General features: G+C 40.3%; 41 protein-coding genes (1 of these 41 running past the window's edge). 18 read left to right on the top strand and 23 right to left on the bottom strand.

Features of this window, described 5'->3' with window-relative positions:
* Both MMU05_RS02585 and MMU05_RS02580 read right to left on the bottom strand, forming a co-directional pair.
* A protein-coding gene (locus MMU05_RS02585) for a type IX secretion system plug protein (RefSeq protein WP_241140105.1) crosses the window boundary here: on the bottom strand, positions 1-1097 show its 5' portion. 172 nt of this gene lie to the left of the window's left edge; only the first 1097 of its 1269 coding nucleotides appear in the window; the start codon lies at positions 1095-1097; its stop codon lies beyond the left edge, outside the window.
* Positions 1098-1128: 31 nt separating this feature from the next.
* Entirely contained in the window at positions 1129-3060 is a 1932-nt protein-coding gene (locus MMU05_RS02580) for an ABC-F family ATP-binding cassette domain-containing protein (RefSeq protein WP_241140104.1), read from the bottom strand.
* 290 nt (positions 3061-3350) lie between these two features.
* Between MMU05_RS02580 and MMU05_RS02575 the strand changes: the two genes are divergently transcribed.
* A complete protein-coding gene (locus MMU05_RS02575) occupies positions 3351-4481 on the top strand; it encodes a PQQ-dependent sugar dehydrogenase (protein WP_241140103.1) in 1131 nt (376 codons plus the stop codon).
* A 353-nt stretch (positions 4482-4834) separates the two neighbouring features.
* On the opposite strand, the gene MMU05_RS02570 is transcribed toward MMU05_RS02575, so the two are convergent.
* The 4 genes from MMU05_RS02570 to MMU05_RS02560 form a co-directional block, all read right to left on the bottom strand.
* Positions 4835-5257 carry a DoxX family protein gene (locus MMU05_RS02570; RefSeq protein WP_241140102.1) on the bottom strand — a complete coding sequence of 141 codons (423 nt, stop codon included), beginning with the start codon at positions 5255-5257 and terminating at the stop codon, positions 4835-4837.
* Positions 5176-5523, bottom strand: coding sequence for a DoxX family protein (locus MMU05_RS23140; protein ID WP_418884459.1), 348 nt, complete (start codon positions 5521-5523; stop codon positions 5176-5178). The genes MMU05_RS02570 and MMU05_RS23140 overlap by 82 nt, the downstream gene beginning before the upstream one ends.
* 173 nt (positions 5524-5696) lie before the next feature.
* Positions 5697-7016 (bottom strand): ABC1 kinase family protein, encoded by a 1320-nt coding sequence (locus tag MMU05_RS02565; RefSeq protein ID WP_241140101.1) that lies wholly within the window; start codon positions 7014-7016, stop codon positions 5697-5699.
* Positions 7017-7027: 11 nt separating this feature from the next.
* Entirely contained in the window at positions 7028-7693 is a 666-nt protein-coding gene (locus tag MMU05_RS02560) for a TetR/AcrR family transcriptional regulator (RefSeq protein ID WP_241140100.1), read from the bottom strand.
* 133 nt (positions 7694-7826) lie between these two features.
* Here MMU05_RS02560 and MMU05_RS02555 point away from each other — a divergent pair, with 133 nt between their 5' ends.
* From MMU05_RS02555 to MMU05_RS02545, 3 genes are all read left to right on the top strand, one after another.
* Positions 7827-8408, top strand: a complete 582-nt coding sequence (locus MMU05_RS02555; RefSeq protein WP_241140099.1) for a hypothetical protein — start codon at positions 7827-7829, stop codon at positions 8406-8408.
* A gap of 312 nt (positions 8409-8720) precedes the next feature.
* On the top strand, positions 8721-9053 hold the full coding sequence (locus MMU05_RS02550; protein ID WP_241140098.1) for a type II toxin-antitoxin system RelE/ParE family toxin: 333 nt from the start codon (positions 8721-8723) through the stop codon (positions 9051-9053).
* 13 nt (positions 9054-9066) lie between these two features.
* On the top strand, positions 9067-9393 hold the full coding sequence (locus MMU05_RS02545) for a helix-turn-helix domain-containing protein (RefSeq protein ID WP_241125723.1): 327 nt from the start codon (positions 9067-9069) through the stop codon (positions 9391-9393).
* A 242-nt stretch (positions 9394-9635) separates the two neighbouring features.
* On the opposite strand, the gene hslV is transcribed toward MMU05_RS02545, so the two are convergent.
* Complete coding sequence (gene hslV / locus MMU05_RS02540) at positions 9636-10178, bottom strand: ATP-dependent protease subunit HslV (protein ID WP_241140097.1); 543 nt, start codon at positions 10176-10178, stop codon at positions 9636-9638.
* 500 nt (positions 10179-10678) lie between these two features.
* Complete coding sequence (locus MMU05_RS02535; RefSeq protein ID WP_241140096.1) at positions 10679-12382, bottom strand: pyruvate dehydrogenase complex dihydrolipoamide acetyltransferase; 1704 nt, start codon at positions 12380-12382, stop codon at positions 10679-10681.
* 123 nt (positions 12383-12505) lie between these two features.
* Between MMU05_RS02535 and MMU05_RS02530 the strand changes: the two genes are divergently transcribed.
* From MMU05_RS02530 to MMU05_RS02480, 11 genes are all read left to right on the top strand, one after another.
* Complete coding sequence (locus tag MMU05_RS02530; RefSeq protein WP_241140095.1) at positions 12506-13465, top strand: YheT family hydrolase; 960 nt, start codon at positions 12506-12508, stop codon at positions 13463-13465.
* 20 nt (positions 13466-13485) lie between these two features.
* Complete coding sequence (locus tag MMU05_RS02525; RefSeq protein WP_241140094.1) at positions 13486-14184, top strand: SOS response-associated peptidase; 699 nt, start codon at positions 13486-13488, stop codon at positions 14182-14184.
* Positions 14181-15086: an MBL fold metallo-hydrolase gene (locus MMU05_RS02520; RefSeq protein WP_336246828.1), complete on the top strand. Its 906-nt coding sequence runs from the start codon at positions 14181-14183 to the stop codon at positions 15084-15086. Before MMU05_RS02525 ends, MMU05_RS02520 begins: the two co-directional genes overlap by 4 nt.
* Positions 15087-15228: 142 nt before the next feature.
* Positions 15229-16227 carry a 3-oxoacyl-ACP synthase III family protein gene (locus MMU05_RS02515; RefSeq protein ID WP_241140093.1) on the top strand — a complete coding sequence of 333 codons (999 nt, stop codon included), beginning with the start codon at positions 15229-15231 and terminating at the stop codon, positions 16225-16227.
* Positions 16228-16291: 64 nt separating this feature from the next.
* A complete protein-coding gene (locus tag MMU05_RS02510) occupies positions 16292-16777 on the top strand; it encodes a hypothetical protein (RefSeq protein WP_241140092.1) in 486 nt (161 codons plus the stop codon).
* A gap of 85 nt (positions 16778-16862) precedes the next feature.
* Positions 16863-18443, top strand: a complete 1581-nt coding sequence (locus tag MMU05_RS02505) for a toxin-antitoxin system YwqK family antitoxin (RefSeq protein ID WP_241140091.1) — start codon at positions 16863-16865, stop codon at positions 18441-18443.
* 47 nt (positions 18444-18490) lie between these two features.
* Positions 18491-18664: a Lacal_2735 family protein gene (locus MMU05_RS02500; protein WP_241140090.1), complete on the top strand. Its 174-nt coding sequence runs from the start codon at positions 18491-18493 to the stop codon at positions 18662-18664.
* A gap of 209 nt (positions 18665-18873) precedes the next feature.
* The gene (locus tag MMU05_RS02495) at positions 18874-20223 is read left to right on the top strand and encodes a DUF6600 domain-containing protein (protein WP_241140089.1); all 1350 of its coding nucleotides are present in this window, start codon (positions 18874-18876) and stop codon (positions 20221-20223) included.
* 301 nt (positions 20224-20524) lie between these two features.
* Complete coding sequence (locus tag MMU05_RS02490; protein WP_241140088.1) at positions 20525-21763, top strand: ROK family protein; 1239 nt, start codon at positions 20525-20527, stop codon at positions 21761-21763.
* Positions 21764-21826: 63 nt separating this feature from the next.
* Positions 21827-25135: a VCBS repeat-containing protein gene (locus MMU05_RS02485; RefSeq protein WP_241140087.1), complete on the top strand. Its 3309-nt coding sequence runs from the start codon at positions 21827-21829 to the stop codon at positions 25133-25135.
* A gap of 1 nt (position 25136) precedes the next feature.
* Positions 25137-26498, top strand: coding sequence for a vanadium-dependent haloperoxidase (locus MMU05_RS02480; protein WP_241140086.1), 1362 nt, complete (start codon positions 25137-25139; stop codon positions 26496-26498).
* An 11-nt stretch (positions 26499-26509) separates the two neighbouring features.
* On the opposite strand, the gene MMU05_RS02475 is transcribed toward MMU05_RS02480, so the two are convergent.
* The 7 genes from MMU05_RS02475 to MMU05_RS02445 all read right to left on the bottom strand — a co-directional run bounded on the left by MMU05_RS02475 (position 26510) and on the right by MMU05_RS02445 (position 39208).
* Positions 26510-28372 (bottom strand): FAD-dependent oxidoreductase, encoded by a 1863-nt coding sequence (locus MMU05_RS02475; RefSeq protein WP_241140085.1) that lies wholly within the window; start codon positions 28370-28372, stop codon positions 26510-26512.
* Between the two features lie 40 nt (positions 28373-28412).
* Complete coding sequence (locus MMU05_RS02470) at positions 28413-29297, bottom strand: ROK family protein (protein WP_241140084.1); 885 nt, start codon at positions 29295-29297, stop codon at positions 28413-28415.
* A 139-nt stretch (positions 29298-29436) separates the two neighbouring features.
* Positions 29437-30465, bottom strand: coding sequence for a LacI family DNA-binding transcriptional regulator (locus MMU05_RS02465; RefSeq protein WP_241140083.1), 1029 nt, complete (start codon positions 30463-30465; stop codon positions 29437-29439).
* Positions 30466-30546: 81 nt separating this feature from the next.
* Positions 30547-31680 (bottom strand): glycoside hydrolase family 18 protein, encoded by a 1134-nt coding sequence (locus MMU05_RS02460; RefSeq protein ID WP_241140082.1) that lies wholly within the window; start codon positions 31678-31680, stop codon positions 30547-30549.
* Positions 31681-31754: 74 nt separating this feature from the next.
* Positions 31755-33335, bottom strand: coding sequence for a SusD/RagB family nutrient-binding outer membrane lipoprotein (locus MMU05_RS02455; RefSeq protein WP_241140081.1), 1581 nt, complete (start codon positions 33333-33335; stop codon positions 31755-31757).
* Positions 33336-33367: 32 nt separating this feature from the next.
* On the bottom strand, positions 33368-36493 hold the full coding sequence (locus tag MMU05_RS02450; RefSeq protein ID WP_241140080.1) for a SusC/RagA family TonB-linked outer membrane protein: 3126 nt from the start codon (positions 36491-36493) through the stop codon (positions 33368-33370).
* A gap of 552 nt (positions 36494-37045) precedes the next feature.
* Positions 37046-39208, bottom strand: a complete 2163-nt coding sequence (locus tag MMU05_RS02445; protein ID WP_241140079.1) for a glutamine synthetase III family protein — start codon at positions 39206-39208, stop codon at positions 37046-37048.
* 233 nt (positions 39209-39441) lie between these two features.
* Here MMU05_RS02445 and mtaB point away from each other — a divergent pair, with 233 nt between their 5' ends.
* Positions 39442-40761 carry a tRNA (N(6)-L-threonylcarbamoyladenosine(37)-C(2))-methylthiotransferase MtaB gene (mtaB, locus tag MMU05_RS02440; RefSeq protein ID WP_241140078.1) on the top strand — a complete coding sequence of 440 codons (1320 nt, stop codon included), beginning with the start codon at positions 39442-39444 and terminating at the stop codon, positions 40759-40761.
* Positions 40762-40852: 91 nt separating this feature from the next.
* On the opposite strand, the gene MMU05_RS23085 is transcribed toward mtaB, so the two are convergent.
* The 8 genes from MMU05_RS23085 to lpxK all read right to left on the bottom strand — a co-directional run bounded on the left by MMU05_RS23085 (position 40853) and on the right by lpxK (position 55644).
* On the bottom strand, positions 40853-42436 hold the full coding sequence (locus MMU05_RS23085; protein WP_241140077.1) for a rhomboid family intramembrane serine protease: 1584 nt from the start codon (positions 42434-42436) through the stop codon (positions 40853-40855).
* A 46-nt stretch (positions 42437-42482) separates the two neighbouring features.
* Positions 42483-44414, bottom strand: coding sequence for a DUF3857 domain-containing transglutaminase family protein (locus tag MMU05_RS02430; protein ID WP_241140076.1), 1932 nt, complete (start codon positions 44412-44414; stop codon positions 42483-42485).
* 3 nt (positions 44415-44417) lie between these two features.
* Positions 44418-46451, bottom strand: coding sequence for a DUF3857 domain-containing protein (locus MMU05_RS02425; protein WP_241140075.1), 2034 nt, complete (start codon positions 46449-46451; stop codon positions 44418-44420).
* A gap of 2497 nt (positions 46452-48948) precedes the next feature.
* Positions 48949-50634: a GMC oxidoreductase gene (locus tag MMU05_RS02420; RefSeq protein WP_241140074.1), complete on the bottom strand. Its 1686-nt coding sequence runs from the start codon at positions 50632-50634 to the stop codon at positions 48949-48951.
* Positions 50635-50647: 13 nt separating this feature from the next.
* Complete coding sequence (locus tag MMU05_RS02415) at positions 50648-51892, bottom strand: ABC transporter permease (RefSeq protein ID WP_241140073.1); 1245 nt, start codon at positions 51890-51892, stop codon at positions 50648-50650.
* 134 nt (positions 51893-52026) lie between these two features.
* Positions 52027-52638 carry a MiaE family protein gene (locus MMU05_RS02410; RefSeq protein ID WP_241140072.1) on the bottom strand — a complete coding sequence of 204 codons (612 nt, stop codon included), beginning with the start codon at positions 52636-52638 and terminating at the stop codon, positions 52027-52029.
* Positions 52639-52640: 2 nt separating this feature from the next.
* Complete coding sequence (locus tag MMU05_RS02405) at positions 52641-54599, bottom strand: putative porin (RefSeq protein ID WP_241140071.1); 1959 nt, start codon at positions 54597-54599, stop codon at positions 52641-52643.
* Entirely contained in the window at positions 54589-55644 is a 1056-nt protein-coding gene (gene lpxK, locus MMU05_RS02400) for a tetraacyldisaccharide 4'-kinase (RefSeq protein WP_241140070.1), read from the bottom strand. Before lpxK ends, MMU05_RS02405 begins: the two co-directional genes overlap by 11 nt.
* Before the next feature lie 42 nt (positions 55645-55686).
* Here lpxK and MMU05_RS02395 point away from each other — a divergent pair, with 42 nt between their 5' ends.
* Both MMU05_RS02395 and MMU05_RS02390 read left to right on the top strand, forming a co-directional pair.
* A complete protein-coding gene (locus MMU05_RS02395) occupies positions 55687-56787 on the top strand; it encodes a Nif3-like dinuclear metal center hexameric protein (RefSeq protein ID WP_241140069.1) in 1101 nt (366 codons plus the stop codon).
* 3 nt (positions 56788-56790) lie between these two features.
* On the top strand, positions 56791-57555 hold the full coding sequence (locus tag MMU05_RS02390; protein ID WP_241140068.1) for a zinc ribbon domain-containing protein: 765 nt from the start codon (positions 56791-56793) through the stop codon (positions 57553-57555).
* Positions 57556-57671 lie beyond the last annotated feature (116 nt).

The raw sequence follows: 57671 nt of genomic DNA, 5'->3' as shown, positions 1-57671 counted from the left end.
TCGTACCAACCTTGCTTTAGCAGTAAAGTGGATTGAAAAATTTTGGTGGCTTTATTATAAACCATTTTGGAAGTTGGGTCATTTCCCCATTTTGTCATGGCGCCTATGACATAGGGAACCTCATTCCCTGGTTCCGCCTCCAGATTAAAAGTCACGAGCATATACTCGCTTTCCAGTTCGTAATTCCTACGCTCAAGATTCATAATGCCATATTGCCCATTTAAGTCAAGGTATTCAGAATAGACGCCCTGTGGTCTTGGTTTATCGATCCCGGCCTCAGCATAGACCACATCTTCCTCCATCTTGATGGCTTTGACACCCAATCCTCTAGACCTGACAAACCTCAAGTCGATAAACCTGAATTCATTTCCTGCCCAGAAAGTATTGCTCCCATCAAAAAGCTGGTATTCGATCAGCTTGATGTCTTCGCGGATCATTGTCGGGGTTTTCAATAACTTGGTATTGTCCCAACGCTGATTTTGCCGGATCATGACTTTCAGGTTGTTTTTGGGATCAAACAATTCCCGCGTCTTGTAATTGATATTGACATTGATTTGCTGGACAGCGCGTCTGTTTTCTGTTTGACTTGGTGGCACAACCTTGGCAGCTACGGTTAGGATTCTTTGGAAAACCATAAACCTTTTGGTCAACACTACCTGCTTTTGATCCCTTCCTCGGTACACCATGATGGCATAATTACCGGATTTGGTGACGCGGGGCAAAATAAAATTGTATTGGAGGTAGGGAATCCGGGTGTCAATGGAATAGCTGAAATCCAAGATGTTGAATTCATTGAAATCGACAAGGTATTCGGGTTCCTTGAGGTCAGAGGGTGTCCAATCAAAATTACAGTGGATGATCTTGGCCGAATACATATCCGGATCATAGGCCAAATCATCAAATACAAGCTTCATTGGAATGCCGCCATTCAACTCGATCACCGGAGAACTCATCTGCGCTTCGTATTCAACGGAGGCAGGAAATATCCTTACGGATTGGATATTCTCTTCAAATACCCTGTCTTCAAAAACCTTTTGAGCAAAAAGGGAGGAAGAAAAAGTGAAAAGAAGAATCAGAACGGCGATCGAACTACGCATGGGCTTTGGTTTTCAGTAACAATATAAAAAATTATGCCAAAGAAGCGGTATCCTGCAAAGAACCAATCTCCTCTACCAAAGTCTCCCAATTTTGATTGAGTTCGGCTTCCTGGTTTTTCAGTTTTTGATATGCCTGATTGGTTTCCTCCATTTTTTTATTGTCTGAAAAAACGACCGGATCGGCCATTTTCTTTTCCAATTCTGCTTTTTTGGATTCAATCTGAAGGATTTTTTCCTCAATCAAAGCAAGTTCCTGTTCTTTCTTCTTTAGGTTTTTCTTTGCTTCGTTCACTTCCGTGATACTCAATTCCTTTTTTCGGGTATCCTGTTTTGGTTTGGAATCCTGTTTGGTGTCAGCAGGTAATGCGGCTTGTTGGGATTTCCAATATACAAACTCGTCATAGGTTCCCGGATATTCTTTGATCTTGTTTTCTTCGATGTACCAGATTTTGTTGGCCACACCACGGATAAAATGCCTGTCGTGGGAAACAGTGATGAAAGTTCCTTCATATTGCTCCATCGCCTGGATCAGGATATTGACAGACTGGATGTCAAGGTGGTTGGTTGGTTCATCCAAAAGCAGGAAGTTGGCCTCTGAGATCATGGTTTTGGCCAAAGCAACCCTGGATTTTTCACCTCCGGAAAGGACTTTGATTTTTTTGAAAACATCTTCATTGGTAAACAAAAAGCAACCCAACACATTTCTGAGTTCGGTTTCGGTTTTTTTGGAACCTGCCTGCACCATTTCCTGAAGGATTTCATTGTCGACATTCAAAGCCTCCAACTGGTGCTGCGCATAAAAAGACTTGATGACATTGTGTCCCTGTTCGCGCTTTCCTTTGATCGGTTCGGTACCATCGACAATCCTTAAAAGCGTGGATTTACCTTTTCCGTTGGCTCCGATCAGAGCGATCTTATCCCCTCTTTCGATCCTTGCGGTGGTGTCTTTCAAGATCACCAAATCCCCATATGCTTTGGATACGTGGTCCAAAACAACCACATCCCTTCCTGACTTCTGCGAAAATTTGAATTTGAAATTTACAGAGATATTGTCATCCACCACTTCATTGACCCGGTCAAGTCTGTCCAAGGCTTTGATCCTGGATTGCACCTGATTGGATTTGGTGGCTTTGGCACGGAATCGCTCGATAAACTTTTCCGTCTGCTTGATCATCTGCTGTTGGTTTTCGTAAGCATTTTGCTGGATTTCCATCCTTTCCTTCTTTTCCTCTTGGTAGAAAGAATAATTACCGGAGTAGGAAGTCAGCGACCCATGTGACACCTCGACCGTGATATCTACACAATTGTCCAAAAAGTCCTGATCGTGGGAAACCACCACAACAGCACCTTCATAATTTTTGAGGTAATTTTCCACCCATTGGATGGAAGGCAAATCCAAGTGGTTGGTAGGTTCATCAAGCATCAGCAAAGAAGGCTTTTCCAAAAGCAACTTGGCAAGCATCACCCTCATTCTCCATCCTCCGGAAAAAGTCTTCAGCGGTCTGCCAAGGTCTTTTGTATTGAATCCGATTCCTTCCAAAACCTCTTCCGCTTTGGCCTTGATGGTATAGCCTTCATTGGCTTCGAACTGGTCCTGCAGCCTCGCCAACTTGTTGATAATCTCATCAGAATGGTCTGTTTCCATCTGATGAAGCACATTTTCTATTTCTTGTTCGAGTTGGAGCGTCTCTTTGAATGCCTCCAAGGCCACATCCAAAATACTGTCTTCTGATTGGTAAGAAAGCAAATCCTGGTTCAAAAAACCGATGGTACAATCCTTCGCTTTTTGGACTTCCCCTGAACTCGGTTGGATATCGCCGTTGATGATTTTGAGCAAAGTCGACTTGCCAGTTCCGTTCAGACCGACCAATCCGATTTTGTCTTTAGGTTTGATATGGAGAGCGGCATTTTCGTAAAGCGCCCGGCCTCCGATAAAGTAAGAAAGATTATTAATTGATAACATGCTGCAAAAATAACCAAACTCCCGTTTATAAATGATTTCATTCCAAATATTACTTGGAAAGTGTCTGGACTTTTAATTTTCGATAACTTGTAGCTTGTAATCCAAAACCAGCCAAAGGTTTTTAACCTTTGTCAGTTTTCTTAAAATAAACTAATCAATATAACCACTAGCGGTAAAAAAAATTAAAGATACTCTAAAAGGTTAGCCTTAGGATTAATATCTATTAATATCCAATATCAATGAATATCTATCATAAATTGAATATCTATTCCGATAAAACCAAAACCAACATGCGCAAAATAATCCTTCTGCTTTGCCTCTCAGTCATCAACCTGTCCTGCAATGCCCAAAGCAACAAAAAAAGTGATATCCAACTGGAAAAAATCAAGCTTCCGGCAGGATTTGAGATCAGTGTTTGGGCTGAAGATGTCCCTGACGCGCGCTCACTCGCTATGAATGGGGACGGCAGCATCATTTTCGTCGGCACCCGACAGGGCAAAAATGTCTATGCCTTGGTCGATACCAATAAGGACGGAAAGGCTGATAAAAAATATACCCTTGCCGAAGGATTGCGGATGCCAAATGGTGTTGCTTTCAAAGATGGCGACCTTTATGTGGCGGAAGTCAGTAGAATCTTAAGATTCAGGAATATTGAAAAAACGCTGGATAAACCTGTTTTTGAAGTGGTCTATGACAAGTTTCCCGACAAAGCGCATCATGGATGGAAATTCATCTCTTTTGGTCCGGATGGCTTGCTTTATGTGCCCATCGGTGCTCCCTGCAACATCTGCGAACCCGAAGAAATCTTCGCCTCGATCACGCGCATCGATGTCAAATCAACCAATATCCAACCTGAGATTTTTGCCAAAGGCATCAGAAATACCGTTGGTTTCGCTTGGCATCCTACATCCAAGGAAATCTGGTTTACAGACAATGGCCGAGACATGATGGGTGACGATGTGCCGGATTGCGAACTTAACCACGCCCCCCAAAAAGGCATGCACTTCGGATATCCCTATTGGCATGCAGGTGATGTCAAAGACCCTGAGTTTGGAAGTAAAGGAAAAGAAAAATCTGCCTATACAGCTCCCAAAGCGAAATTAGGAGCGCACACTGCACCTTTGGGAATGAGGTTCTATACAGGAAATCAGTTTCCTGAAGCCTACAAAAACAACATCATCCTTGCCAAACACGGATCTTGGAACAGAAGCAAAAAGTCAGGATATAACCTGACCCGGGTAATCCTGGATGCAAACCAAAACGTGGTAAAGCAGGAAGTTTTTGCTGAAGGATGGCTCGATGATGCATCGCAGGATGTCTGGGGTAGACCTGTGGATGTCCTTCAGATGCCTGATGGCAGCATGTTGGTATCAGATGATATGGCAAATTGTATTTATAAGATCACTTATTCAGGGAAATAAAATCATTCAAACTGAAATCAAAAACACCTCCGCGGTCAGTAGAGGTGTTTTTTTTATGATGTGAGTATTTTAATCTTTTAGAAGCTTTTCCAAAGTTATGAACTTTGGAAAAGCTTACCGTATCTTAACAAATTTTGACCCCTTTTTCTTCTTCGTATTTCTCTATTACCAAAGATAAAACTTCCATATAATCTTCATATTCATCCGAGATTAATAGATCAAATTTTGATAGTTTTCAAAGCCGCTTGGTATTCCTTGTCGCTTTCTATGGTTTTAAGTTTGGTCTTTTTTGAATATCCATTGTATCTGGAATTTAATTATTACCTCCATCAATTTTGTCGTATTCCATTTCCTTACATTTTCACCGATTCAAAAAATATAAATGAATTGAGTGCTAAAAAAAATAATGCCGGCAAAATATCATAAAACCTATCCTTAACCCTCAGTCTGGCGATTACTCCAAAGAACATCAACAAAGCGAGACCTCCTGAGGATAACCACAAAAAAGGAAGAAACATCAATCCTACAAATAAGCCCAGACCTCCTAAAATCTCTAAAATTGCCGTAAGTGTTCCGAATTTCTCCAAGCCAAAGCGAACAAATTCGCTTTTCATTATTGGAGAAGAAAAATAAGAAACACCGTAAATTAAAAAAGAGATACTCGAGAAAACCACTAAACCATTTAATATACTCATCAAACAAATAAATTGAGGGAAACTGCCGCTATGAAAAGACACAGAAGCAAAAGGAACAATGAAGGCATGCGTTTTTGCCAAGGGTTATTCACTTTGAGGTGAAAATACTGTGCACTTACCATCAGAAAAGCCATCATTAGCGCAGGGATAAGAACCAAAGATGGGTACCAAATACCTGCTACTAGTAAGGTTGCCAACGCTATTTTGGCAGAACCCACCGCCGACCGTATCAAAGAATTTAACCCATATTCCTTAAATTCCTTTTCGATATTGTCGAAACGGAATACCCAAACAATTACAATTGAAATTGAAACTATAAGTTGCGCTGCTATTGATAAATTTGTCATCATCCTATTTTTATTTTCTTTGGTTAATTCAATCCCTGTTTTGAGCTGCTTCTCTGAAAGATACCCTTTTTACCCATTTAAATTCAGGTATGAATTTTCATTCGTTTGAGATTTTCACCCAAACAGCGGCATTAAGAAAATAAGAGGGGGACAAATTCCTACCTACTTTCAGGCTACTTTAACCATTCAGGTTTTGTTGTATTCACTTCCGCCCTTAGCTGATTAAGTAGGTTGTACAGACCAAAGTAGGTTCTATTGATATAAAGTCCGTGACGGGAACCTCGGGCTTGTCTGGATTTTCGGAACATCTTGTCATTGGAAATTCTTTCTCCCAGTAGGAAGATTTCATTGAAGAAATCATCGTCCGCGAAGTCAAACTTTTCTACGTGGAACGGTTTCCCCAAAAGTGAAATCATTTCCGTGAATATTCCTTTGAAGAAGGACTTTTCAGTTTCTGTGTCTTTATCCGAAATGAATTCTAAATCATAGAAGATCTGGTCCAAATCCTTCTGATTGATCAACAGTTCTTTTTTGATCAGGGCGAAATAACCTTGGTAAAAATCTTCGGGGATCACCTTCACACAGCCAAAATCAATGATGCCGAGTTGGTCACCTTCTTGGATGATAAAATTTCCCGGATGTGGATCCGCGTGTACTTGCTTCAGGTTATGGACTTGGTGGTGATAGAAATCCCATAACGCCTGACCAATTTGATTTTTGGATTCTTGGGAAGGGTTGGTGTCCATCCATTCTTTTATATGTTTTCCCGAGATCCAATCCATGGTGATGATCCGCTCTGCACTCAGGTCATCGTAATAAATCGGGAACTTGAGATTTGGAATGTGTCCACATGCCTCGGATATTTCTCTGGACCGCTTAACTTCCAATAAATAGTCCGTCTCTTCAATCAAACGCTCCTCAACCTCACCCATATAGTGATCAAGCTCTATTTCATTCATATTGAGCAGGCGCAAGGCAAAAGGCCTGACGAGTCTCAGGTCTGAAGTTACGGAATCAGCCACTCCCGGATATTGGATTTTGATGGCTAATTTTTTACCATTTTTGGTGGCCTGATGAACTTGGCCTATGGATGCGGCATTTACAGCAGATCTGGTAAAAGTATCGAACATTTGATCCGGCGATTTTCCAAAACTCTTCTGAAATGTTTTCACCACCAATGGATAAGAAAGTGGCGGTGCAGAATATTGTGCCATGGTAAATTTGTCCTGATAAGCCCTTGGGAGAAGGTTTTTATCCATGGACATCATCTGGGCTATTTTCAAGGCAGAGCCTTTCATCTGACTCAGAGAATTATAAATGTCTGTTGCGTTGTCGGTATGAAGTTGTTCATTCGTCATCGAAGGGTTGACGACCTTTTTGGCGTAATGCTTCATGTAATTGCCACCAACTTTGGCACCTGTACTGATAAACTTCGCGGCACGCTGTACTTTGGATGTTGGGATACTCTGTTGCTCCTTCACTTTGCTTTCCATGGTATTTCTGATTACTTATTTTGGTACAAAAACTTGGCAAAATCGATGAAGGAATCAATGGCACTTTTGCCCATGAGGTCAAAAGCAAGGTTGACGGATTTCTCGATGGCCGCGTCTGTTTTTTCGAACGAAGGTGAACTGTCTTTGATCCAAAACTGGAATACAAACCAAACCTGAGGCCAAAGTGCTTCATCATATCTGTCCGAAATGATCGGTCTGCTCGCAATTTCTTCCGTTTCTTTTCCTTCGAGAATGATCTCATTGGCAAAGTCCTTGAACTTATGCCTGAAAGTTTTGACTTCCACAGGAAGGATATTCTTTATGCCTTTGTTCCCTCCGTACAAAGACAGCAGATATGACCTGTTTTTCTTGAGTTCTTCCACCAAAGTGAACAGAAAACCAAGCAGTTTTTCACGGGCGCTGTATTCTTTGAATACTTCCTGAGATTCCAAGTTTCCGATGGTGTCGTCAAAAAGCTTTGCCCAAACGGCCGATTTGATGGATTCGAATGAAGTGAAGTAGGTATAGAATTCCTCTTCTTTCATCTTCAGTTCCTTGGCAAATTTGAATACCGAAGCCGGTTGCTTACCGTGTTCCAATACGTATTCTACGTATCCGGTTATGATTTTTGTCTTTTGATCTACTTTGGCAGTTTTCTTGGCGGGTGCTTTTTCCATGGTTGGTATTGTTTACTGGAGACATAACCCAGAAAAGGGACATGAAGTTTAGAAAAGCAGCACAAATCCAACAGGATTATCAAAAATTATTTTAGTTTTATGGGGTTGGTTCAATTTTGAAAAAAAGATTTCGATGAATAAACTTCTGACAATAAAATTTAAGAATCGCCTTTATCTATTATTTATATTTATTCCTTTCGCATTTACTCTTTTTATTCTAACTGGTATCATCCTTTTTATTGTCTTTAAAATAGAATCCATGGTTTTATTTGCTGTTATTTTTTTAACGGGATTAAATTTTCTAACGAGTCTAATTGCAAGATTTAGATATATACCTGCAGGCATCTTTAATTTCAACCAAGAATACATTGAGTATAATGGGAAAAAAAAGAGTTGGAGGGAAATGAAATCAATAGACATTTATTATCGAGGAGATTCCTTTTGGCACTCTAGGTTTAAAGTTTTTCAAAAATATAAAGCTTATCGCAGGTATAATAATTTAAATTATGTGGGAAAAAATAACTACGATGAAAAAATGTTGGACAAAATAGACTTTGACGGTGATCAGATCTACTTTAAAATACGGAACCAACAGGATAAAGACATTTTCTTTAAGATAAAGGAATTAGCTGAATCATATGACCTAAAGACGACAGTTAAAAATACTGACTTTTCATATAGTCTCTTTGGAAAAACTTATGGAAAACAACTCTAGGCAAAGGTTGATCGGTTAAAAGTTTTGATATAACCATTGGAGTTAAATTACCTAAAAAGGTATAAATGAAAGAATTTCATTGACGCAATGAAATAGGCAGACAATGCTAATTTTGATCCCTTAAAGTATTTGATTAGAAAAGGATTGGTTGCTTTTGTTTAGAAAACATTAATTACCAAAAACCAAAAAAGACCTTCTGAATAATCACATTCAAAAGGTCTTTCGGAAATTAAAAGCAGAGAGAAATAATCTGTATTAAGGTTTCTAGATATGGAAACATTATTTATTTTTGTAATGTTTATCAAGTATTGAATGAGGTATTTCGAGACAAAATTTTTAGAAGAAGCAAACGAGTTCATTTCAGGACTTGACCTTAGGACCATCAAGAAAATCTTCTACAATATTGACCTTGCTGAACAGACCAATGACCCAAATCTTTTAAAGAAACTTCAAAATGACATTTGGGAGTTTCGTACAAAATACGCAGGACTTCAAATTAGGCTTCTTGCCTTTTGGGATAAATCAAATAACAAAAAAACTTTGGTTGTTGCGACCCATGGTTTTATAAAAAAGGTTGACAAAGTGCCAAAAAGCGAAATCGACCGAGCAATTAGATTAAAGGATAATTATTTTCGAAACAAATAGAAAAATTAATCATATGGCAACCAAACAGATCAAGACATACTCGCTTGCCGAAATGAAGGACAAGTATATCGGTAAAGTAGGAACAGTTGACCGTGACGAATACGAATATGAACTTCGTATGGATGTTTTGGGGAAAATGATCAAAGCAGCTAGGCAAGAACGGAATTTGACACAAGAAGAACTTGGGAAGCTTATTGGCGTGCAAAAAGCCCAAATTTCCAAACTTGAAAGCAGTGCCAACAGTGCTACAATTGATACCATTTTGAAAGTGTTTAAAGCTTTGAAAGCAGAGATAAACTTTAACGTAAAACTTGAAGACAACTTTGTTAAACTCGCATGAAAGGATGGTAATCAAATCAATATGCCGGTAGATTTACGACACTTTGTAGATTTTAAACAAAAATTCAAAAAAAACCCCTTCGACTTCACTCAGGGAACGCATTAAATGAAAAAACAGTAGGGGAAGAAGGGAAAGGGCTCCACCCTTTCCCTTCTCCCCCCTCAATAAATCATCATTGGAGCCTGAACGTAGTCGAAGGATAGGTCCCTTAGCGTAGTCGAAGGGCAAAAACCCAAAAGAAATTATTTCACCACTTTTTCCACCACCAGATTATGGTTGGTATAGATACAGACATCGGCAGCTATGCCGAGGCTTTCTCTGACCATCTCTTCTGCAGTAAGTTGGGGTGCGAATTTCTTCAAAGCTCTTGCGGCAGATTGGGCATACATGCTTCCCGAACCGATGGAAGCGATTTCCATATCCGGTTCGATCACATCACCATTACCTGAAATAATAAGAATATCCACAGAATCCGCTACGATCATCATGGCTTCGAGCTTGCTGAGCATGCGGTCTGTCCGCCATTCTTTGGCGAGTTCGACGGCAGCTCTTTTCATGTTGTTGCCATAGGCACCGAGTTTTTCCTCGAATTTCTCCAAAAGTGTAAAAGCATCAGCGGTAGAACCTGCAAATCCGGTGACGATTTTTCCTCCCTGTAATTTTCTGATTTTATTGACAGTGCTTTTTGCAATAGTATTACCCAAGGTAGCCTGACCGTCTGCACCGATGACTACTTCCCCGTTGTGCTTGATGGCGACTACGGTTGTTGATTTTATTTTTTCCATATTTTTATAAGACATGAGATATGAGACGTGAGATGTGAGATTTTTAATTGAAATAAGGTTGATATAAACTGAAATATTTAAAAGAAATACATGGAAATATGGTAGAAATAAAGTTGATATATTGAATTCGTGTAACTAGAAATTAGCTGGAATGAACTGAAAAACCTACGTTACTAGCCTATTTCGCTAAACCTATTTCAATATTATTTCGCGAAGAATATTTCTATTGTATATCGCAAAGCCTATTTCAACCTTATTTCGCGAAGCGTATCTCCATCGTATTTCGCGAAGCGTATTTCAACCTTATTTCACAAAGTTTATTTCGCGAAGCATATTTCTACCTTATATCGCGCAGCTTATTTCAACAATATTTCGGGAAACATATTTCAACTATATATCGCGAAGCTTATTTCACAAAGCTTATTTCATTTCTTCAATAACCATACAAAAGCAAAAAGTCCCGTGAAAACAGGACTTTTTGACAGTATTTATTTTTTCTGTTAGATCAACATCCTGACGGGATCTTCGAGCAATCCTTTCAAGGTAAGCAGGAAAGCAGAACCAACCGCTCCATCCACTACCCTATGGTCACAGGAAAGCGTCACTTTCATGATATTTCCGATCTGCATCTGACCGTTTTTGACAATCACGGTTTCTTTGATCCCACCAACAGCAAGAATACAGGCATCCGGCGGATTGATGATCGCTGTGAACTCATCGATACCAAACATCCCCAAGTTGGAGATGGTAAATGTATTTCCTCCCCAATCCTTAGGTTGCAATTCTTTGTTTTTGGCTTTCCCTCCCAATGCCTTGGCTTCTGTCGAGATTTGCGACAAAGACTTGCTATCCGCAAATCGGATCACAGGAACCAATAATCCTTCCTCCACAGCAACAGCCATACCGATATGGATATGGTCATTGTACCTGATTTTATCCCCCAACCAAGAAGAATTTACTTTTGGATTTTGCTTCAAAGCCATAGCTGAGGCCTTGATCACAAAATCGTTGAAGGAAATTTTCACCGGAGAAATTTCATTCATGCTTTGTCTTGCAGCAATTGCCTTGTCCATGTTGATTTCCATGGTAAGGTAAAAATGCGGTGCACCAAACTTGCTTTCCGCCAATCTCTTAGCGATGACTTTCCTCATTTGTGAAACCTTCTCTTCTCTGAAAGATTCCTGACCCAAGACAGGTCCTGAAACAGGTGTGCTTGATGCTGCTGCAGTGGGCATTGCCGCAGGTTTTACAGATGCAGGATCGAAAGATTCCACATCTCTTTTGATGATTCTTCCACCTTCGCCGCTTCCTTTTACCAAAGCGATGTCAATTCCTTTATCAGATGCCATTTTCTTGGCCAATGGAGAAGCGATAACCCGTCCGTTTTCAGATGATGAAGTTGGAGCAGAAGCTTCAGCAGGCTTGGATTCTGATGGCTTGGTTTCAGGAGCTTTTGCTTCAGTAGCAGCAGGCTTTTCTTCTTTCTTCTCTTCAACAGCGGGGGCTTCCGCACTGCCTGATTTTGATTTGTGTGCTTTGAGCAATGTCTGGTAGTCGGCACCCTTTTCTCCGACGATAGCGATCACACCATCCACTTCCACAGAATTACCGGCTTCCACGCCTATGTAAAGTAAGATGCCATCGTCATAGGATTCGAGTTCCATGGTGGCTTTATCTGTCTCTACTTCGGCGATGATATCACCGGATTTGATGGTATCTCCTACTTTTTTGAGCCAAGAAGCTATCGTTCCCTCGGTCATGGTATCAGACATCTTTGGCATGGTCAATACAGTCGCATTGATCCCGGAGACATCGATAGATTCCTTTGGAGTTTCCGCTTTTTGAGGAGCAGGGGCAGCTTTTTCTTCCTTGGGAGCTTCGGTTTTTTCTTCTTTTTTATCTTCAGCTTTTGCTGCAGGAGCTCCGCCACCGGAGATGTCCTTGAGCAAAGCATCAATGTTTTCACCTTTTTCTCCAATAATGGCAATTACCCCATTGACAGCCACAGCGTTTTTTTCCTCCACACCGATATACAGCAAAACACCCTCTTCATAAGATTCAAGTTCCATGGTTGCCTTATCGGTTTCCACTTCGGCAAGTATATCTCCCGGCTTTACTGCATCTCCTACTTTTTTCAACCACGCTGCGATCACCCCTTCTTCCATGGTATCGCTCATTTTGGGCATTCGTATTATCTCGGCCATAAGTTGATTATATCCTAGTCAAATTTTAAGGAGTCCAAAAATAGTTCTTAAAATGTCTAGATTCAAATATAATAGTAGTATTTTCAGGTTTGATAAGTTCAGAATTGATGATTTTGTTTTAAAATGCCTGTTGTAAAAAAAACAGATTACGAGTATCCAAAATGGCTTTTCAACGGTCATTTGCAGACCATAATCCCAAGCTTATTCAGGGACACGCACTCCTTACCTTTTGAAAGAGAAAGGGTTATTACACCCGATGGGGACTTTTTGGACCTGGATTGGCTGAGGAACGCATCCCAAAAATTAGTCATCATCAGCCATGGATTGGAGGGCAACAGCCAGCGGCCTTACATGACAGGAATGGCAAGACATTTTTTTTCAAACGGATATGATGTGCTGAATTGGAATTTTCGCGGATGCAGCGAGGAACTCAATAACAAACCGATTTTCTACCATTCAGGAGCCACTTATGACTTGGATTTTGTGGTGGACCATGCTTCGCAAAATTATGAATCCGTCTATCTGATCGGATTCAGCTTGGGCGGAAACCTTACTTTGAAATACCTAGGAGAAAAAAGAGACAGAACTCCAAAAATCAAAAAAGCCGTGGCTATTTCTGTTCCGCTCCATCTTGAATCTGCCTGTATCAAAATCTCTACCGGAGAAAATATCATGTACGCCAAGAGATTTTTGAAAACCTTAAAAGAAAAAGTGGTCAGGAAAGCAATGAAATTTCCTGATGAAATTCCAACAGGAATTTTGAGGAAGATCAAAACGCTACAGGATTTTGATAACCATTATACAGGACCTTTACATGGCTTTAAGGATGCCCATGATTATTATGAGCAAAGTTCTTCATTGCAATTCCTGGAATCTATTGAAGTTCCATCCTTGATTCTTAATGCCCAGAATGATCCATTTCTAAGTGACAAGTGTTATCCGATTTCCATCGGGAGAAAATTAGACCATGTTTGGATGGATTTTCCAAAATATGGAGGCCATGTTGGTTTTAGTCCGAGAAAGAAGGCCGATATTTATTGGTCCGAAAAAAGGGCGTTTGAATTTATCACATCAGATCAGTAATTTTCAGAAAAACCATTACCATGTGCGGCAGATATTCCCTTAGCAAAAGTAAAATTGAATTGGAAGAAAGATTTCAGGCAGAGATGTTGGTCGATTTCAAACCGCGGTTTAATATCGCACCGACCCAACTCGTCCCTGTCATCACTTCTGAAAGCCCAAAAGGATTTTCATTTTTTTATTGGGGCATCACACCGGATTTTGCCAAAAACAAACCTGTTTCCCAAAAATTTATCAATGCCAAGGCAGAAACGGTACATGAGAAAATTTCTTTCAAATCTTCTTTTGAAAAAAGAAGATGCCTGGTGCCTGCAGACGGTTTTTATGAATGGAAAAAATTGGGGAAGAAAACCAAAGTCCCTTATCGTTTCACCATGGCCAACAATGAAGCCTTCTCTTTTGCGGGTATTTGGGAAGAATATGAAAACGAGAAAGGGGAAATCAACCATACATTTTTGATATTGACGACCGAGCCAAACAGGCTTGTGGCCGAGGTTCATGACAGGATGCCCGTCATTCTGAAAAAAGAAGATGAGAAAAAGTGGCTTGACAAATACAGTTCTGAATCAAACCTGCTCAAAATGCTGACAACCTACTCGGCCGATGATATGTTGAGCTACACAGTATCCCCTCTTGTAAATCAGGTCACCAACGATAGTCCCGGAATAATCCGCAAAACATCCCCTATGGACCAATTTGGGAATTACACTTTATTCGGATGATGGAAAAAATTAAAATTATTGACCTGCATTTTCAAAAATCAAAAGATGCTATCGCAAGCTTTTTGATAGAAACATCCGATGGACCGATACTTATCGAAACAGGTCCGGCAAGCACTTTTGACCAACTCAGCCGCGGAGTATCAAAATGCGGACATTCTATAGATGAAATCAAACATGTATTGCTGACACACATTCATTTTGACCATGCCGGGGCAGCTTGGAAACTTGCTGAAGCCGGAGCCAAAATTTATGTGCATCCCTTTGGTGTTCCCCATCTGGCTTCTCCTGAAAAACTTTGGAACTCCGCCTCCCAAATTTACGGAGATGACATGGACAGGCTTTGGGGAAAGATGAAACCCATTCCTGCCAACCAATTGGTCAGTGTGGAAGACAAGCAAGAACTCGAATTCGGCAATACAAAAATCAAATCCCTGCATACTCCCGGACATGCTGTCCACCACATCGCATGGAAAATGGGCGATATCATATTTACAGGCGATGCAGCAGGCGTCAAGATTGCCGGAGGCCCGGTGATGCCTCCCTGCCCTCCACCCGATATCAATTTGGAAGAATGGAAAAAGTCCCTTGCCATCATCAAAAGCGAAAAGCCAAAGGAATTATACCTCACCCATTTTGGGATTATTGACGCGGTAGACTATCATTTGGACAGTCTTTCCTACATGCTAGACGATTGGGCAGAATGGATCAAACCCTATTTTGAGAAAAATGTGGACCAATCTGAAGTGGTTCCGCTTTTTATGGAATATTCCAAATCGCAATTTTTGAGAGAAGGATGTTCAAAAGAACAGATCCAAACCTATGAATATGCCAATCCCAGCTGGATGTCAGTAGCGGGCCTTTATCGGTATTGGAAACTCAAAAGTCAGGGAAGGCTGAAATAGTCCCTTATTTTTTCCATTCATGTACGAATAGCGACTTGTAAGGCTGTTTCAATTTTGTTTTTTGGTATTCAAAAAAGGAAATGGGATATTTGCCTCAACCAATTACGCGCAAAACAACCAGACCCAAAATACTTTTACGGCCATGTACAAATCCAAAATCACAGGAGTAGGACATTATGTCCCTGATAGAATCATCACCAATGAATATCTATCCACCATTATGGATACCAATGACGCTTGGATTGTGGAGCGCACCGGCATCCATGAGAGAAGGTGGTTTACTCCGGGCAAGGATACATTGGCCAGCATGTCTGTCAATGCGTCAAAAATTGCCTTAGAAAGAGCGGGATTATCCAATAAAGACATTGACTTCATCATTTTTGCCACAATAACCCCTGATTATTTCCTTCCGGGGGAAGGGGTATTGTTACAGAGAGAACTTGGCATGCAGGGAATCGGAGCATTGGATATCCGGAATGCCTGCTCGGGATTCATATATGCGCTTTCTATTGCAGATCAATTTATCAAAACCGGGATGTACAAAAACATCCTTGTGGTAGGTGGAGAAATCCAGTCTTCGGCTTTGGACAAAAGTGATGAAGGCAGGTCAAGTGCGGTAATTTTTGCCGATGGGGCAGGCGCAGCAGTGGTAAGCAGGTCCAATTCTGAAAAATCAGGAATACTTTCTACGCATCTCCATGCTGACGGTGACCATGCCGAAGAGTTGTATTGCTCCTCACCTAGCAGTTGCCAAGAAGTCAGGATATCCACTGAAATGATAGACAGGGGTGACTTTTTCCTCAAGATGAACGGAAATGCCGTTTTTAAACATGCTGTGGTGAGGTTTGCAGAAGTTATCCAGGAAGCTTTGGATGCCAACGGCAAAACCAAACATGATATTGACCTCCTTGTTCCCCATCAGGCCAACCTAAGAATCAGCAATTATATCCAACAAAAATTGGGCTTGCCAGACGAAAAAGTATTCAATAATATCATGTATTATGGCAATACGACTGCCGGTACGATTCCTATTGCCTTGAGTGAGGCTTTTGAGCAAGGAAGGCTCAAAGAAGGTGATCTGGTTTGTTTGGCAGCTTTCGGAAGTGGTTTTACTTGGGCCTCAGCATTGCTGAATTGGTGAAAAAATGTCCGAATTGAAACTAGATCTGGAATTGCTAAAAAACAAAACCCTGTTCCAAAAAATCATGGAACAGTCAGATTTGGTAGAAGATCTTTTCAGTAGCCTGGCAAATGATTTTCCTCAGAAGGAACTTCGTAAAATTCACCAAAATGCCAAAGGAACAAAAATATCCAAGGGATATAATCTAGAAAATGCCCCTTATCAGGTGTTGGATTTGGTCAGGGATTTTGACGAACAAACAGGATTTAATATCCGGGTTTTGAACTGGTGGGGAAATGGCCTTTTTATTTTTGTTTATTTTGGTGGACTGACCTTAGAAAAACACATTGGATTACTATCAGAATTAACGCCTTCCTACAAGAATTGTGACCATTCTTCCCCTTGGGCTTATGGCCAAATTATTTCCAAAGAAGTGCAGAAAGTTGGTTTAAAACCAAAAAAAGATGGTTTCTCCCAATTTTTTAAACAGATTGATCCAGACCCTGAGTATTCCAAAACATATTCTTTGATAAAAAAAGAAATTAGGTTTGTCTTAGATAATCATTCTTAAAACTTTCCTTATTTCATAATTAGCGCTAATTTAGAACCTCCTTTGTAGGGTTACCGTATTCAACAAAAACAAGAAGCCAACTTATATGAAATATATTTTTGGAGTTTTATTCTTCATTATTTCTCTCAGTTCAATAGCCCAAGACAATCAAAATCTGGTTTCACTTTACAACTCAGACTCTTCGATTATTGGGACTGGTGTTTTGAGAGATGGAAGAATGGAAGGACTTTGGAGATTTCAAAATCCCAAAACAACCGCACTTGTACAGACCATCACTTTTAGCCGGGGATTGAGAGAAGGAGTCACTGTCAGCTATCATCCAAATGCTGCCAAGCACATAGAAGCAGAATACAGGGCAAACAGACTTAATGGTTTTTTCAAAGAATATGACAGGACAGGTTCATTGAAAACAGAAATGGTATTCAATGACAGTGTCAGAGTGGGTCCTTACCGGGAGTTTTATGGCAGAGAAGGCCAACCTGATTTTGTCAATCCAAGACAGGTTAAAGTAGAAGGACAGTTTGTCAATGGAAATAGACATGGAAAATGGGTAACCTTTTACAATTCGGGGGACCTAGCTGTCATTCAGACCTACGTAAACGGAAAAGTTGAGGGTCCTCATATTGAATACGCACCGGAAGGTGATATCATGCTTCAGGTCAATTATAAAAATGACATGCCACATGGGCAATTTACCAGATTTGCATTTGGGGGAGTGGTCGAAGAAACAGGCGAATTTGAAAATGGAAGAAGAATCGGAAAATGGCTTACTTATTTTCCCGGGACCAGAACTATCGAATCTGAAAAGTTCTACGATGCTTTGGGGAATAAAACAGGAGAATGGAAATTTTATTACGAGAATAAAAGAGTAGCCCGAATAGAAAAGTATGAAAATGACATTCCGGTAGGAACCTGGGAGGAATTTTTTCCAAACAGGGCATTATCCAAAAGAAAAACCTACGAATTAGGCTTGCCTACCGGTCCCTACATCGAAAACCACGCCAACGGCAATGTCTCTGTGCAGGGTCAATATGTAAACGGAGGAAAAGACGGACTTTGGAAAAGTTATTTTCCGGAGGGTAAAATATATTCTATCGGTGAGTATAAAAATGATTTGAAAACAGGACTTTGGAAATATTTCAACAAGATCGGAATTCTGATCGCTGAGGGTGAATATACCCTTGGGTCAGAAAACGGACAGTGGTTTTATTATTATGACGGAGGCCAATTGAAATCCGTAGGAAGCTACTTTCTTGGATTTGAAGACGGGACTTGGGGCTTGTTTTATGACAACAAGCAACTTACCCAAGAGGAATTTTGGACCAATGGAAGGCTGATCAATATTGGTGATTATTATTCTTATGACGGTACCAAAACCCTGGATAAGGGATCATTAAAAGATGGCAACGGAATAAGGATTACCTATTACATTGATGGTACCAAAGAATCAGAGGGCAATTATTCAAGTGGCAAACCAGAGGGTTTGTGGATTTATTTCCATGAAACGGGCAAAAAAGCTTCTGAAGGTCAAATGAAAGACGGCAAAAAAGAGGGACCATGGAAGTATTACAATATCAGCGGACGACTAGAACAAATCATCAATTATAAAGAAGATGAGATTGTGGAAGAAAATCAGGAAACTGTTGACTCAAGGTTCAATTTTTAAATTGGATAAACACTTTTGAAGTTCTGGGAGTTCTCAAAATAAAAACCATGTTTGGACTATTCAAGAAAAAAACCGAATTGGAAAAACTCCAGGACAGTTACAAGGAATTGCTAGAGAAAGCCCATAAAATATCCCATAGCAATAGAACACTCGCTGACAAGATGGCGGCAGAAGCGGAAGAAATAGCAAAAAAAATAGACCTCCTCAGAAAAGACGGATAATTCCTCAAGCCCGAAATTGACTTTCGGGCTTATTTATTGGTACCATTTTTAATTTATTTTTCACTTTTTCAGGTAATTTAAAACAGGTAAAAAAAATAATAATTTGCTAAAACGATTTTTCAAAATATATTATTCTATATAAGTCAATATCATAAAACTTAATTCTTTAAACTGCCGTAAAACCCATCAAGAAAATAAACCAAATTATTATGAAAAGGTCAACAATTTATCAGGTAAGTTTCCTGATCCTCTTTGGCTTAGGAATGGTATTCAGTCAAGAATCCAAGGCGAATCCATATCATGGAATTTCCTTTCAGGTGTTTTACAATGAATTGAGTCCTTATGGTGATTGGGTCATGGATCCAACTTATGGCTATGTGTGGATACCTTATGTGGATCAGGGATTTCACCCTTATGGAACAGATGGGTATTGGGAAATGACAAATTTTGGTAACACTTGGGTATCAAATTACCAATGGGGATGGGCGGCTTTCCATTACGGACGCTGGTTTTGGAATGATTACTACGGTTGGGCTTGGGTTCCGGGATATGAATGGGGACCAGCTTGGGTAAATTGGAGAACAGGTGGAGGATATTACGGTTGGGCACCATTAGGTCCTGGACTTCATGTCAGCGTTGGGTTCAATATCCCTTCCAATTATTGGGTTTTCATACCGCAGAGAAGATTTAGGTCAAGGAACTTCTTCAGGTATTGTGCACCTGCTTATCATGTGTCCCATATCTATCAAAGAACAACCGTCATAAATAACACCTATGTCTACAACAACAACACTTACTATTCAGGACCATCTAGAAGAGATATAGAAAGGTCTACAAGAACGGTGGTTCCGGTGTACCAAGTCAGTGATTCTGAAAAACCGGGCAGAACTGTCGTTCAAAAGGATAGGATAAGTGTCTATAGACCTGAGGTAAGGGAGGTAAACGCAAGAAATGAAAACCCAAGACCTTCCAGAGCATTTACAGCTGAAGAGTTCAAAAATAAGTCAATCATGGAAACCCGGTCAAGGCAATCTTCTACAAGAAGCGTCGAAAACCAGCCTTCCCGTGAATCAAATAGACAGACTGTCCCTGACAGAGAAATCAATAGAAACAGCTCTGGAAATACAAATGTTGGATTGAATGAATCTAACACGCCTTCAAGGAATATCCAAAACAGCAATAGAAATGGCTCTTTTGAACAAACCCAACCTAGGAGTCAAGCTAGACCAGAACAGTCCCCAAACCCTGAATCAAGGTCAAGGAACAGTTCTCCTTCCGTCGTAAATGGGAATTCAAGATCCGGTCAAGCTTCACCAGCCCAAAAACCGGATGTATCAAGAACCATTGAAAATTCTAGAAGACAAGCTGAATCTACAAGGGAACAGGTAAACCAGAGAAGTCAGGAGGTAATCAAAAGACAGCCGGCACCAAGTCAACAAAGTTCACCAGCTGTAAATTCCAGACAAGAAGCCAAACCAACTAGAAGCCAGGAAGCAAAGCCAAGTTCGGAAAGCAGGCCTGCTTCATCTTCTCGAGGCGGCGGTAGGGGTGGAAATTAAAATTGAAAAAGAGAGGTCCCAAAAGGGCCTCTTTTTTCTTTTTTAATCCTACCAAGGAATTGCTTCCCCGTTCGAAATAAAAATGCTGAATGGAAAATTCCCACTGATACCATAAAAAGCAATTGGAATTTGGGTAAGTTGAAAATCAGCCAAAAAATGAAAAAATTTCCTAACACCTTAGAGATTTAGGGTAATCTTCGAGGAAAATTGCAACAAATGACCATTGATAATTGATTTTTTTTAGTAAGCCCTTTTGATATGCTTAAAATTATCATTTAATTGGCTTTCTTAAAGCCGCAGAATGAACCTAATAAACCCGAAAAAAAACCTGGAAAAAATTCTGGGTGTGGTAGAAACAAAAAGTTATACCAACAAATTGAAATTGATCAAAAACCTTTATACCAAAGGAAGCAATACTGCTGGAGAAATCTGTATTGAGGTGGGAATTTCCCTGCCGACAGTCAATTCCCTGTTAGGAGACTTGATGGCTTCAGGAGAAGTGATAAAAAACGGAAGGGCAGAATCTCAGGGTGGAAGAAAACCGGACTTGTATCAATTGGCAGGAGATGCCTTCTATGTACTTTCTGTGGACATCAATAAATTCCGTGTCCGAGCTGCCATCTATAACAGTTCAAATGAATCTATCACGGAATCCGAAACCATAAAAATCACTTTGAACAATGAAAAAGATACCTTTGAGCAGATTTGTAATTTTATTTTGAACCATAAGAACAATTCAGGAATACCGGACGAAAAAATCATAGCCATAGGGATTTCCATGCCGGGATTGATTGATTCCATCCATGGCATCAACCATACCTATCTGAAATTCGGAAAGAAAAGTCTTGTGGAAAATTTTGAAGCAAGACTTGAGAGAAGGGTATTTTTGGAAAATGATGCCCGGGCCATGACCTTGGCCGAATTTAAATTTGGTCAAAAAGACAATTACAAAAACGTCCTGGGAATTTTTATAGGTTGGGGAATAGGATTGGGAATAATCATCGACGGGAAAATCTACCAAGGTGCCTCCGGCTTTGCAGGGGAATTTAGCCACTCCCCCATTTTCGAGTCAAGTGACATCACCTGCACCTGCGGGAAAAAGGGATGCTTGGAATCAGTGGCTTCAGGAACGGCAATAGTCAGGATGGCAAGAGAAGCGATTGCTACAGACAGCGATTCCATCTTGTCACGCATGGTAAGGGAAAACAACAATGAAATCGAACCTTTCTTGGTAGTGGATGCGGCATTGGCCGGAGACCAAAGGGCCATCACTATTCTTTCGGAAGTGGGTCTTGATTTGGGAAGAGGCATATCTATCCTTATCCAACTGCTCAATCCTGAAATGATCATTATTGGTGGTTCGGTAGCCGAAGCAAAACAATATTTAATAACCCCGATCCAACAAGCTTTGAACATTTACAGCATGGCTAAGGCCCGGGAGAATACCGAACTGGCATTGTATAAGCTAGGGAAAGAAGTAGGACTATTGGGAGGTGTAGCTGTGGTCAATGAAAAAATCTTTGACGATGTACTGGTTTAATTTTGCGGATATTCAAGGTTCTGTTCGAAGTCAGGTAGAGGTAAAATATTCTTGAAAAGTATTATGAATCAGAAGTTTTCAAAATCCGTATGGCTTTTTTTGGGCGTGATCTCCATAGCAGGGCTTTTTTTCCTTTCAGGTACTGAAAAAAACAAAACCGGAGCATTTGAACTTCTTTCTCCCAAAAGAACTGGTATTAATTTTTCCAATACGCTAAGAGAGGATAAAAAGAACAACATTTTAACCTATGAATATTTTTACAACGGAGGAGGTGTCAGCGTAGGAGACATCAACAATGATGGACTGGAGGATGTTTTTTTTACCGGAAACATGACAGACAATGTCCTGTATCTCAATCAAGGTGATTTCAGATTCAAAGACATTTCAAAAACCGCAGGAGTCAAAGGAAAAAAATCCTGGACAACAGGGGTTACCATGGTCGATATCAATGCCGACGGATGGCTCGATATTTATGTCTGTTATTCGGGAAACGGAGATCTCAACAGCCGCAGAAATGAACTTTATATTAACCAAAAAAATCTGACTTTCAAAGAAGAAGCCGCCTCCTATGGCTTGGATGACCCTTCCAACAGCACCCAAGCATTATTTTTTGACTTTGATAAAGATGGTGATTTGGATATGTTTCTCCTCAATCACCACATCGAAGTCATCAATGAAATTGAGTTTGACCAGGCAAGAGCCATAAGGCATCCTTTTGCAGGAGATAAATTATTTAGAAATGATGAGGGAAAATTTACCGATATCAGCGAGGAAGCAGGGATAAAAGGAACCGCTTTGGGATTTGGGCTTGGAGTAGCAGCTTCAGATATCAATGGAGACGGATGGATTGACCTCTATGTCAGCAACGATTATATCGAGCCGGACTATGTGTATATCAACAATGGAGACGGTACTTTTTCGGACCGGATGACCGATATGATGCAGCATATTTCCCATTTTTCTATGGGTTCGGATATCTCCGATGTCAACAATGACGGATTGATGGACATATTCACTTTGGACATGCTTCCCGAAGACAATAAAAGACAAAAATTGCTGTATGGTCCGGAAAATTATGAACAATATGCTCTGATGGTCAACCGTGGGTTTTACCATCAAAACATGCGGAATATGCTTCATCTTAATCAGGGAAACGGTTTATTCAGCGAAATAGGCCAATTGGCAGGCATATCAAATACTGATTGGAGCTGGTCAGCTTTATTTTTTGATGCCACCAATTCCGGTTTTAAAGACCTTTTTATCAGCAACGGATATTACAGGGATTATACCAACAGGGATTTCCTGAAGTACAAAGGAGATTATTATTTCAAATCCGCCGTAGCAGGAGAAAAAGCCGACACGCTTCATTTGGTCACCAGCATGACCTCCACCCCTGTTTCCAATTACATTTTTGAAAATGGCGGGAATCTGATTTTTAAGGACAGGTCAAAAGATTGGGGAATCTACGCCCCCAACTTCTCAAGCGGCGCAGTCTATGCGGATCTCAACAATGACGGGCAGCTTGACCTCGTGGTAAACAATCAAAACCATCCTGCTTTTATCTACCAAAACAAATACAAAGAATACAGCGGAAATACCCAAAATTGGATCCAGATCCATTTGAAAGGTAACAGTCCCAACACATTTGGTATCGGTGCCAAAGTAGCTCTTTACACCGGAGGCCAAGCCCAATATCTTGAGCAAATGCCAACCCGTGGATTCCAATCCTCAGTTTCAAACAGGCTACATTTTGGATTGGGAGAAAAATCCAACGTAGATTCTGTGGTTGTCATTTGGCCAAAAGGAAATGTGTCCATTTTGAAAACCCCTGAAATCAATAAAATTTCTGAGATTTCAGAAAGTGACTTGGCCAAAAGTGAAATCAAGGGATTTTACCTTACACCTCTTTTCCAACCAACGGAAAACAAAATCCCTTTCATTCACCAGGAATATGGTTTCAATGATTTTAAAAGGCAACCACTTTTACTCGAAATGCCATCTTATGTCGGTCCGATAATGGCAGCTGCAGATATCAATGGCGATGGACAGGAGAAAATTTTTGTGGGAGGAACCAAAGGATCTGCAGGAAAATTATTTGAATTTTCAAAAGGAAAATGGCAGGTCATCAATTCTTTCAAATCCGAAAGTGAATTCACAGATGCAGATGCAGAGTTTTTTGATGCCAATGGAGATGGACACATGGATTTATATATCTGCAGCGGCGGCTATCACGATTACCTTTCCAATGAAGAATCCCTACAAGATAGACTGTACCTCAATGATGGTAACGGAAATTTGAATCTTAGCCCTAACTCCCTACCAAAAATATTGGTCAGTACTTCCTCCGTATCTGTTGCTGATTTCAACAACGACGGCAATCCAGACCTATTTGTAGGAGGCAGAATCATCCCCGGGAAATATCCCCAAACTCCCCAAAGCTATATTTTGATCAATGATGGCAAAGGTAATTTTGCTGATCTTTCAAATCAGTATTTGCCGGCAGGTGGGAAAATCGGAATGGTTACCGATGCTGTGAATTTAGATTTGAATAAAGATGGTTTCCAAGACTTGGTTATCGCAGGAGAATACATGCCCATCACCGTTTTCCTGAATGAAGGGGGAATAAGCTTTAAGGATGTTACCAAAGAATGGGTTGGGGAAGATACAAAAGGTTGGTGGTCGAGTATTGCCATCGGGGATTTTGACAAGGATGGTGACATGGATGTAGTGGCGGGCAACTTCGGACTGAATTCACAATTTAAAACAAATACAGCCGAACCACTGAAACTCTATTTTGGCGATTTTGATGACAATACCTCCACAGACCCGATTCTGGTCAGTTATGTTCAGGGGAAACCCTTTCCATTTCCAAGCAGGGACGAATTGCTGGATCAGGTATATGGTTTCCGGAGTAAATTTACTGATTATGCAAGTTATGCCGAGGCCACAATAGAGCAGATTCTGACCAAAGAGCAATTGAAAAATGCCTCAAAATTGGAGGCCAATGAGTTGCGGAGTATGTATTTCGAAAACAATGCGGGGAAATTCATTCCCCACGTATTGCCGATTGAAGCTCAATTCGCTCCGATTCATGCCATCCATGTTTTCGATTATAACAACGACGGTAATATGGATTTGGTCCTTGCGGGAAATCAAACCTATACGAGGTTAAGGCTTGGAATGATGGATGCCAATCTTGGACAACTTTATCGCGGAGATGGAAAAGGGAATTTCCAATTCATCCCTCAGCGGGAATCAGGATTTTCCATTCTGGGCGATGTGAAGTCGATTCTTCAGCTGCCTTCCCAGCCAAATCTTCTATATTTCGGAATCAATAACAAAGGGCTGATCAACTACCAAAAAAATGATTGACATGAATTGCTTCAATAAACGATGGGGGTTAATTCACTTGGCCTTTCTTGTATTTGTTTGCCTTGGCAATCCGATTACTGCTTTCTCCCAAAAAAATGGAACTCCTCCCACAAAAGTATTCATCGAAAATCTATTTTACATTACAGAAGTGATGGTTACGGATGTGGCCTCCCCACCCGGTGCCGCTAGATTCTATGCTTATTCAACCTTAGCCGCTCATCTTACATGGGACCAAGCTTTGGGATTGAAGGAAAACGAAAATCTGTTGACCAAAACCAATCATGAAAAAATCGGATTCATCGGGGAAACAGAAAAAAACCTCTCACCGGAATTTGTGTCAATTTATGCCATGCTGGATGTGGGAAAGAAAATCATGCCCTCCGGAAAACTACTTGAAGCCAAGCAAAAAGCCCTAATCAACCAATTTTCCAAATCAAAATGGATTTCTAAAAAAGAAGTAGAAGCCAACATTACCTTTGCGGAAAAAGTGTCGGCACAGGTTTTGGAAATAGCCAAAAATGATGGTTACAGGCAACTGAGTGCACTGACAAGATATACTCCCAAGAAAAACGAAGGACATTGGTATCCCACTCCTCCGGCCTATATGGGCGCAGTGGAACCCGAATGGCGTACAATCAAGACATTTTTCTTGCAAGACCTGAAGCCCCATAAGCCTGCCCCACCTGCAAAGTTTGACCTGACCGAAGGAAGTCCATTCAAAAACCAATTGGATGAAGTGGTTCAGGTTACTTCTGCATTATCGGAAGAACAACAATTGATTGCCAATTTTTGGGATTGCAATCCATTCAAAGTGAGTTTTTCCGGACATATGGCCATTGGGTTAAAGAAGATTTCACCCGGAGGTCATTGGATTGGAATCACAGGAATTGCCGCAGAAAAAGCCAAGTTACCTTGGCAGGAGACCATATATATCCACACCTTGGTGGCAATGGGATTGCATGATGCATTTATAAGTTGCTGGGAAGAAAAATACGATTCCGATAGAATCAGACCTGAATCTGCCATCCAAAAATACCTGAATCCTACTTGGAGGCCATTGTTGCAAACTCCCCCATTTCCTGAATATACCAGTGGTCACAGTGTCATTTCTAAAACGAGCGCGGTCATCCTCACCCACTATTTTGGGAATGATTTTGATTTTATCGATACCTCAGAAGTCTATTTTGGATTGCCCGAAAGACCGTTTAAGTCATTTTCGCAGGCGGCAGATGAAGCTGCGATTTCAAGGCTTTATGGTGGAATACATTTCCGCGATGCCATAGAAGAAGGTGTCAAGCAAGGTGATAAAATAGGAAACTACATCCTGCAGAGAGTTGGAGGAAAACAGATTTCCGAACGCTAGGCAACCTTGATTTAAGGCTTGATAATCTTTCCATTCAAATCGACCGGAATTGAAAATGGATCAAGGATATTATCCAACAAGACCGCCACAATCAGCCTATCAAGCTTTGATTCGGAATCAGGTGACCCACTAAGCTCTAAATTTTTCCAAATCATCTTTAGATCGGTTTCATTCAGTTCAGGTCTGACTACTTTCAAAATCTCCAAAAGCTTACCAAAGTTCAAGGGTTCACCGGAAGCATCCCAATATTGGGCATATTGGGGATACAAGGGCCTCAAACCATCGACCAATTCGAATTCAGATATTTCCCTTTCAGGATAAAACCATGTTTGATTTGCCCATTTATAGGGCACACCAAACCCCTTCAAAATCCCTGTCGCTCCAATTTTTTGCACTGCCAAAAAGTGGGGATGACTTATCGGCACATCACGAAATGGCATCAGATAGGCATTTTTTGCCAAGAGATTTTCCTGAACCATCCTCACTTGAACCTCTTGCAGATTTTGTTGGCTCAGGATAGCCGTCCCTGCCAATGCTCCTGCTGCTTGTCCGATCCCCAATACAACCGGCTGAAGTCGGCTTGCACCATTGACGATATTGGAAACGCCTATGCTTTTCTCCGCCACAATTAAATTGGTGGACCCTTTGGGAATCAAACTTCCCAATGGAATATTGTAGGCAGGTACTCTGATTTTAATAAAATCAATTTCGGGTGCATTTAGATTCATCTTATGGTGATGGTCAATGGTATAATCCCCAACCGCGATTCCCGTCCGGTAAAGAGCATTCTCCTGCCCGTACGGATCCAAAACATACTGCAAAGAAAACATGGTTTCTGCGTCAATACGCCTAGACTCTCTATGGTACGGCACAAATGGAAGTTTGTCTTTTGTTGGAAATTCGTCCTCTGCAAGTCCAAGGTTTTTGTAACCAAGTTCGTTTTGGATATAATAGATAAACCTCAAGGAATGCAATTTGGCTTCTTCAAGCGCCTTGTTTCGATCTTCCTTTGACATTTCAATGATGTTCATATACAAGTCATTGCCGCAGTTGGGCCAATTGATCATGTATTTTCCATTGGGAAGTTTTCCATAGTTGAGCATCTTTTGACAATCATTCTGGGGACTGTCAAATGAAATGGGATCTGCATGATTGCAGGCGCATGCAAAAATTGCAGGATCATATCCCTCCGGTTTGGGAATGGTTCTGTCTGAGTTTTTCCCAAAATCTTTCAAAACAACCACATAAGTCAAATCCTGTACAATGTTATTGGCCGACTTGGGTGCGAATGTTTCCCCAAAACGCTCCTGACTATCCATTCCCACATAGTATTTGTAGCCCAGAGAAGCCATCACATCACCAAGCTCAGTGGCATCGATGAGCATTTTTGATTTTATGGTTTTTGCTTTTCCCTTTTCGAGGTACTGTACTGTCCAAAAACCGTCTTCAAAAACAGCCTTTTGCCAGCTGACCTCAAATAGAATACGGAGATTCTGCTCTTCTTTGACCCATTCCTGAAAAATCCTGTTGCCTACCGATGGTTCAAAAAGGGTGTTGCTGACCCAACCCGTACCGACTGCCTCCGGACCACCATAATGTGCATATAGCTTTTCTCTGAATTCTCCCCAAATCCCCGACGGTAAATTGTGGTTACCATCAATGGCAGAGACACCGGCGGCAGTAATCATTCCACCAAGCCAAGGAGTTTCTTCCAAAATGACCGTTTTGACACCCATCCTTGCGGCTTGGATTCCTGCAGATGTGCCACTTGCCCCTCCTCCGATGATGATTAACTGGGGTTCTTCCTGACCAAATCCTGAAAACGAAATGAAAAGAATAGACAGAAAGAGAGTAATCGATGAAAATCGCTTCATTGGTTTCTAATAAATAAAATAAAGGATCAAGTTACGATTCTCAGTCCAAACCTAATAGCACTTTTTGATCAAAAAAATGGGACGCTGCGCCAAAAAGTGCACTCTTATCTCCAAAATCACTGACAAAAATCGGTGTGTTGATTTGCTTTTGATTCAGAATAGAAATTGTTTCTTCCAGAAAAAGCGCGTATGCCTGGGAGATACTTCCCCCCAATACAATGGCATCAACTGGCATTTCTTCAAATCTCATCAGAATAAATTCGGCCATATTTTTTGAAAATGTACTGAATGCCGGCATAGTCAGCCGAAGCCATTCAGGATTATCTATGATCTCCTTTACACCTTTTACTTCCAATGAAAGATTTTCCCTGCACCAACCGATAAACCACCCTGTACCAAGGTAATCCTCTGCAATGCTGTCTTTGAATTTGGAAGACCATAATTCAGCGTCAAAAACCTGATTATGGAATTTTCGGGAGGAGCCTAGGCCCGTTCCCAAAGTCAGTCCCAAAATATTTTCAAAACCGGAAACTTTCCCAAATTTTGATTCTCCCATCAAAAAAGCCTTTGCATCATTGACAAAGTGGATTTGGGTAGTCATGATACCCAACCTTTCGCTCAATTCCTCCTTGATATTAACCCCAAAAAGATGGATGAATTTTCCTTGGTCAATTATCTGACAGATTCCATTGACATAGTCGAAAGGCGCAGGCATGGCAAGAATGACGCAACAATGGCGGAAATCAGAAATCAAATCCTTAAAAACTGAAACCCATTGTTGGAGAATTGAATCCCTGGATTGTTGCGAATCAATATTTTTCTTGGAGATTGAATTCAAGGCAAACCCATCAGGCTTTTCTACAAAAGCAGCCGCTGAAATATGGGAACCACCTATATCGGCAGATAATATCGATCTATTAGACATAGTTTGTTTTTCAAAATTTTTTCAAAGCAGGATCCCAAGAAATCTTTTAAATAATCAGAAAAAGCATCAGGAACTTGCTAAAAGGATTTATCAAAAATAGGAAAACACTTTCATATTTCCATCCATGATAAAAAAAGCCTTATATTTTGTAATCAGAGGATTCTCGAATATGAAGGATATTGGGAAGAGTTACCTTATAATCAGGCTTGCTGCTTTCATCATCCTCAAGCAGCATCAACATCCCCTCCATCAATTTTTCCGCAATAGATTCTATCGGCTGTTCAATAGCAGAAATATTTGGCTGAAAAAGGGTAAAGAAATAATGGTCGTCAAACGAAACCAGCAGCACGTCCTCCGGGATACGTTTCTTCAAGGAATTGAGTGCCTGTAATCCCTCAAAGGCAAGGTAATTGGTTGCGAAAAACAAACCATCAAGATCACTGTTCTTTTGAATGTATTGTTGAATTTTGGAGCTTGCACCAAATTCCGAAAGGTTGTGAAAGGGCAGCATAAACACGTTTTTCTTCAATCCATGGCTCTCCATAGCATGGCCATATCCCTGAAGTCTGTCAATCATCTGGATCTGATCAGATTCTACGGTGATAAATCCAATATTTTTACACCCATTTTGGATCAAATGCGACGTAGCTTCGAAAGCACTTTTTTCATTTTCCACCACAACGTAGCTGCAATCTATAGACGGGATCCATCGGTCAAAGAGCAAAACTGCAAATTCTTCCTCCAACAGTTCTAAAACTGTGCTTTCTAGGGCCGGGGTAGGCGTGATGATAAACCCATCTACACTTCTCACTTTAAAGGTATCGATCAGTGCTTTGGCCTTTTCGGGATCATTATCAGTACTGCAATAAATGATCTTATAGCCGCTTTTATATGCTTTTTCTTCAATCTTCCTCGCTATAGAGGCAAAAAACTGGTTAGAGATATCCTCCACCATAAAGACGATCACTTTAGATTTCCCTAATCGGAGACTCTGTGCCAAATGGCTTGGTTTATATCCAACTTCTTTGATATACTCCTCCACTTTTAAAGTCAATTCTTCGCTGATTCTTTTCTCCTTCGCTTTCCCATTGAGGATGAATGAAACCGTCGTAATTGATATTCCCAAGGACTTAGCAATATCTTTAATGGATGTCTTTTTCTTTGCCATTTCCTTCCTTTCCAAACCTTAGAATAGGACGACAATATGATGAATTTTGTTTATTTATCCATTCTATGGCAAATTTTAAGACTACTTCAAGCTTTCAAACAAGGCATTCAATAAAATATGGTCATCGGTATCCTCGTTGTATTCCCAAAACATGGCTCCTCCCATTTTGTGTTTTTTGATAAATTCGGCTTTCTGAAAAATAGACTCAGGATCTTCAAAAGTCACAAATATTTTTTCCTTTTCATTCCACAAGTAAGAAGCCTTTGAGTTTTCATCCCAGTGACGGACAAAAGAGGAATCTTTCATCATTTCAAAAATGGCACTATAAGGATATCCTTTTGATCCCTTTCCAAATTGGAAAAGACCATTGTTAGCAAGATTGACATCGGACCAGCTTCGCCCATAAAAAGGGATTCCCATCACCAGTTTTTCTATGGGTACACCAGCGGCAACATGGTCGTTGACGGCTTTTTCAACTGACCTTCCGATTGGGTCATTGGTATGCAGATTGGCATGGTGACCTGTGGTATCCCTCCAAGATTGGACGATAAAATCATAGGACATGATATTGATAAAGTCAAGGTATTTTTGCGCTTCACCGAGGTCATTGACATCCAGATATTCCTTAAAACCTGCAGAAGCAATAGTGCTCAAATAATGGGTATTGTCCAAGGTCCCAAGGCTGTCCAAAGCGATCCTAACGGATTTGAGCATCGATATAAAATTCTCTTTGTCTTCTGCACGATAAATATTTTCATCTCCTGGATACGCCGGATATTCCCAATCGAAATCCAATCCATCCAGGTCATGTCGGATCAGATAATCCACTGCAGAAGCGGTGAATTGCTTTCGGGATTCCTCAGTCAATACTGCATCTGAAAATCCTTTGGACCAAGTCCACCCACCGATAGAAATCAAAATTTTCAATTTGGGATTTGACTTTTTGAGAGAATTCAATTTGGCCAGGTTTTCTTTGTCAGCCTGTTCTCTTCCCTCTCCTTCGATGACTTTACCATCAATTACATTTGCAAAGGCGTAATTGATATGGGTGAGTTTCTTAGCATCGATTTTCGTGGTATCCACTCCTTTCCATCCGGCGATATAGCCGATAATTTTATAATCTGTGTTTTCAGAATCATCAGAAGTGGTGGAAGGGTTTTTCGAATCACAGGATAGGAAACCCAAAACAGCAAATGCAAAAATTATTCTTCTCATTTCATATGTCATTTAGATTGAATGAAAAAAGGTGCCCGAAAGCACCTTTTTTTTTACTTATATTTTTATGGAAATCAATTTCCACCATCCCACCACATTTTGGTCATCAGGTTGTCACCACCCATTCTAACACGGGCAGCTTCGTAATTTGCAGGGTTTCCACCGATTTCAGCTTCCCAATAACGTAATCTTCTTGGGATTTCATTTGCTTCAAACCTGTTTGGATCTTGCGTTGGAGCCAATACAGGATAACCTGTTCTTCTCCAGTTGGACCATGATTCGATATCATTTAACCATGTTGCAGCCCAAAATTCTTCTCCAATAAGTCTCAACTTATCAGTATTGGATGCTGCTGCAAAACCTCTACCGTCAATGTAAGCATTGATTTGGGCAGTTGTTCTGGCAAAAGAAGGATCAAAGTCAACCCATGAGGTGATTGCAGCTGAAACGCCGTTTCTGAAGTGTGTATTGGCATCAGAAGTGATCCAACCTTTTACAGCCGCTTCAGCCCTCATCAATTCAGTCTCAGAATAGGTTAACAACAAATACGGGTCTTCCCAATCAAGATACTTCAGGTTAAGCATAGAGAACATTCGGTTGCCTCTTGGCTGTAAAGCCTCAAATTCTGCCAATTCAGACGGGGAAAGGATAGTTCTAAGGGTTTGAGTATTGTACCCGTTTGGCATTCCACGCTGTGCAGCGGGATCAGTATTCCAAGTGCTGGCAGCAGCAGTTGGATCGCCAAGTCCACCAGAAACAATCATCAACCTCGGGTCATTATTGGCTTTCATCCAATCAATGAAAGTCTTGCTGATCTTGCAATCCTGAGAATATTTGTAGGTATTCCAATAGCCATCATTTAAACCGTTTCTGTTGTTACCGGTCGGGCCTGTAGTGTATTTAATGTAGGCATTGTCAGCAATTGAACCAAAAGTTCCACTGTTGCTGGCTTCGATGAATACCTCACGGGCTTTGGCTGCATCCTTGTTGGACATTCTCATAGCAATTCTCATCAAAAGAGCGTTTGTAAATTTCTTCCATTTATCAAGATTTCCGGCATAGATGAAATCTTGGACTCCTAACCCTTTCGCATTTGGAGAGAATTTATCTCTGGCAATTTTAAGTTGATCCACCATGTCGAAATAAATGTCTCTTTGGTTATCATAAGTAGGAAACCAGTTTTCTTCACCTTCCAAACCTCTTCCTGCCTGGAAATATGGAATATCTCCATAAAGATCAGTCATTCTATGTAGATCATAAATCCTGAGAACAGTAGCAGCCGCGTTTAAATTGGCATCTGCAGGACTGTCTTTGGTCTTATCGATAACGTGGGAATAAAGCCTGATCACATCAGTGTAATGTCTTTCCATATAAGCACCACTGTATTGTGCATTATAGAAATACTTGTCTCCGCTAAAGTATCCTGCCAGCGAAGATGAATGTTGGATCATAGTGGCGGAATACAGCATGTTAGCTCTTGTATTTTCATACTCTCCACCTATCCTTAAAGTGGCAAGAGAGAATAAGAATGACATATCCAAATCTGTAACCGCATTCGGATCCGTATTCAGGTCCAACAAAGCCTGCTCATCACAAGAACTAAATGTCAAGGTGAAAGCAAGGAGAAGTCCAGTTATTTTATATATACTTTTCATTTTTCCGTGAATTAGTTTGTTAAACATCCCTATTAGAAGTTAAGATTGATATTGAAACCGAAACTTCTTGTTGTAGGCATAGCGAAGAACTCCAACCCTTGAGAGTTACCACCGACAGTGTAGGCAGATTCAGGATCTATGTTTGGAACTCTAGAATACAGCAGGGCAAGGTTTCTACCTACCAATGATATTGACGCAGCTGTAAATGGCGTCCTGCTCAAAAGGGTACCAGGAAGTGAATATCCGAAAGAGAATTCTCTCAACTTGACGAAAGAAGCATCATACACGATGTTTTCAGTGATCTGAGCATATCTGTTGAAATAGTCATCAATCAAGAATTGGGTAGGATCTGCGGGATTTGCAGGAATGTTCCAGGTTCTTGATTCACCGTTGGCATCTACACCGGAAGTTGTCAAACCATTCGCACGGCTTGCCAGGGTTTCTTCATGTAAACCATTGTTGTAAGCAAAGAAATTTGTTCCTGAAACCAAATGGCCTCCAAATCTACCGTCAAGCAAAACCATCAATTTGAAATTTTTGTACCTGAAGTTGTTGATAAAACCAGCGGAAATTGGGTGACGTCCCTCTGCAATAGTTTCCAATCCATTGGTTGGCACAGGAAGTCCTCTATTATCATACACTTTTTGACCATCGATTTCCAGATGTTTGAAACCCGCAATCATACCCAAAGGCTGACCCACGATATGACGGATTCTTTCTCTTCTCAATCTTGATTCGTCAAGGTTAATGAATTCAATCGGTTCGCCTTTTGCGTTTGTTCCAAGACTCACGACGTTACTCTGATTGTTTGCATAGTTCAAAGAGACATCCCACTGGAAATCTTTTCTTTGTAAAGCAACAACGTTCAATAACAATTCAACACCCTTGTTGGTCAACTCACCAATGTTGATAATGGTAGATCCAAAACCTGAAGTAGCAGAAATACCTGTTGCAAGAATATCATTGGTAGTGTTACGGCTGTAATAAGCCACATCCAAACCAATTTTGTTTTCAAAGAACCTCAAATCTGCTCCGAATTCATATTCAGTGGACAAATAAGGCTTAAGGTTGGCGTTAGGAATTGAACCGTTGTTGATTTGTCCCAAACTTCCGCCCAAGTGTCCCACACCTACGAGGCCATAAGTAAGATTAAGGGCGTAAGGATTTGGTGCACCTCCACCTGTTTGGCCCCAAGAAGCTCTGAACTTGGTGAATGTAAACGCTTTTGGCAATTCAATTACATCAGACAATACAAAGCTGGTTCCCACTGATGGATAAAACAATTTGCTGTTTTCAGGAGACAAAGTAGAGAATTGATCTTGACGTGCTGTAACATTCAAGAAAAGGAAATTTTTGTAACCAACATTGGCATAACCAAATACAGAGTTAATTCCTTGTTCACTAAAACCATATCCAACCTGAGGGGCTGCTACGTTTCTTACACTAGAAAAGAAGGGTACTACAAGGTCATTTCCTCCACCTGAAAGGCTTTCAAAGGACCTTCTCATTCTGTTACCACCGACCAAGGCATCCACAGAAACATCTCCAAATTGCTTTTGCGCACCGATAAACAAATCCAAGTTATCTTCTCTAATGGTTCTCTTACTTACATTGTAATCACCTCTTGGTTTGTATGCAGTACCATAAGGCTCAGAGGAATCATCTGTTCTTGACTGAAAATCAGTACCTGCCCTACCCATTACATATAACCAATCTGTGAGGTCATATCTCAAAGAGATTTTTCCCAAAACCCTGTCTGTGACATCCTCACGATAGAACTGATGCGCAGCCCAATAAGGGTTGGTTTGGAAAACGTTAGGTTGATATCTCAATTCAAAACCATCTTCCTGAGCTCCCAATTTGTCTGTTGGTCCTCTCATAGCTGAAAGCGGAAGATTGCCAGGTCTTGTCATCATCGAAAAGTTGGCATTACCCGGAGAGTCTGAAAGTCTCGGACGGTTTTGCGCATTTTGCTTAGAATACTGACCGCTCATATCCAATGTGAGTCTCTTCAACTTACTGTTGACATTCAAGTTGATCACGTCTCTTTTGAAACCTGCATTTGGCATGATGTCACTATTATTCAGGTTTGAATAAGCCAATCTATATGTACCTGTTTCATTACCACCACTCAAAGCTACCGAATTGTTGATAGTATAACCTGTTTCGTAGAAGGCATTTAACCCTTCTCCTGTATGAGAATAAGGTCTTGATACGCCATCAAACTGAGGGGTACTTGCACCGTTGTATTTACCACCCCAATGGATATTACCTGCATCCAATGCTTGACCTGAGGAAGCAGGCACAACACCATCAATACCCGGACCATATGATCTTTGGTATTCGGTGAAATCAAGGACATTGTCAAAGGTGATGTTGGAGTTTAAAGCTACGCCAATACCTTTTCTGGCTTTACCTGTTTTGGTGGTGATCAACACGACACCATTGGCAGCTCTAGCACCATAAAGTGCTGCTGCAGCATTTCCTTTCAATACTGAGATACTTTCGATGTCATCAGGGTTGATAGAAGCAAGACCGTCACCGGCATCATTACCGCCCCACATACCCGCACTACCAAGGTTTCCTGTTTCGATTGGCATACCGTTGACTACGTACAGCGGTTGGTCATTACCGGTCAAGGAAGAACCTCCTCTGATAACAACTCTTGTAGACCCTGCTGCACCTGAAGCAGGAGGAGAAACGTTCACACCGGCAATTTTACCTGTTAAGGCATTACCTAAGTTAACGGCTCTTGATTCAGTAAATTTGTCTCCACTGACTTGGGTTACAGAAAATCCAAGAGCTTTCTTGTCTTTTTCCATACCAAAGGAAGTGACTACTACTTCGGAAAGTTCTGATAAGTCCTCGGCTAAGTTCACATCAAGGGAACTTCTGTTTCCCACCAAAATTTCTTGGGGAGAAAATCCGATAAATGAAAACACCAACAACGAGGTATTGGTCACCGAAATTGAATACCTACCATCCAAATCGGTGGTAGTGCCGGTATTTGCTTGCTTGTCCAGGATGTTTACTCCCGGGATCGGCTCTCCGGTAGAATCTACTACCCTACCGGTGAGAACTCGGCTTTGGCCATATGCCTCAAAACCTGAGGCAAAAATCATGACCATCGCTAACATTAATAGTACAACTCTGTTCATAGGAATTATTTAAAGGTTACATTTTATTGGTTTGGGGTAAATGGGAATAGGACTTCTGTTTTTATTAATAATTTTTTATTTCGATAAATTTAAAATTCACCATAGATTAATTTAAACATAACCAGATTAAACAGTAGAATAGTATGGGTTAAATTCAAAATTTTGAAATATTAGCCATTTGTAAATGTATCTAAAAAAAATTATTGTAAAAAATATTTAAATATTTTTTTTAATTAAGTTCAATGACTTTTACGATTTATTATATTTAATAAATCGGTTTAGCAAATAAATTTAATTATTGTTTACCAGCCAAAACCGTTTGTTTATGGTATTTTTCCGTTCGTTTTTCTCCACTTAGACCAGACAAATCCCCCTCAAAGCCAATTAATTACGTCCAAATAGTAATCTCGAAAAGAAATCTTGATTCACAGAGGAAGTGTAAAAAAATCCACTTTCAAAAAAAAATTAAAGAAGATGATAGACTTTATGTAAAGAGGTTTTAGAAATGAGATGATTTGAGCAAAAAAAAACCGCCCGAAGGCGGTTTCTGTATTATTTGATAAACAACATCTCTCTATACTTCACCAATGGCCACAATTCGTCATCCACGACAAGCTCAAGTTTGTCAACAGCATACCTGATTTTATCGAAATAAGCTTCTTTGACATCATTACAATATCCTTTGGCTCTTTTCACAATATCCTCTTCTTTGTTCAGTTGCTTTCTCGCTTCTGTCATCGCATGGACATTCTTATTGATCGACTCAAGATGTTTGCTGATCTCCTTGATAGTCTCGATGGCAGCAGTATTGTCCAAGCCAAGTCCCGCCAAACCATTTGCATTTTCAATCAGTTTGTTTTGATACAGGATAGAAGTTGGGATTACATGGTTCAAAGCGAGATCGCCCATTACCCTGGATTCGATCTGAACTTTCTTGATGTAATTTTCCAACATGATTTCATGTCTCGCATGAAGTTCTTTTGGATTCAAGACATTGTGTTTTGCGAATAACTCCGCAACTTTCTTGTCATGATAAATATCCAACGCAGCCGGAGTGCTTTTCAAGTTTGACAATCCTCTCTTTTCAGCTTCTTTGGCCCACTCATCGGAATAACCGTCACCTTCAAATCTGATTTTTTTGCTGTCTTTGATGTATTTTCTCAATACATTGACAATTGCGATTTTCTTTTCTTTACCGGCATTGACTTCTTTGTCGATGTCTTTAAGAAGGTTTCTCAATGTCTCTGCAACGATCACGTTCAAGACTGTCATAGGTCCGGCAGAATTGGCACCTGAACCAACAGCTCTAAACTCAAATTTATTTCCTGTAAAGGCAAAAGGTGAAGTTCTGTTTCGGTCTGTGTTGTCCAATATGATTTCCGGAATCTTGGAGATCCCGAGTTTCATATACATGTTGTCACCTTTTTCGATTTTCACGTTTCCGTTTTTCTCCAATTCGTCTAACACAGAAGATAATGTTGATCCCAAGAATACAGACATGATGGCAGGAGGTGCCTCATTTGCTCCCAATCTGAAATCATTGCTTGCAGAAGCGATACTGGATCTCAACAGATCTGCATGGTCATAAACAGCTTTTACAGTAGCGACCACAAAAGTCAGGAATTGAAGGTTTTCTCTAGCTGAACTGCTTGGCTGGAACAGGTTGACACCTGTGTCAGTGATCAAAGACCAGTTATTGTGCTTTCCGCTACCATTTACACCTGCAAACGGTTTTTCATGGAACAAAACTTTCAAATTATGCTTTTCTGCAACTTTATCCATCAAATCCATCAACAATTGGTTGTGGTCGATGGCTTTGTTGATTTCTTCGAAAAGAGGCGCAACTTCAAATTGACCAGGGGCTACTTCATTGTGACGGGTAGAGACAGGAATTCCCAATTTGTGGGCCTCGATCTCAAAATCCATCATGAAATCCTTCACTCTGGTCGGGATAGATCCGAAATAGTGGTCTTCCAATTGTTGGCCTCTGGCAGGATTATGTCCAAAAACTGTACGTCCGGACATCACCAAATCAGGTCTTGTGGCAAATAGGGCTTTGTCAATCACAAAATATTCCTGCTCCACACCCAAGGAAGGGCTCACTTTTCTGACATTTCTGTCAAATAGTTGACATACCTCTACAGCTGCGGAATTGATAGCCTCCATTGATTTCAACAATGGTGTCTTGTAATCCAATGCCTCTCCTGTAAAAGAGACAAATATGGTAGGAATACACAATGTCTTATCAAAAATGAAAATCGGTGAGGACGGATCCCAAGCAGTGTATCCTCTAGCTTCGAAAGTCGAACGGATACCACCATGTGGGAATGAGGATGCATCAGGTTCTTGTTGAACCAAAGCAGAACCTTTGAATTTTTCTAATCCCGCATGCGCATCAAAGAAAGAATCATGTTTCTCCGCAGTCGAGCCTGTAAGAGGCTGAAACCAGTGGGTGTAGTGGGTAACTCCTTTGGATAGCGCCCATACTTTCACTGCAGATGCTATTTCTTCTGCTGTAGAAGGATCAATCTTGCTTCCCTTGTCTATTGCCTCCATGACCTTTTTGAAAACGGAAGGGGCCAATGACTCTTTCATTTGCTTTGTGCCGAAAACATGACTTCCATAATAGTCAGAAATCTTGCTCGAAGGCGGTGTTACAGTAACTTTTGACCTGCCTTGGGCCATTAGTAGCGCTTTTTGTCTTAAAGTTGCCATTTTCTACAATAAGTGGTTTGATTATATACCCACAAAAATATGAAATTATATCAATTTCAAAGCAAAAGGGGTCTATTTGGGCTTATTTTTTAAAAAATTTACATTTTTTTTAATTAAATGGCTCAAAATATCTTTAAAGTGGTCAAAAAAATCGGGTTTTGATCTCAAAAAATAGAAAATTGAAAACTGAATGATAATATTTAAATTTGCGACCGGTAAAAAGAAAGGTTAGCGTGAAAAAAGTTGCATTTTATACTTTAGGTTGTAAGTTAAATTATTCAGAAACTTCCACCATCAGCAGGATGTTTGAAGCGAAAGGCTATGAAAAGGTCGATTTCGACAATACGCCTGATATTTTTATCATCAATACCTGTTCTGTGACTGAAAACGCAGACAAGAAGTGTAAAAAAATCGTACGTGAGGCGAAAAAGATCTCTCCCAACTCTTACGTGACCATTATCGGTTGCTATGCGCAGTTGAAACCACAAGAAATCTCAGAAATAGAAGGTGTAGATGCTGTTTTGGGCGCTGCAGAAAAATTCAGATTGATAGAGCTTTTAGATGGATTTGCCAAAGAACAGGAAACCAAAGTCTTGGCCTCCGAAATCCAAGAGGCGAATATTTTTAACAATGCCTACTCCATGCATGACAGGACAAGGACTTTTTTGAAAGTGCAGGATGGCTGTAATTATGGATGCGCTTTTTGTACCATTCCTTTGGCGAGGGGGAAAAGCCGGAGCGATACCATCGATAACATCCTGACTTCAGTAAGGGAAATTGCCACCACAGAAGTAAAAGAAGTGGTTTTGACAGGAGTCAATATCGGTGATTTTGGTATTCAGGAAGGGAAAAGAAAAGAAAGGTTTGCAGACCTTGTGATGGCGATTGACGAGATTGAAGGTATAGAAAGGTTCCGGATTTCTTCCATTGAACCCAATTTGCTTACCAATGAGGTCATAGAATTTGTGTCGACTTCCAAAAGATTTGTCCCTCATTTTCATATTCCCCTGCAATCCGGCAGCAATACCATTCTCCGAAGCATGGGAAGAAGGTACCTGAGGGAATTATATGAAGACAGGATTTCCAAAATCAAATCCCTGATGCCGCATTGCTGTGTCGGTGTGGATGTGATTGTGGGATTTCCCGGTGAAACAGACGAACTGTTTTTGGAAACCTACAATTTCCTGAAAGAACTCGATATTTCTTATCTCCATGTTTTCACGTATTCCGAAAGGGCAAATACCCGTGCAGTGGAATTGGAAGGAGTCGTCCCAATCAAAAAGAGAAATGAGCGTTCCAAAATGCTCAGGATTCTTTCAGAAAAGAAAAGGAGGAAGTTTTATCAGGAGAATCTAGGAAGAACCTTCACCGTCCTATTCGAAGAGGATGTGGAAGATGGTAAAATGCACGGCTTTACCGAAAATTATATCAGGGTAGCAGCCAAGTACGATCCGATTCTCATCAATGAACTGAAGACCGTCACCCTCAGCGAAATCAATGAAAAAGGGAATGTGGAAGCCGTCGAACCGGAGATGATGTACGAGAGGCATTGATTACATAAGTCAAACTTTAAGAAATGGTGAGGCTTTAAAATGAGGAACTTTTCATCTGTGCAAAAATTGAATTTTTGCCCATTTTTTAATTTTACCTTAAAAGAGATGCTTTCTTAGTCTTATTTAGTCGTTTAATTTTCTGTTTGTTTTTAATTATTGGGGATATGATTAATCCAACTACAAAACCACTCAATAGGCCTCCTATGTGTGCAGCATTGTCTATACCACCTGCTAAACCCATAAGAAGGGTATAGCCTATAAATATTGATGTACTGATAAAAAATGATGTAGAAAATTCAGGAGGAAAAATTTTTGTTAGGAGAAATGCAAGAAAAATTCCATAAATCCCTAAAATTGATCCCGAAGCACCTACACTTATAATTGCTTCATACCACCAAATGCTGGCGAAGCTTGCCAAAATACCGGTAATTAAATAAAATGTCAATAATTTAAGTTTTCCTAATTTTGGCTCAAGAATACCCCCGACAAAAGTAAGTCCAAACATATTTGCTAATAGGTGCATTAGTCCGCCGTGTAAGAATGTGTTTGTCAAAAGCCGCCACCATTCTCCGTTTTTTGTTAAGGGTCCATAATTAGCTCCTAATTGTAAAAGGTCTTGTCCTTTGAATGAAATAAATCCAAATCCCATTAAAGCCATGATTAAGTAAATCCCAATGTTGGCATTGATTAATATTGGTGTTATGAAATACCCTTTTTTAGGTTTTAAGAAGCCAACAAATTCTTGAAATTCTTTTTGAGCCTTATAGTCAGGCTTCCCCTCTTTTATCCTTTTTAATTCATTTTCGTCAATTTTAGGAACAAGAACCATAATTAACCAAACAATTGATCCAATTATTGAAGAACCTATAATCCACTCTAACTTTTTACCATTCCTCGCTTCAAATGGTTCATTTATTGGTTCAAGAATAATTTCATTTGGGATGTATTTTGGATTGGCTTTAATTGCTTCAATATATCCTTCTCTTTTATCAGAGTGCCTAATCCTATCTAAATAGACAAATTCAGAAACATTTTTGTGCTCAAAATCCAACTGACTTTCCTTGGCAAACTCTTGATATTTTTTCTCTTTCTCATTTGGTTCAAGTCGGTTACTTATAGTTTTTTGATATTCAATTCCAAACCAAGCTAAGGGTTCCATAATTGTGGTGTCCTTTAAACTTTCAAAAATTGGAAGGGCAACATAAATATGCATATTGAAACTTTCACTGTTCTTTCCACTAACATCAAATGCTGAATGTAATCCAGTGGCGAATTTGTCTATAAAAAAATTTTTAATCGTGTAATATTTTGTTGGTTCAGATTTGTTGATTTCGTTGATGGAATTTAATTCAGTCAATTTCCCTGTTGATGAAACAACATATTGTTGAGCAATCAAAAGAGGAGCTGTAAAGGCCATCCACATAATGGCACTATAAAAATCTCTCCAATTCCCGCGTTTGGCTTCAAGATTTAGAATTTTAAATCTTGGTCTTAAAATAAACCATGCCGCAAGTGCTGTCAATACGATTGGTATTCCAAAACTTATAATTATCTCTTTTAGTTGAAATAATTCAAGTTCAATAAAAATTATCCAGTGCAAAAAAGTGTAACCAAAGGTTAGCCCTATAAGCGTGAAAACAAATGGTTTAAAGAGTAAATTGATTTTATCTTTCACACTCCCCTTTTATTTAGTATTTTCAATTAGACTAATTACAACGGATTCATTGAACCTTCTTTAACACCACTTTGGTTTTGTCGGCTTTTTCGATGTTCGTTACAAAATCCACAAAAGCAGGAAATTGCCCGGCCTGATAGACACCATCATTCATTTCCAGTTTTCTTTTGTAGATGAGACTTCTTTCTCCAAGATGATATTCGGCAGAATAAATCCCAAAATCCGATTCCAATAAGACCTTGGAAGGAACAGACTCAGGATTGTAACCTTCAGGTAATTTGTAGGTAATCAAGTCCTCGTCAATAAAACCCATGCGCCTTTCAAAAGAGGCTTTCCTTTCTGGTTTGGAGGAAATCTTCATGGAATACACATTCAATTGATTGGGCTGTAAAAATATACGGGTGCCGGATTTGCTGGCAATGCTTTTCACCATAATTTTCGCATCGACTTTGACAGTGGGCAGAGAACTCATTTCAGGTGAGAAATTAAAATCGACAACGTCAAAAGATGAAAGTGTCAAATTGGTCAGCAGCCAATCCTTTTTCTCAGTAGCTGACAATCCTGCCACAGTCAGCAAACTTCCATTTTCAGTCTGAAGACCGCTATTTTCGAAGTGTAAATTCCCTGTTGCTTTTCCTGTTTCATCCACTTCAAAATCAGCTTTTTGGAACAGGGTATTTTGTTCTTTGCCATATTTTGGAGTTCGCACCAATTTGCCGCCATTTTCGGTAATCAGTAAGGCATGCCTGTCTGAGGTAAAATTCCCAAGATATCCAAAAGGATTGGTCTGTGAAGTGCACTCTAACCAAATGGTATCTTTCCCGTCAGGAACTGCTAGAATGGCGTGATTGAAGTAACTTCTCGGAAATTCTTCATAGACCTTGCGCTTGCTTTCGCCGCCATATATCAGCGCATAATTACTGGGAATTCCGGCTTCCTTCAACATTGCTCCCATAAAGTTGGAGAGGGCCTTACAATCTCCATAGCCATATTTCTCTACCGTCAATGCCTCAAAAGGCATATATCCACCAATGCCTAGCTGAATACTCACATACCGCGTATTTTTTTGCAGGTATTCATAGATTGCTTTTGTTTTCTCTTCGGTTGTTTCCAGACCCGAAACTATTTCATTCACTTTGGCTTTCAACTGTGGGGTCAAAATATCCTTACCGGAATTCAGGGAAGCAATCCATTTTCCCATGGATTCCCATGAACTCAGGTCACCTTTGAATCCTTCATACTCAAATTCTGAAGCTCCTACGAACAATACCTTGAAAGGACTTTCCTCCAAGGGAAGCATAATCTCCGGCTCAAAGGCCTCCAGGTTTTCTATTTTCCAAGATTTTTCTACCAAACCTCCATCAAGTTCATTGGAAGTAAGATACTTGTCATCTATTGTTTTGGAAAAAAACCGGAGTTTCGTTGCCTTGGGATAAATGTATTTCCCCTGCGCAATTTCCACCGGGATGCCGGAATAAGATTGGGGATACCAATTTGGCAGAAAAAACAAATTAGGATACTCTACCTCATATTCAAATTCTACGGTGTAGGGAAAATCCAACTGCCGTAGGTCCATTAGCTTGACACGGTTGTCCTCGTAGATCGAAAAAGAATTGAAATTGCTGTAGTCGCTGATATCACTTTTGCCACCTTTTTTGATAACACTTCCCATCAAGTCATAAACCCGACCCTCAATACTTTTGATCTTGATTTTGTTGGTATAATCGACCTGAAGCAAGCCGAGGTCATTTGCCTCCTTTTTGAAAATGGTCACAACCATCTTGGACTTCACGCTAAATCCGCCCCCCGCCCCAATCACAACCTCCTGTATATCTTCCCTGATTACGGCCGGAGCGTTTTTGGTATGCTCAGGATTAATAGTCGTTGCTGCATATTTCTGTCCAAAAGAAGGTTGGAATGCAGCTAAAAGAACCAAGCAAAACAGAAAAACTTTTTCGGAAATCAATTTGATTTTCATATCCTAAATCTTTTTAAGGACAATGGCTTCTTTCTGCTTGCTGGCAATCAAATCAAAAAAATCTTTGAGATTTTGATATTCATCGGCTTTAAACAAAGTCTCATTAACTTGATAAGCCAGCCTGATGGTAATTCTTCCATTTACAGGAGGCGCTGTCCTAAAGGAATAAACAATTGCCTTTTCATTGAATTGAATCATGGTGGATTGTGGCATTTCCTCGACACTATATCCTTCAGGAATATCAAAATTGAGGATCACCTGTCTTTTTTGCGGGTAAATAAAATCGATGGGAAAGACCCTGCTGTCCAGTTTGAAAGGGTTTTCGGACAGGTAGCTATTTTCAAAAAGATTGAGGTAAATGTTCTCTCCTGAAACCACCAAGCCTTCATTGGTTTTGATTTCGTATTTTTCTGTGATGCCTTTCTCCTTGGAATCAAGATTTTCAAATTGGATAGAAATCAATTCACCACCGGTAAATTCATCTGTCATTTCTTGCTTGTATTTTTCCTCTCCTGTTGCCTTTATTCTGCTTTTTATCAGGGAAGATTGATAGCCTTGGGTGGTTTTTTGGACATTGGTGGAAATTTGTTCCTCTGTAATTTTGCTCGTCACCATGGCGGTTTCGGAGGTAGGTATAGTATTATAAATATCGACCCAACGGGAAGCATTGTCAGGAATAACTGCCCAACCTCTGAAATTCATCCCGTTGATGGGTAGGAAACCAAAGGGCAAAGATGAATCAGAAATATCCATCACAAATTCTTTGTCTCCAGATTTAACCAAAGCACTTAAATAATTGAGCTTGTACATAACAGGATTGGAAGGATTCACAAATCCATTTGCCCTCGTAGAACCGACTACCGGATGGGCTTCGAATCCTGCTTCTCTCAGAAATGCAATCAACAAGAAGTTCATGTCCGCTACATTGCCAACACCTTCTTTGTAAACTTTCTCCAAAGACTGACTTGGATAAATACTTGATCCTCCATTCCACTTTACCATCCTGGTCAAATGATCTGCAATCGCAATCATTTTTTCCTGCTCACTTTGTTCAGCAGTGATCAATTGGGGCAATGCTTCCTGGACGAATTTTTTCCGTTCAAGCTGTTTTCCAAACTCAGGATCTTTGAGAAGTTCTTCAGACATGGTATTCCAACTACCCGAAAAAGTCTGTCTCTGACTGTTTGGGAACTGTAAGTATTGAAGTTGGAACTCAATTTTGGTCGCATAGCTTTGGGGATTGTCGATAAATGGTTCAGGACGAAGTGCCGGAGCATTTTGGATCGCCCAATGGTATTTTCTGGTTGAAAAATTAACCGAATTGTTTGTGGTTGTGCTTTGTGCAACTCTACCTTCAGACCTCTCCGATTCAGTCCAGTTTGCATTACCTGTACCTTCAGATTGCTCGTTGATTACATACTGCTCAAATCCCTGTGCGCTTTGGCTAAAGGAAAAATACTCGGGATATTCCAAAGAATACTCACTCCATCTGGTCGGAATTTCAGTTTGAAACTCCCACTCTCTCAAATAGCTGAATAAATCAGAGGTGATTTCATAGGAAAGCTCAATGACTGAGCCTTCTTTGATATTGGGCGCTGATATTTTTTTCATCCTGTAGGTCTTGGATACTTCTTCTTCAAAAATATGTTCCTTCCCGATTTTCTCTTTCAAGATTGTCCCACCTGATTCATTGTAAACATATCCTTTGACAGAACCCACCAAGTCTGTTCTGCCCGGAATGAAATAATAGGGAATCCGAAAATCTCCATAAGAAACTCCCCCTTTGGTCAATACTTTGATGACTTTATGGATATTGTAGGTAATCTGAAAACCAGCTCCGGCTGAAAAAGCGATTTTTGCATTGCCAACATCGGACAAAACCACTGCCTCCGCATCGGGATCGGTTTCATATACTTTCATGGTGACGAATTCATCCGGGATTTTTCCAAACTTGAATCCTTCTTGAATAGTGGCAAAAGAATTGGAAATAGTAAGCAAAAAAAGAATTGCCAAAATAGGAAATCTGAGTGTTTTCATAGCGTGGGGTGGTTGATACGTTTTGAAAACTAGAAATAAACTTATTCACAAAAAATACCCAATACTGGGTATTTTTTAAATTTCGATTATAACTAATTGATTTATAATCTGATAAATTTCAAAAAAGAGGAGAAACCAAGAATTTCTCTGAAAATCTTCAAATTTTCGTGATTTTGAAGTGAAATTTAATTAACCAAATAAGTATATTTTCTTATTTGGGGATCAAAATTATGCCGCCACTGCCTTGGATGAATGAGCAGGATTTTTCTTCTTTTTCATCCCCGGTGGGGGATTACCCTCATGCCAACGGCACATTTCTGCCAGGAAGTGTAGAGCTGCAACAAAGTCTTTTATTTCTATTGAAAGATATTTTTCAATAGAAATAAAAAATGTCTTACCCCGGCATTGAATAAAATCAAACACTAAAGTGATGATGAGAAAAGAGGAGTCAATTAAGTATAAATGTCAGCTTTCTCTTTTTCAATTATTAAAACATGGTTTGGCGATATTTTCTTGTGTCACTTTTGTCATTATACAAAAAGTAGCCAATCCCGAGCTATATCAGGGACTAGCGCATTAATCCCTCCTCACACAAGGCCACCGCCAGCCCGGAATTGCGCCTCCTCCCCACAGGTGGTCCAAAAGAGGATTTTCCTTGAGATGAGTTTGCAAACAAAACACTTACTTCATTCTATTTTTCAATCTCATTCCCCTTCGACCAACAGTCCGCCGCGTCGGAGCGAAATATTATTAGCCCCGTGCAAGGTGGTTCTCTGATTTTTATATTTCAACAAATCCCCATGCACCGCCGCCCGGGGTAATGAAAATGTAATGTCGCAGGTCTTTGGGAGCGAAAAGGAAAAATGTGGTATAAGGTTTACCCAAAAAACAGGGAAGGTGGAGAAGTCAATTCATTTTGATTTTCTTTCCTATGGTATTTTCTTTATGTTTCTTTCTCGTGTCACTTTTTGTCTTGCCACAAAAAGTAACCATCCCGATAATTATCGGGACAAGAAATTTTAATCCTCCCGCGCGCGATGCCGCTCCGGCCCGGTAATCCCGACAATTGTCGCGGATTCTTCCTCCCCGCTAGTGTTCCATTAGAGAATCTTTTTGAAGAATAAGTTTCCAACTTAATCCAACTTCGACTAAAAGCCCCGAAGTGGGCGAAATATTATTAGCCCCGGGCAAGGTGCTTCTCTGATTTTTATATTTCAACAAATCCTATGCACCGCCGCCCGGGGTAATGAAAATGTAATGTCGCAGGTTTTTGGAAGCAAAAAGGAAAAATGTGGTATAAGGTTTACCCCAAAAACAGGGAAGGTTGATTTGTAAATTCATTTTGAATTTATTTCCTCAGATGAAAGAAAATATTCCAACACTATTTCCATTCAGTAAACTACCGTTTCATCACCAAAACAGCACCAAGAGGTGGTTTGCAACCTCCTCTTACTCGGCGATTGCGGTAGGCCTACTACAATCTTCTAAACAACATATCTTGAATTCACATCAAAGATTTCATGACACACCTACTCCCAGTTGGGTGGTCATTGAATTCTTTAACCATCTAAGATTAACTAATTTCATATCCCGACATCAATTTTATTTTAAATCAAATTTTAAGGAAAATTTTACCCAACATAATAATTAAAAGTAAAAATAGACCTATAAGTATCGGTTTTATAAGCCTATTAAATTTCCCAAAATCGTAGAAATCTTTATCGATATTTTCTTTATAAAATGATTTTAAAATTCTTATTCGAACCACATAGTAACTAAAAATAGATAATATAAAAGCTCCAGTTAATGATAAATATGGGTGATTACCATTGAATCCAAATAGAATGTTAAGTAATTTGAAAATGAACAGAAATTGAATTATCGAAATGAATATCCAAATAATCAAAAATGAATTTTCTACATTTTTTTCATGATTTTGAGTACTTTCAAAATGAAAGATTTTATACAAGAACCTGATCATATCCAATTATTCTAAAATCCAATTGCCTTACCTATATTTTCTTCAGCCGTTTTACCATTATATAGATATGAGTTTAATTGAACAGCACCATATCCTACACCAATTATAGCTGCAGCATGATTTAAAACAGTTAAAAAGAAGACCCCCATTCCTATCCAATAATTTGCATGTTCATAACCATTTTTTTTCCCAACTGGGTGTAGTCAAACGCCTAAGGCTACGACTGGGTGTAATTTGCAATTAAACCCTTTTTATCCTTCCCCCCTCTGGGTGTAGTCAAACGCCTGATGTTACGACTGGGTGTAATTTGAAATTACACCCTTTTATCTTTTCCAATTTGTAATTGGACTACTCATCAAAACGTTCAAATGAAAGATAGTTCAAGATCAATTGAATAACAAATTCAAAAAATAAAAAGAGGTAGATGAACCTAAACCTAGCGCCTTCGCCATTCTGCACCCATAGAAGGATCAAAATAAAGACCGAAATACAAAATCCCTATCCTTTTTTGACTGGTTAAAGCAAACCATCCTTTAGACTTTTTACAGCATAATCTACTGCGCGGGCTGTCAAGGCCATGAACGTAATGGAGGGATTTTGGGTCCCGGTGGATGTCATACAGGCCCCGTCGGTGACAAATACGTTTTTACAAAGGTGCATTTGATTCCATCCATTAAGCAGGGAAGTCTCGGGATCTTTGCCCATTCTTACTCCTCCCATTTCATGGATATCAAGACCGGGTGCCTGCATGGAATCTGAAATACGGATGTTTTTGCAACCTGCTTTTTCAAGCATTGCTGTTCCTTGCTCAAAAAAATCCCGAAGGATTTTCTCATCATTCTCATCGTATTCGACCTTTATTTTCAGAAGCGGTATACCCCATTCATCCTTCTCTGTAGCGCTTAGGCTGACAAAATTGGTTTCTTTGGGTATAGTTTCCCCCTGCATCATCATAAAAACACCCCAAGGTCCTGGAACAGAATTTTTTTCTTTGAATTCTTCACCAAATGGTACATCTCCTGCCCCGCCCCAACCGCCTCTTCCGGCAGTATAAAAAGTCATATACCCACGAAGAAAGTCCATTTCCTGTGACTTCACATTCCTAAAATTAGGCATCATGACAGCTGTAGGTCTTCTTCCAAAATAAAAAGAATCCTCATGGCCTTCGTAGGAAGCAGATATATTTCCCCTATAATTATGAAAAGCAACGTATTTTCCAAGTAAACCATTGTCATTACCCAACCCATTCGGGAATCTTGCCGATTTGCTGTTGAGAAGGATGAGGTTGGAATTGAGAGCTGCGGCGTTCAAAAAGATAACTTTGGCAAAATACTCACTCACTTCTTTGGTATTCCTGTCCACTATCCTGACGCCGGTGACTTTCCCTTTCTGATCATCATAAATGATGGAATGCACCACAGAATCCGGTCTTAAAGTAAGGTTTCCGGTGGCAGCAGCGGCGGGCAAAGTTGCTGAGTTGGAACTGAAATAGGCCCCAAACGGACAGCCACGGTAACATTGGTTGCGGGCCATGCACTGACCGCGGCCTTGCTGAAGGTGATGCTCCTGAGGTTGGGTCAAATGGGCACACCTCCCGATCATCACATGCCGATCCTTGAACTCAGCCACAATTCTTTCTCTGATTTCCTTTTCTACACAGTTCATTTCCCATGGAGGCAAAAATTCGCCATCAGGTAAAGTTTCCACTCCGTCTTTGTTGCCACTGATGCCGACAAAGCGCTCCACATAGCTATACCATGGATCAATATCATCGTACCTGATGGGCCAATCGACAGCGAAACCATCCCTGCCGGGACCTTCAAAATCATATTTGCTCCACCGCTGTGTCTGACGCGCCCAAATCAGGGATTTGCCCCCAACCTGATAACCCCTGACCCAGTCAAAAGGCTTTTCTTGGATGTAGGGATGCTCAGTATCTTTTACAAAAAAATGCGCTGTGTCTTCTTTGTAAGCGTAACATTTATTGACAACAGGATTTTCCAATTTATCAGCCAAAGGAATCTGATTGCGGTGAGGCATTTCCCAAGGCGCAGAGGTCATGGTGGGATAATCCTTCTTGTGCTCTACATTCCTCCCTCTTTCAAGAACAAGTGTCTTTAAGCCTTTCTCGCAAAGTTCTTTTGCAGCCCATCCACCACTTATTCCTGACCCTATTACAATTGCATCAAACGTATTTTCCATACCACATCAAAAATTATTCGTAACGTAAGGATTCGATCGGATCTAGCTTGCTTGCCTTTCTGGCAGGGAAATATCCTGAAGCAAGCCCGACAAAAATACATATCCCAAAAGAAACAATTATCCAAAGCCATGGAATCAAAAACCCTCCCGGTCCAATGAGATTGGCAACTACGTTTCCGATTGCTATACCAATGATTACTCCTAAAATCCCTCCTAAAATACAGATGACAATGGCTTCAATGAGGAATTGTTGTCTGATCCTAAGCGGAGTGGCGCCAAGCGCTTTTCTGATTCCGATCTCGCGGGTTCTTTCTGTCACAGACACCAGCATGATATTCATCAATCCAATCGATGCCCCCAAAAGGGTAATAAAACCTATCCCAAAGCCCCCAATCCTAAGATATCCTGCAACCTCCTCCAGACTCTCTCCCACCGATTGACTTTTGACCAATTCGAAAGAATCTTCTTGACCAATTTTATCCTGTCGGATTTTCCTCATCATGCCTGTGGCCTGTCCCATTTCGTATTCCAGTTTCAATGGATCGGAACCACTTGCTGTGATAGAAAAACGAAAAGTTCCATTTGCGTCGAGTCTGCTCGCATTTTCTACAGGTATAAAAATAGCCCTATCCGCCCCGGAACCACCACCGACACTTCCCTGCTTCTCCAAAATCCCAACAACTGTATATCTTCTGCCAAAAACAGTAATGAAATCATTTAACGGATCTTCATTTTTTTCAAAAAGTGTTTCGACCAGATCCAATCCGATGACGCATACATTGTTGCCATACCGAACTTCGGTGTTGCTGAAGTTCCGGCCTTTTTCAATCTTCAAACCCTTGATGTTGAAATACATGTCATCGCCACCTGTCACCCTTACATTGGGATTGGTCTTTTTTGAACCTCTTTTTACCTCAGCGGCACCTGTGACAGAAGTAAAAACTGTGGAAGGACCCGTAGAATTGAATTCTTCCTGAAATTTCAAAGCCTCTTTGTACCTCACAATGGGATAATTTTTTTCAGAAACGCCTTGCTGAACTCCCCTTCCACCTGAAAAACCTTTTGACCTGACATCAAAATTATTGGCACCCAAGCCTGAAAAACTATCAGCAATCTGGGCTTTGATACCATCAATGGCTGTCAACATCCCAACAAGGGACATGATGCCTATGGCGATGATGGTTCCCGTCAATACGGTTCTCAGTAAATTGACTTTGACTGACCTGAGGGCTTCTTTGATATTTTCGACCAGATTCATGATTTGTACGGATTAGAACAATTTCAATAATAAATTTTGAATTGCAGTTTTAATAATAAGCATAATGGTGAAAATATCGGGCACAAACTGAAAATAATTTCTGTTAAAAATCCTTTCCGGCAAATCCGTCCCGATTAATGCATCCGATCACCTCTGATTTCAAGGTTTTGGATCACCTCGGCTTCGTATTCCAACCATTCTTTCCACCGTGCATTGACTTTTTCGGGGTCTTGGTATTTTCTGGCCAAATCAAGGAAATTGACAAAATGCCCCGCCTCCGATACCATCAATTCGTAATAGAATTTTTGTAGCTCTCCGTCTTGGATTTCTTTGGATAAAAGCTTAAACCTCTCACAGCTTCTGGCTTCAATCAGCGCGTTCATCAGCAGATATTCCGTCAGCTGCATCACTTTGCTTCCCCCTTTTCTTACAAACTGACTTAGCTTGATTACGTACTCGTCCTTCCGGGGTTTACCAAAAGGAATTTCCCTTTTTCGGAGTTGTTCCATCACCCTTTCAAAATGCCCCCATTCTTCTGCTACCACCGGAGTCAGAGTATCCACCACATCAGTGAATTCATGGAAATTAACTATCAAAGAAATACACGATGACGCCGCCTTTTGTTCACAATAAGCATGGTCGACCAAAATATCCACGATATTCATTTGGGCAATATTGACCCACCTCGGATCGGTTGGAAGCTGCAAATGCAGCATTTTCTGTTTCGTACTTTCTTCCCAACTCATGGTCAATCAAATAAAGGCCAACTGATACCGATGTCCAATGCTCTTCTCAACCCGGTAAAATACGGTGTCACAAAATATCCCGGCTGGCTCATCATATTCATATTGATATGATTCATTCTGAGCAAAATCCTGGTTCTGTTGATTCTGGCATTGAAGAAAAAATCCACGACCGGATAAGCAAAGACATTGAACGTATTTTGGATAAAGAATTGTTGGAAAGCCGGATTATAGAAGTCCGCGAGGTTATCGCTTCTGTACCTTCCTTCCAAGCCGATCTGAACAAAAATATTCTCGTCAAACATCGGACTTTCATAAAAAATCCGCGAATTCACCAATATTTCGGGAATCCTGAAATTATCTTTGCCATCTCCTGTAATCAAAGTATAATACGCATCGGCCTCAAAGAACATTTTTCTGTTGAGGTTCACTGAAAATTTCAAACCGGGAATCACCATAAATGCCTCCCCATCTGCTTGGGTTGCTTTTTGGTCTTTGTTAAAAAAGACATAATTATTGATCCTGTTTAAAGTCACATTAGGCCTGATGGACATGCTTTTAAAATCCGCTTTCAAAACTGCCTGGATCTGGTCTACCCCTATATTTTCAAAGTTATTTTCCCATTTATGGTGATTTCCCACGTAAAACTGCTGCATGGCGGTTGGCTTGTAAAGTGCTTTGGTGTAAGTAGCCTCCAAATAGGGAGATACAAAAGTGCCTTTGATCCTGAAGGCATCTGGCAAAGAATATTCTCCTTCTGCCTCAAACCGCCATTTTTCGCTGATTTCCCCACGCAGCGCTCCCCCAATAAAAATTTCACTGAATGATCCCGGTTTATCAAAATTAGGAGAAATGAGTCTGCCACTCCTGAATTTAACAAATGCATTATAATAGAGCGGCCCTAAATCTCCTTTGAATCCCAATTCATTCCGCCAATCTGTAAATTGGTTTCTATTATAAGTAGTATCCTGATCTAAAAACCTGTCCGGACTGAAAATATTAAAAAATGCAGAATCTGAAGTTGTAAGTGGTGAAAAGAATGACACATCTTGCTTTCTCCTATCAAATATATGATACACTTGCCAGCCCTTGACAAGTTCATATTCATGATAGAGGTGATAATCCTGCCTGAGGTCAACTGCTTGGGATTCCCGCAGCCATACTTTGGCATCTTCATAAGCAAAAAGCAAAGAAGTCGAATCAAAATCCGGAGAAATTATGCCTCCTTGTTCGTTTACTTCATGCCGCATTCGTGAAAAACTCCCCAAAAGAAAATACTTCCCATCTTCAGATCTGTAATTTGTATGAAGGGCATAGGCATTTTGCTCAGTCAAATTATCATCCCTCGCATTGGGATTGAGGGTTTTTCTAGCCCTGATGGTCTTAAAATTGAATCCCATGTTCCACCTAGGGTTGATATTCCTTGCAAAAACCAGGTCCAGCATATTTCTGTTGCCCCCTCCAAAAAAAGCATTCATCTGCGTGTAGGGAGACTTGGTGTCATAATACCGCATGCTGTCCGGCCCAAAATAGTAAGGATCGTAAGCCTCGAAACCTGAAGTGGTTCCGATCATGGAAGGCAATTGATAAAATATCGGTTTGGCGGCACTTCCTACATTTCCAAGGTCCTGATACATCCATCCTGACTTGGCCACAGGTTCAAAATAATGGAAATTATACAGTGAAGTGTCACCCTCAATTTTTCTGATCCGATTCTTTTTTACATCCTTTTCCAAAAAATAAAGGCTTGTATTGGGTCCGAAAACCATTTTTGTACTGTCGTCAATCAGCTTTTTTCTGCCTTGGGATTCACCGCTTTCCTCTAGGTTTCTTTCTTGATTTTGCTGTGGAGGGATACCTGTAGGATTACCGGTCTGGGGAACTCTCGGCCTGACCTGCGCCTGAATACCAAAGTTCCAAAAACAGGATAACAAAAAAAGAAACAGGATAGATTTAAATCTCACGGATATATGCTTTGTCCTTGACAATATTGGTGATGCGCTCAATCAGGTATTGGCTATCGTTTTGGTCCATATCAACTTTGATAGGCAGGGCAAAAATCGGAATTTCTGCCAAATAATCATGAAAAGCACCATCTTTAAGTTTTACTGCGTCCTTTTCAGTGGTCAAAACCATTGCACCTTCGTGTTTTTTGACCAATTCAAGGATTCTACGGACATCTGCTGATGTATACCGATGATGGTCTGCAAAGGTTATGGTTTCCAATACCTGAAACCTTTTACCGGCAGCCTCTTTAAATAAACCATCATTGGCAATGCCCGAAACAAGAATGACTTTCTTGAGCAGCTTTGAATTTGGCTGAAAAAGAGGTTCCGGATTTCCATATTTTATGCCGGCAAATAAAATCGGGACATCTGCATAATTCCTGATTTCCTTTTGAAAAACTGATTTTTCCTCTTCAGTAATCGAAGCAGGGCATTTGGTTACGATGATCAGATCAGCCCTTCCGGCCCCATCCGCACTTTCCCGAAGGGTACCCAAAGGCAATACTCTGTCTTTGAAAAAGGGGTTTTGAAAGGTTGTTAACAGGATTTGCAAATCAGCTTTCACATATCGGTGTTGGAATGCATCATCCAGGATTATCAATTCTGTTTCGGGTCTGTGGTAGATAATCTGCGGAATCGCCATGACTCTTTCCTCCCCAACTACCACGGTGACTTCATTCCCGTATTTGGAAAAAATCTGAAACGGCTCATCCCCTAAGTCAGTCGGTCCCAAATTCTGCTCCGCCAATAAAAACCCTTTGGTTTTTCGGCCATATCCACGGCTTAATGTTGCCAATCGGTAATGGTCTTTCAACGATTCTACCAAGAATTCCACCATCGGTGTTTTTCCCGAACCGCCGAGATTCAGATTTCCCACTACCACTGTCGGGATCAAAAATTCGGTGCTTCTCTTTTTCCCGCTGTCAAACATGCCGTTGCGGTATCTGGTGACACCATCATATAGCAAAGCAAAAGGATAAAGAAAAGGGTCGTACCAGCGCATTGGCTATTTTTCCTTAATTTTGGACAAAGTAAAACAAAAAATATGGTTTACAAGATCAAGGACATCGTTTCCTACCTGGAGAAAATCGCTCCGCCATCCTACCAAGAATCATATGACAATGCCCAATTGATTACAGGCAATCCCCATGATACACTAAAAGGTGTATTGTGCACTCTTGACGCTACAGAAGCGGTGGTCGATGAGGCGATTTCATTAGGCTGCAACCTGATAGTAGCACATCATCCGATTATTTTCAAAGGATTAAAAAGTTTGACCGGACGGAATTATGTCGAAAAGACGGTCATCAAAGCAATCAAAAACGATATTGCAATTTATGCCATCCACACCAATCTTGACCATGTTGCCCACGGAGTAAACAAGAAAATCTGTGATGTCATCGGATTAAAAAACACCAAGATCCTACAACCCAAAAAAGAAATTCTTTTAAAGTTGGTAACCTTTGCCCCACATGAGGCTACTGAAAAAGTCCTGAAAGCTCTTTTTGATGCCGGTGCCGGGAAAATTGGAGAGTATTCAAGTTGCAGCTTTTTGGCTGAAGGCATTGGTACGTTCACTCCATCAATAAGTGCAAATCCAAACAAAGGAACTCCGGAAGCAGCACACCGCGAACCCGAAACGAGGATTGAAGTACTCTTGCCAAGTTACTTGGAAAGAAAGGTCCTTCATGCTCTCCGGGAAGCACATCCATACGAGGAAGTGGCATTTTTCATCCAAAAATTAGAAAATGAAAATCAGGAAGTCGGAGCAGGGATGATCGCTGAATTAAATGAAGAAATGGATGAAAAGGAGTTTTTGGAATTGCTAAAACTCAAGATGAACCTTATCACAATCAAGCACACCCACCTCCTTGGTAAAAAAGTTAAGAAAATAGCAGTCTGTGGTGGTGCGGGGATATTTCTACTTCCTGACGCCAAAAGAGCGGGTGCTGACATATTTATCACTTCGGATGTCAAATACCATGAATTCTTTGACGCTGAAAATCAGCTGGTTATTTGCGATATTGGTCATTATGAAAGTGAAATTTATACAAAAGAATTACTCAGGAATATATTGTCGCAAAAATTTACTAATATTGCACTCTATTTGACAAAAGTCATCACAAATCCCATAACTTATCTGTAGTAAATGGAAAGTACAGTTGCACAGAAGCTTGAAGCCTTATTAAACCTTCAAAAATTAGATTCCAAACTTGACTCGATTTTTAAAGTTAGAGGAGCTCTCCCCGAAGAAGTCCAAGACCTTGAGGATGAAATAGCCGGATACGAAACCAGATTACAAAAATTCCACACGGATACTGTAGCCTTGGAAGATGATATCAAAAGATTCAAAGATAACATCAAAGAATCCGAGAAACTTATCAAAAAGTATCAGGAACAGCAGATGAACGTCAGAAACAACAGGGAGTATGACGCCATTACCAAGGAACTTGAGTTGCAGGATTTGGAAATCCAGGTCTCCAAAAAGAAAATTGGAGAGGCGCAAGCCAAAATTGAATTCAAAAACAATGAAGTGAATGAACTTCAGGAAATTTTGAAGGAAAGACAAAAAGACCTCAACAATAAAAAGGATGAATTGGGCACCATTGTTTCCGAAAGCGAAAACGATGAGACCAAATTGAAGGGTGAAAGAGAGAAAGCTGTCAAGAAAATCGAAGACAGACTTATCAAATCTTACTCCAAAATCCGAACCAATGCCAAGAATGGTTTGGCAGTGGTAATGGTAAAAAGAGGTGCTTGTGGAGGTTGCTTCAACGTGGTACCTCCCCAAAGACAAGCGGATATCCGAGAAAAGAAAAAGATCATCGTATGTGAACATTGCGGTAGAGTATTTGCCGGTGTCGAAGATGAAATCGAGGAAGAAGGATTGAAGAAAAAAAGAAGTAGAGTGTAAAAACATAAAAAAAGCCCGATTTATTCGGGCTTTTTTGTTTATGTATATCCGCAATGATACCAGTGGCCAAATAAATATAAAGTGACAGCTAGTGACAATCGTTATTTGTTAAAGAT

The sequence above is a fragment of the Cognataquiflexum rubidum genome, assembly GCF_022538115.1.
Taxonomy (GTDB): Bacteria; Bacteroidota; Bacteroidia; order Cytophagales; family Cyclobacteriaceae; genus Cognataquiflexum; species Cognataquiflexum rubidum.
The sequence above is the reverse complement of the archived record's forward strand: the minus strand, read 5'-3'. Positions and strand labels throughout refer to the sequence as shown.

Bases quoted from the DNA above. Each gene is read 5' to 3' on its own strand.
- MMU05_RS02445 (WP_241140079.1), bottom strand. From the start codon at position 39,208: ATGGCAACTTTAAGACAAAAAGCGCTACTAATGGCCCAAGGCAGGTCA.
- MMU05_RS02525 (WP_241140094.1), top strand. From the start codon at position 13,486: ATGTGCGGCAGATATTCCCTTAGCAAAAGTAAAATTGAATTGGAAGAA.
- MMU05_RS02480 (WP_241140086.1), top strand. From the start codon at position 25,137: ATGAATTGCTTCAATAAACGATGGGGGTTAATTCACTTGGCCTTTCTT.
- MMU05_RS23140 (WP_418884459.1), bottom strand. From the start codon at position 5,523: ATGACAAATTTATCAATAGCAGCGCAACTTATAGTTTCAATTTCAATT.
- lpxK (WP_241140070.1), bottom strand. From the start codon at position 55,644: ATGCGCTGGTACGACCCTTTTCTTTATCCTTTTGCTTTGCTATATGAT.
- MMU05_RS02505 (WP_241140091.1), top strand. From the start codon at position 16,863: ATGAAATATATTTTTGGAGTTTTATTCTTCATTATTTCTCTCAGTTCA.
- MMU05_RS02475 (WP_241140085.1), bottom strand. From the start codon at position 28,372: ATGAAGCGATTTTCATCGATTACTCTCTTTCTGTCTATTCTTTTCATT.
- MMU05_RS02430 (WP_241140076.1), bottom strand. From the start codon at position 44,414: ATGAAAATCAAATTGATTTCCGAAAAAGTTTTTCTGTTTTGCTTGGTT.
- MMU05_RS02560 (WP_241140100.1), bottom strand. From the start codon at position 7,693: ATGGAAAAAGCACCCGCCAAGAAAACTGCCAAAGTAGATCAAAAGACA.
- MMU05_RS02520 (WP_336246828.1), top strand. From the start codon at position 14,181: ATGATGGAAAAAATTAAAATTATTGACCTGCATTTTCAAAAATCAAAA.
- MMU05_RS02395 (WP_241140069.1), top strand. From the start codon at position 55,687: ATGGTTTACAAGATCAAGGACATCGTTTCCTACCTGGAGAAAATCGCT.
- MMU05_RS02470 (WP_241140084.1), bottom strand. From the start codon at position 29,297: ATGTCTAATAGATCGATATTATCTGCCGATATAGGTGGTTCCCATATT.
- MMU05_RS02510 (WP_241140092.1), top strand. From the start codon at position 16,292: ATGGAACAGTCAGATTTGGTAGAAGATCTTTTCAGTAGCCTGGCAAAT.
- MMU05_RS02450 (WP_241140080.1), bottom strand. From the start codon at position 36,493: ATGAACAGAGTTGTACTATTAATGTTAGCGATGGTCATGATTTTTGCC.
- MMU05_RS02555 (WP_241140099.1), top strand. From the start codon at position 7,827: ATGAATAAACTTCTGACAATAAAATTTAAGAATCGCCTTTATCTATTA.
- MMU05_RS02455 (WP_241140081.1), bottom strand. From the start codon at position 33,335: ATGAAAAGTATATATAAAATAACTGGACTTCTCCTTGCTTTCACCTTG.
- MMU05_RS02495 (WP_241140089.1), top strand. From the start codon at position 18,874: ATGAAAAGGTCAACAATTTATCAGGTAAGTTTCCTGATCCTCTTTGGC.
- MMU05_RS02490 (WP_241140088.1), top strand. From the start codon at position 20,525: ATGAACCTAATAAACCCGAAAAAAAACCTGGAAAAAATTCTGGGTGTG.
- MMU05_RS02410 (WP_241140072.1), bottom strand. From the start codon at position 52,638: ATGAGTTGGGAAGAAAGTACGAAACAGAAAATGCTGCATTTGCAGCTT.
- MMU05_RS02545 (WP_241125723.1), top strand. From the start codon at position 9,067: ATGGCAACCAAACAGATCAAGACATACTCGCTTGCCGAAATGAAGGAC.
- MMU05_RS02580 (WP_241140104.1), bottom strand. From the start codon at position 3,060: ATGTTATCAATTAATAATCTTTCTTACTTTATCGGAGGCCGGGCGCTT.
- MMU05_RS02535 (WP_241140096.1), bottom strand. From the start codon at position 12,382: ATGGCCGAGATAATACGAATGCCCAAAATGAGCGATACCATGGAAGAA.
- MMU05_RS02575 (WP_241140103.1), top strand. From the start codon at position 3,351: ATGCGCAAAATAATCCTTCTGCTTTGCCTCTCAGTCATCAACCTGTCC.
- MMU05_RS02500 (WP_241140090.1), top strand. From the start codon at position 18,491: ATGTTTGGACTATTCAAGAAAAAAACCGAATTGGAAAAACTCCAGGAC.
- MMU05_RS02390 (WP_241140068.1), top strand. From the start codon at position 56,791: ATGGAAAGTACAGTTGCACAGAAGCTTGAAGCCTTATTAAACCTTCAA.
- MMU05_RS02465 (WP_241140083.1), bottom strand. From the start codon at position 30,465: ATGGCAAAGAAAAAGACATCCATTAAAGATATTGCTAAGTCCTTGGGA.
- MMU05_RS02460 (WP_241140082.1), bottom strand. From the start codon at position 31,680: ATGAGAAGAATAATTTTTGCATTTGCTGTTTTGGGTTTCCTATCCTGT.
- MMU05_RS02485 (WP_241140087.1), top strand. From the start codon at position 21,827: ATGAATCAGAAGTTTTCAAAATCCGTATGGCTTTTTTTGGGCGTGATC.
- MMU05_RS02420 (WP_241140074.1), bottom strand. From the start codon at position 50,634: ATGGAAAATACGTTTGATGCAATTGTAATAGGGTCAGGAATAAGTGGT.
- hslV (WP_241140097.1), bottom strand. From the start codon at position 10,178: ATGGAAAAAATAAAATCAACAACCGTAGTCGCCATCAAGCACAACGGG.
- MMU05_RS02425 (WP_241140075.1), bottom strand. From the start codon at position 46,451: ATGAAAACACTCAGATTTCCTATTTTGGCAATTCTTTTTTTGCTTACT.
- MMU05_RS02565 (WP_241140101.1), bottom strand. From the start codon at position 7,016: ATGGAAAGCAAAGTGAAGGAGCAACAGAGTATCCCAACATCCAAAGTA.
- MMU05_RS02550 (WP_241140098.1), top strand. From the start codon at position 8,721: ATGAGGTATTTCGAGACAAAATTTTTAGAAGAAGCAAACGAGTTCATT.
- MMU05_RS02515 (WP_241140093.1), top strand. From the start codon at position 15,229: ATGTACAAATCCAAAATCACAGGAGTAGGACATTATGTCCCTGATAGA.
- MMU05_RS02530 (WP_241140095.1), top strand. From the start codon at position 12,506: ATGCCTGTTGTAAAAAAAACAGATTACGAGTATCCAAAATGGCTTTTC.
- MMU05_RS02415 (WP_241140073.1), bottom strand. From the start codon at position 51,892: ATGAATCTGGTCGAAAATATCAAAGAAGCCCTCAGGTCAGTCAAAGTC.